The organism is Kurthia senegalensis (assembly GCF_000285595.1).
Lineage (GTDB): Bacteria > Bacillota > Bacilli > Bacillales_A > Planococcaceae > Kurthia > Kurthia senegalensis.
Genome location: NZ_HE611068.1, coordinates 44,499 through 102,169, shown reverse-complemented (window position 1 = coordinate 102,169; position 57,671 = coordinate 44,499). Strand labels below are relative to the sequence as shown.

The 57,671-nt window shown below is 39.2% G+C and carries 53 protein-coding genes, 1 tRNA gene, 1 other RNA gene, 4 pseudogenes and 1 riboswitch; of the genes and pseudogenes, 45 read left to right on the top strand and 14 right to left on the bottom strand.

All coding sequences use genetic code 11. The features are described 5' to 3' along the window. The first annotated feature begins 157 nt into the window (after positions 1-157). The 9 genes from KSHG_RS12045 to KSHG_RS12005 all read left to right on the top strand — a co-directional run bounded on the left by KSHG_RS12045 (position 158) and on the right by KSHG_RS12005 (position 13,730). Positions 158-1,681, top strand: coding sequence for a tetratricopeptide repeat protein (locus KSHG_RS12045; protein WP_010306867.1), 1,524 nt, complete (start codon positions 158-160; stop codon positions 1,679-1,681). A gap of 72 nt (positions 1,682-1,753) precedes the next feature. Further along, the gene (trxB, locus tag KSHG_RS12040) at positions 1,754-2,701 is read left to right on the top strand and encodes a thioredoxin-disulfide reductase (protein WP_010306863.1); all 948 of its coding nucleotides are present in this window, start codon (positions 1,754-1,756) and stop codon (positions 2,699-2,701) included. Between the two features lie 361 nt (positions 2,702-3,062). After that, complete coding sequence (locus KSHG_RS12035; RefSeq protein WP_010306860.1) at positions 3,063-3,539, top strand: NUDIX hydrolase; 477 nt, start codon at positions 3,063-3,065, stop codon at positions 3,537-3,539. A 1-nt stretch (position 3,540) separates the two neighbouring features. Continuing rightward, entirely contained in the window at positions 3,541-4,419 is an 879-nt protein-coding gene (gene rapZ, locus KSHG_RS12030) for an RNase adapter RapZ (protein WP_010306856.1), read from the top strand. A 6-nt stretch (positions 4,420-4,425) separates the two neighbouring features. After that, entirely contained in the window at positions 4,426-5,388 is a 963-nt protein-coding gene (locus tag KSHG_RS12025) for a gluconeogenesis factor YvcK family protein (RefSeq protein WP_010306852.1), read from the top strand. A gap of 32 nt (positions 5,389-5,420) precedes the next feature. After that, on the top strand, positions 5,421-6,371 hold the full coding sequence (gene whiA, locus KSHG_RS12020; protein WP_010306849.1) for a DNA-binding protein WhiA: 951 nt from the start codon (positions 5,421-5,423) through the stop codon (positions 6,369-6,371). Between the two features lie 24 nt (positions 6,372-6,395). Continuing rightward, complete coding sequence (locus KSHG_RS12015; protein WP_010306844.1) at positions 6,396-6,650, top strand: HPr family phosphocarrier protein; 255 nt, start codon at positions 6,396-6,398, stop codon at positions 6,648-6,650. Between the two features lie 411 nt (positions 6,651-7,061). After that, a complete protein-coding gene (locus KSHG_RS12010) occupies positions 7,062-13,103 on the top strand; it encodes a collagen binding domain-containing protein (protein ID WP_010306840.1) in 6,042 nt (2,013 codons plus the stop codon). 294 nt (positions 13,104-13,397) lie between these two features. Further along, positions 13,398-13,730: a hypothetical protein gene (locus KSHG_RS12005; RefSeq protein WP_010306837.1), complete on the top strand. Its 333-nt coding sequence runs from the start codon at positions 13,398-13,400 to the stop codon at positions 13,728-13,730. Between the two features lie 130 nt (positions 13,731-13,860). Here KSHG_RS12005 and clpP read toward each other — a convergent pair whose 3' ends face one another. Further along, positions 13,861-14,451, bottom strand: coding sequence for an ATP-dependent Clp endopeptidase proteolytic subunit ClpP (gene clpP / locus KSHG_RS12000; protein ID WP_010306832.1), 591 nt, complete (start codon positions 14,449-14,451; stop codon positions 13,861-13,863). A 162-nt stretch (positions 14,452-14,613) separates the two neighbouring features. Between clpP and KSHG_RS11995 the strand changes: the two genes are divergently transcribed. After that, positions 14,614-14,685, top strand: a tRNA-Arg gene (locus KSHG_RS11995). A gap of 56 nt (positions 14,686-14,741) precedes the next feature. Here KSHG_RS11995 and KSHG_RS11990 read toward each other — a convergent pair. Then, entirely contained in the window at positions 14,742-15,626 is an 885-nt protein-coding gene (locus KSHG_RS11990) for a TetR/AcrR family transcriptional regulator (protein ID WP_010306830.1), read from the bottom strand. 233 nt (positions 15,627-15,859) lie between these two features. On the opposite strand from KSHG_RS11990, the gene KSHG_RS11985 reads away from it, so the two are divergent. The 17 genes and pseudogenes from KSHG_RS11985 (at position 15,860) to KSHG_RS11910 (ending at position 31,698) form a co-directional block, all read left to right on the top strand. Next, the gene (locus KSHG_RS11985) at positions 15,860-17,407 is read left to right on the top strand and encodes a DHA2 family efflux MFS transporter permease subunit (protein WP_010306827.1); all 1,548 of its coding nucleotides are present in this window, start codon (positions 15,860-15,862) and stop codon (positions 17,405-17,407) included. A 118-nt stretch (positions 17,408-17,525) separates the two neighbouring features. Next, on the top strand, positions 17,526-17,786 hold the full coding sequence (locus tag KSHG_RS11980; RefSeq protein WP_010306825.1) for a glutaredoxin family protein: 261 nt from the start codon (positions 17,526-17,528) through the stop codon (positions 17,784-17,786). A gap of 277 nt (positions 17,787-18,063) precedes the next feature. Further along, positions 18,064-19,098, top strand: a complete 1,035-nt coding sequence (locus KSHG_RS11975; RefSeq protein ID WP_010306822.1) for a sugar-binding transcriptional regulator — start codon at positions 18,064-18,066, stop codon at positions 19,096-19,098. Between the two features lie 36 nt (positions 19,099-19,134). Further along, positions 19,135-20,143, top strand: a pseudogene (gene gap / locus KSHG_RS16955) (type I glyceraldehyde-3-phosphate dehydrogenase). A gap of 179 nt (positions 20,144-20,322) precedes the next feature. Then, positions 20,323-21,507 carry a phosphoglycerate kinase gene (locus KSHG_RS11965; protein WP_010306809.1) on the top strand — a complete coding sequence of 395 codons (1,185 nt, stop codon included), beginning with the start codon at positions 20,323-20,325 and terminating at the stop codon, positions 21,505-21,507. 26 nt (positions 21,508-21,533) lie between these two features. Then, positions 21,534-22,295, top strand: coding sequence for a triose-phosphate isomerase (tpiA, locus tag KSHG_RS11960; protein ID WP_010306806.1), 762 nt, complete (start codon positions 21,534-21,536; stop codon positions 22,293-22,295). Next, positions 22,288-23,814: a 2,3-bisphosphoglycerate-independent phosphoglycerate mutase gene (gpmI, locus tag KSHG_RS11955; RefSeq protein WP_010306802.1), complete on the top strand. Its 1,527-nt coding sequence runs from the start codon at positions 22,288-22,290 to the stop codon at positions 23,812-23,814. Before tpiA ends, gpmI begins: the two co-directional genes overlap by 8 nt. A 39-nt stretch (positions 23,815-23,853) precedes the next feature. Next, the gene (eno, locus tag KSHG_RS11950) at positions 23,854-25,149 is read left to right on the top strand and encodes a phosphopyruvate hydratase (protein WP_010306798.1); all 1,296 of its coding nucleotides are present in this window, start codon (positions 23,854-23,856) and stop codon (positions 25,147-25,149) included. Positions 25,150-25,205: 56 nt separating this feature from the next. Further along, positions 25,206-25,313 (top strand): annotated as a pseudogene (locus KSHG_RS18125) (SDR family oxidoreductase); the annotation flags it as partial. 149 nt (positions 25,314-25,462) lie between these two features. Next, the gene (secG, locus tag KSHG_RS11945; protein WP_010306794.1) at positions 25,463-25,690 is read left to right on the top strand and encodes a preprotein translocase subunit SecG; all 228 of its coding nucleotides are present in this window, start codon (positions 25,463-25,465) and stop codon (positions 25,688-25,690) included. Between the two features lie 114 nt (positions 25,691-25,804). Then, positions 25,805-26,551, top strand: coding sequence for an alpha/beta hydrolase (locus tag KSHG_RS11940; RefSeq protein ID WP_010306789.1), 747 nt, complete (start codon positions 25,805-25,807; stop codon positions 26,549-26,551). 25 nt (positions 26,552-26,576) lie between these two features. Continuing rightward, a complete protein-coding gene (gene rnr, locus KSHG_RS11935) occupies positions 26,577-28,946 on the top strand; it encodes a ribonuclease R (protein WP_010306785.1) in 2,370 nt (789 codons plus the stop codon). Between the two features lie 33 nt (positions 28,947-28,979). After that, positions 28,980-29,444 (top strand): SsrA-binding protein SmpB, encoded by a 465-nt coding sequence (gene smpB, locus KSHG_RS11930; protein ID WP_010306782.1) that lies wholly within the window; start codon positions 28,980-28,982, stop codon positions 29,442-29,444. A gap of 250 nt (positions 29,445-29,694) precedes the next feature. Then, positions 29,695-30,192: a hypothetical protein gene (locus KSHG_RS11925; RefSeq protein WP_010306778.1), complete on the top strand. Its 498-nt coding sequence runs from the start codon at positions 29,695-29,697 to the stop codon at positions 30,190-30,192. A gap of 218 nt (positions 30,193-30,410) precedes the next feature. Then, positions 30,411-30,765: a transfer-messenger RNA gene (gene ssrA / locus KSHG_RS17795) on the top strand. A gap of 516 nt (positions 30,766-31,281) precedes the next feature. After that, positions 31,282-31,416: a hypothetical protein gene (locus KSHG_RS19015; protein WP_261797783.1), complete on the top strand. Its 135-nt coding sequence runs from the start codon at positions 31,282-31,284 to the stop codon at positions 31,414-31,416. A gap of 57 nt (positions 31,417-31,473) precedes the next feature. Continuing rightward, positions 31,474-31,698: a hypothetical protein gene (locus tag KSHG_RS11910; RefSeq protein WP_010306774.1), complete on the top strand. Its 225-nt coding sequence runs from the start codon at positions 31,474-31,476 to the stop codon at positions 31,696-31,698. A 63-nt stretch (positions 31,699-31,761) separates the two neighbouring features. Here the strand turns inward: KSHG_RS11910 and KSHG_RS11905 are convergent, their stop codons facing one another. Together KSHG_RS11905 and KSHG_RS11900 are read right to left on the bottom strand one after the other, a co-directional pair. Next, complete coding sequence (locus tag KSHG_RS11905) at positions 31,762-31,992, bottom strand: hypothetical protein (protein WP_010306770.1); 231 nt, start codon at positions 31,990-31,992, stop codon at positions 31,762-31,764. A gap of 172 nt (positions 31,993-32,164) precedes the next feature. Next, positions 32,165-33,097 (bottom strand): NADP-dependent oxidoreductase, encoded by a 933-nt coding sequence (locus KSHG_RS11900; RefSeq protein WP_010306765.1) that lies wholly within the window; start codon positions 33,095-33,097, stop codon positions 32,165-32,167. A gap of 178 nt (positions 33,098-33,275) precedes the next feature. On the opposite strand from KSHG_RS11900, the gene KSHG_RS11895 reads away from it, so the two are divergent. The 4 genes from KSHG_RS11895 (at position 33,276) to KSHG_RS11880 (ending at position 36,156) form a co-directional block, all read left to right on the top strand. After that, positions 33,276-34,139 (top strand): AbaSI family restriction endonuclease, encoded by an 864-nt coding sequence (locus tag KSHG_RS11895; protein ID WP_010306761.1) that lies wholly within the window; start codon positions 33,276-33,278, stop codon positions 34,137-34,139. Between the two features lie 210 nt (positions 34,140-34,349). After that, on the top strand, positions 34,350-34,865 hold the full coding sequence (locus KSHG_RS11890; protein ID WP_010306757.1) for an RNA polymerase sigma factor: 516 nt from the start codon (positions 34,350-34,352) through the stop codon (positions 34,863-34,865). Further along, positions 34,849-35,781 (top strand): anti sigma factor C-terminal domain-containing protein, encoded by a 933-nt coding sequence (locus KSHG_RS11885; protein WP_010306753.1) that lies wholly within the window; start codon positions 34,849-34,851, stop codon positions 35,779-35,781. Before KSHG_RS11890 ends, KSHG_RS11885 begins: the two co-directional genes overlap by 17 nt. Positions 35,782-35,793: 12 nt before the next feature. After that, positions 35,794-36,156 carry a hypothetical protein gene (locus KSHG_RS11880; protein WP_010306750.1) on the top strand — a complete coding sequence of 121 codons (363 nt, stop codon included), beginning with the start codon at positions 35,794-35,796 and terminating at the stop codon, positions 36,154-36,156. Between the two features lie 53 nt (positions 36,157-36,209). Here KSHG_RS11880 and dhaK read toward each other — a convergent pair whose 3' ends face one another. The 4 genes and pseudogenes from dhaK to KSHG_RS16945 form a co-directional block, all read right to left on the bottom strand. Continuing rightward, complete coding sequence (gene dhaK, locus KSHG_RS17790; protein ID WP_010306747.1) at positions 36,210-37,946, bottom strand: dihydroxyacetone kinase subunit DhaK; 1,737 nt, start codon at positions 37,944-37,946, stop codon at positions 36,210-36,212. Positions 37,947-38,088: 142 nt separating this feature from the next. Then, a complete protein-coding gene (locus KSHG_RS11870; RefSeq protein WP_010306743.1) occupies positions 38,089-39,066 on the bottom strand; it encodes a tRNA dihydrouridine synthase in 978 nt (325 codons plus the stop codon). Between the two features lie 139 nt (positions 39,067-39,205). After that, positions 39,206-39,820, bottom strand: a complete 615-nt coding sequence (locus KSHG_RS11865) for a DUF4352 domain-containing protein (RefSeq protein WP_010306741.1) — start codon at positions 39,818-39,820, stop codon at positions 39,206-39,208. Continuing rightward, positions 39,820-41,219, bottom strand: a pseudogene (locus tag KSHG_RS16945) (alkaline phosphatase). Before KSHG_RS16945 ends, KSHG_RS11865 begins: the two are co-directional and overlap by 1 nt. 181 nt (positions 41,220-41,400) lie before the next feature. On the opposite strand from KSHG_RS16945, the gene KSHG_RS18420 reads away from it, so the two are divergent. Then, positions 41,401-41,562: a hypothetical protein gene (locus tag KSHG_RS18420; RefSeq protein WP_154646911.1), complete on the top strand. Its 162-nt coding sequence runs from the start codon at positions 41,401-41,403 to the stop codon at positions 41,560-41,562. Positions 41,563-42,295: 733 nt separating this feature from the next. On the opposite strand, the gene KSHG_RS11850 is transcribed toward KSHG_RS18420, so the two are convergent. From KSHG_RS11850 to amaP, 4 genes are all read right to left on the bottom strand, one after another. Further along, the gene (locus tag KSHG_RS11850) at positions 42,296-42,670 is read right to left on the bottom strand and encodes a VOC family protein (RefSeq protein ID WP_010306738.1); all 375 of its coding nucleotides are present in this window, start codon (positions 42,668-42,670) and stop codon (positions 42,296-42,298) included. 109 nt (positions 42,671-42,779) lie between these two features. Continuing rightward, on the bottom strand, positions 42,780-43,220 hold the full coding sequence (locus KSHG_RS11845; RefSeq protein ID WP_010306736.1) for an Asp23/Gls24 family envelope stress response protein: 441 nt from the start codon (positions 43,218-43,220) through the stop codon (positions 42,780-42,782). Between the two features lie 12 nt (positions 43,221-43,232). Then, positions 43,233-43,442: a DUF2273 domain-containing protein gene (locus KSHG_RS11840; RefSeq protein ID WP_010306733.1), complete on the bottom strand. Its 210-nt coding sequence runs from the start codon at positions 43,440-43,442 to the stop codon at positions 43,233-43,235. 12 nt (positions 43,443-43,454) lie between these two features. Next, positions 43,455-43,991, bottom strand: a complete 537-nt coding sequence (amaP, locus tag KSHG_RS11835) for an alkaline shock response membrane anchor protein AmaP (RefSeq protein ID WP_010306730.1) — start codon at positions 43,989-43,991, stop codon at positions 43,455-43,457. 278 nt (positions 43,992-44,269) lie between these two features. On the opposite strand from amaP, the gene KSHG_RS11830 reads away from it, so the two are divergent. From KSHG_RS11830 to KSHG_RS11820, 3 genes are all read left to right on the top strand, one after another. Continuing rightward, positions 44,270-44,731: a hypothetical protein gene (locus tag KSHG_RS11830; protein WP_010306726.1), complete on the top strand. Its 462-nt coding sequence runs from the start codon at positions 44,270-44,272 to the stop codon at positions 44,729-44,731. A 12-nt stretch (positions 44,732-44,743) separates the two neighbouring features. Continuing rightward, positions 44,744-45,199: an OsmC family protein gene (locus tag KSHG_RS11825; RefSeq protein WP_010306723.1), complete on the top strand. Its 456-nt coding sequence runs from the start codon at positions 44,744-44,746 to the stop codon at positions 45,197-45,199. Between the two features lie 70 nt (positions 45,200-45,269). Further along, positions 45,270-46,148 (top strand): 5'-3' exonuclease, encoded by an 879-nt coding sequence (locus KSHG_RS11820; RefSeq protein ID WP_010306719.1) that lies wholly within the window; start codon positions 45,270-45,272, stop codon positions 46,146-46,148. Here the strand turns inward: KSHG_RS11820 and KSHG_RS11815 are convergent. Both KSHG_RS11815 and KSHG_RS11810 read right to left on the bottom strand, forming a co-directional pair. After that, positions 46,117-46,638, bottom strand: coding sequence for a C39 family peptidase (locus KSHG_RS11815; protein ID WP_010306715.1), 522 nt, complete (start codon positions 46,636-46,638; stop codon positions 46,117-46,119). The two genes, KSHG_RS11820 and KSHG_RS11815, sit on opposite strands and share 32 nt — an antisense overlap. A gap of 94 nt (positions 46,639-46,732) precedes the next feature. Then, positions 46,733-47,050, bottom strand: coding sequence for a thioredoxin family protein (locus KSHG_RS11810; RefSeq protein ID WP_010306711.1), 318 nt, complete (start codon positions 47,048-47,050; stop codon positions 46,733-46,735). Positions 47,051-47,376: 326 nt separating this feature from the next. Between KSHG_RS11810 and KSHG_RS11805 the strand changes: the two genes are divergently transcribed. The 10 genes and pseudogenes from KSHG_RS11805 to KSHG_RS11760 all read left to right on the top strand — a co-directional run bounded on the left by KSHG_RS11805 (position 47,377) and on the right by KSHG_RS11760 (position 57,656). Further along, entirely contained in the window at positions 47,377-49,767 is a 2,391-nt protein-coding gene (locus KSHG_RS11805) for a 3-hydroxyacyl-CoA dehydrogenase/enoyl-CoA hydratase family protein (protein ID WP_010306708.1), read from the top strand. Positions 49,768-49,795: 28 nt separating this feature from the next. Beyond that, positions 49,796-50,968 carry an acetyl-CoA C-acetyltransferase gene (locus tag KSHG_RS11800; RefSeq protein ID WP_010306704.1) on the top strand — a complete coding sequence of 391 codons (1,173 nt, stop codon included), beginning with the start codon at positions 49,796-49,798 and terminating at the stop codon, positions 50,966-50,968. Positions 50,969-51,016: 48 nt separating this feature from the next. Continuing rightward, complete coding sequence (locus KSHG_RS11795; protein ID WP_010306699.1) at positions 51,017-52,801, top strand: acyl-CoA dehydrogenase family protein; 1,785 nt, start codon at positions 51,017-51,019, stop codon at positions 52,799-52,801. Positions 52,802-53,070: 269 nt separating this feature from the next. Beyond that, positions 53,071-53,428 (top strand): annotated as a pseudogene (locus KSHG_RS16940) (arsenate reductase family protein). Between the two features lie 147 nt (positions 53,429-53,575). Further along, entirely contained in the window at positions 53,576-53,956 is a 381-nt protein-coding gene (gene gcvH, locus KSHG_RS11785; protein ID WP_010306688.1) for a glycine cleavage system protein GcvH, read from the top strand. A gap of 136 nt (positions 53,957-54,092) precedes the next feature. Further along, positions 54,093-54,434 (top strand): toprim domain-containing protein, encoded by a 342-nt coding sequence (locus KSHG_RS11780; RefSeq protein ID WP_010306684.1) that lies wholly within the window; start codon positions 54,093-54,095, stop codon positions 54,432-54,434. A 16-nt stretch (positions 54,435-54,450) separates the two neighbouring features. Continuing rightward, on the top strand, positions 54,451-54,771 hold the full coding sequence (locus tag KSHG_RS11775; protein WP_010306681.1) for a thioredoxin family protein: 321 nt from the start codon (positions 54,451-54,453) through the stop codon (positions 54,769-54,771). Between the two features lie 53 nt (positions 54,772-54,824). After that, a riboswitch (SAM riboswitch) is annotated at positions 54,825-54,930 on the top strand. A gap of 150 nt (positions 54,931-55,080) precedes the next feature. Beyond that, positions 55,081-56,109 (top strand): methionine ABC transporter ATP-binding protein, encoded by a 1,029-nt coding sequence (locus tag KSHG_RS11770; RefSeq protein WP_010306678.1) that lies wholly within the window; start codon positions 55,081-55,083, stop codon positions 56,107-56,109. Then, positions 56,099-56,767: a methionine ABC transporter permease gene (locus tag KSHG_RS11765; protein ID WP_010306675.1), complete on the top strand. Its 669-nt coding sequence runs from the start codon at positions 56,099-56,101 to the stop codon at positions 56,765-56,767. The genes KSHG_RS11770 and KSHG_RS11765 overlap by 11 nt, the downstream gene beginning before the upstream one ends. A gap of 49 nt (positions 56,768-56,816) precedes the next feature. Beyond that, complete coding sequence (locus tag KSHG_RS11760; RefSeq protein WP_010306671.1) at positions 56,817-57,656, top strand: MetQ/NlpA family ABC transporter substrate-binding protein; 840 nt, start codon at positions 56,817-56,819, stop codon at positions 57,654-57,656. Positions 57,657-57,671: the final 15 nt, after the last annotated feature.

Here is a 57,671-nt window from a genome sequence, read left to right as displayed (position 1 = left end):
TTTGGTCGGCTTGTGCGCGAAAAAGAAAAAGGGTCGTTTCATATAGCGGATATGAGTGACTGGAAAGCATCTAGTTTGCGAGGGAAACTATGCTATAATGAAACGTATTATCACAAAAAGTTGGAGTGAAAACTTTTTGTATTCGGAGGAATATTTGTTGGACGAAAAATTTACGACTGAAAAAGTAAACAACAATGTCATCTCTTTTATGCCAACGGCGGAAATGTTTTATGAAAAAGCGATGAAAGCATTAGATTCAAATCGTTTTGACCAAGCAAAAAAATATTTGAATCGTGCCATTGAGCTGGATCCTAAAGATGCGACATCCCTCGTACAACTTGGCTTTTTGAAATTAGAAGAAGAACTTTTTTCAGAAGCACTCGATTTGTTAAAACGTGCGGACGATGTAGAGCCGAATGATCCTGAAACGACGTTGTTGTTAGCGGAAAGCTGTGCAAACTTAGGACTTGCAGAAGATGCAATCCGCTATGCAAACCACTATTTAGAAATTGATTATAGTGGGGAATATAGAGAGGAAGCACTCGATATGATCGATGTGCTAACGAAGGTTTTGGAAGATTCACCGTTAGAAGATATTCAAGGTTCTGCTGAGAAAAATATGGAGCAGGAGCGAGCGAAACATCTCATGGAAGTAGGCGAGTTTAGCTCGGCAATTGAATTATTAGAAAATGTTATCTCGGAATATCCAGATTTCTGGTCGGCATATAACAATTTAGCGTTAGCTTATTTTTATAAAGGTGAAATTGAACAAGCGCGCGCACTTTTACATGAAGTGTTAATCGGCAATTATGGAAATGTGCATGCGTTGTGTAATTTAGCTGTGATTTCGTATTACGAACAAGATGATGACGAAGTGAATTCTTTAAAAGAGGCACTCATTAAAATCCAACCGTACTTTACAGAACATCGTTATAAATTAGGGGCAACGCTCGCTTTAATTGGGGAATACAATCAAGCGTATAAATGGTTGCGTAGCTTGAAGTCTCGTGGTTATATAGGAGACCCAGGCTTTTACTTTTGGTTGTCGCACTCGGCTTACTTTTCTGGGAAAGAAGACGAGGCACGTGCTGTTTGGTCGACTTTACTAGCGATTGATCCTTCGAAAGAAGGTTTGGAGCCGTGGTCACAATTAGTCGCTTCTTTTGAAGAAGATGAGGTCGTGAACAATCGCAAATTTTTAATTGGAAAATTACAGCATGAATTAATGGAAGAACGTGTACTCGGTTTATTTTTAATGGGTAAATCAGGATACAAAAAAGAGTTGCTTTCGAATCCAGAAATAATCGATATGGATACGTACGGAACGGTTGAGAAATTAATGCTTGCGTACGCAATGAATCAAGATTTTTCAGATGATGCTGAACTTGCGACTTTCTTTAAAGGGATGGAAGTAATGGAGTTATTATTTGAGCAGCATGAACCGTTGACTGTAGAAGATACGTTCATTATGCAATTGTGGATTTTGTTGTTAGAAAAAGGGTTGCGCGTCAACTATCCTTTCAAAAATCCGAAAGCACTTGCGGCTGCGGCAGAATATATTTTCTTTGCATCAAGAGAAAAAGTAACAAAAAAATCCATTGCCGAATATTATGGTATTACGACAAAAACATTAACGAAATACGTGGATGAATTAATTCATTTCTTGCCGATCTTTGACTAGGCAGATTATTGGATTATTCAAAAGCGATACGATACTATCTAGGGTATAGAGTTACATTAGGAGGAATTTTACATGTCAGAAGAAAAAATTTATGACGTTGTCATTATCGGTGCAGGTCCTGCAGGGATGACAGCTGCTGTATATACATCACGCGCAAACCTTTCAACTTTAATGATTGAACGCGGTATTCCAGGTGGCCAAATGGCAAACACGGAAGAAGTAGAAAACTATCCAGGTTTCGGTTCAATTTTAGGACCTGAGCTTTCTACAAAAATGTTTGACCATGCGAAAAAATTCGGAGCTGAATATGCATATGGTGACGTAACATCTATTACAGACGGTAAAGAATATAAAACAATCGTAGCAGGTCAAAAAGAATACAAAACTCGTACAATCATTATCTCAACAGGTGCTGAATACAAAAAAATGGGTATTCCTGGTGAGTCAGAGCTTGGCGGTCGTGGCGTAAGTTACTGTGCAGTATGTGACGGTGCATTCTTCCGCAATAAAAACTTAATCGTTGTCGGTGGTGGCGACTCAGCAGTAGAAGAAGGTATTTACTTAACTCGTTTCGCTGAAAAAGTAACAATCGTTCACCGTCGTGACCAATTACGCGCTCAAAAAATCATTCAAGATCGTGCGTTTGCTAACGAGAAAATTGATTTCATCTGGAATAACACAGTGAAAGAAATTAATGAAAAAGACGGCAAAGTTGGTTCAGTGACATTAGTCAATACAGTAGACGGTACAGAGTCAACTGTTGAAGCAGATGGCGTATTCATCTACATCGGTATGAACCCATTAACAAAACCATTTGCTGAACTAGGTATTACAAACGAAAATGGCTACATTCCAACAGATGTACAAATGGAAACAAGCGTACCAGGTATTTTTGCTGCGGGCGACGTACGTGAAAAAACACTTCGTCAAATCGTAACAGCTACAGGTGATGGTAGTATCGCTGCACAAGCTGCACAAGCGTATATCGAAAACTTATTAGAAGAATTAGCACATAACTAATACGAAAAACTTGAAATGTTTTTGCAATAGACGACATGAAACGAAATATGTGTGTAACAGCGTTGTTACACGTATTTAGTAAAATAGTTTATGTAATAACCCCTTTGAGTTTTAGAATATTGGTAAAGCCACCTCGACCACACGCGAGGTGGTTTTTTTGTGCCAAAATAGAACGTAAAAATGATATAAAAAAAATGATTTTACGTCTTTAGAGGAACGTTATTCTTAAAAGTAAAATGACGTTTCTATTTTTACGTAAATTTCTATTTTTTTCAGCGATATGTAAATTCGAAAGATATACGTATTTAGCTATCCATTGTATAATAGACGGTAGAACATTAGAGAAAAGAGGTGTCGTGTTGTGCAACGAATTGCGAATTTATTAGTAAAGAAGGATGAGCAAGTTCTTCTTTTAAAGAAACCACGACGCGGATGGTACGTAGCACCAGGCGGCAAAATGGAAGATGGCGAATCAATTTTTGAGGCAGCTACTCGAGAATATTTTGAAGAAACGGGGACGGTAGCGAAAGATGTCCACTTAAAAGGAGTCTTTACGATGGTCATCAAACGCGGAGATGAAGTAGTCAATGAATGGATGTTATATACATTTTTAGCGCATGATTTAGAAGGAACACCATATACAGAAACGAGAGAAGGTGTCCTCGGCTGGCATCCTGTTGAGGCACTTGCTACACTTCCGATGAATGAAGGAGATCGCATTGATTTACAATTTGCGGTTAATGAACCAGGTGTTCAGTATGGAACATTCACATACTCTGAGGAATATGAACTTTTAAATAGTACAGTGCAGACGTCTGTCGAAAGGAATGAAGCGTAATATGCCAAAACCACAATCGAACGAGTTAATTATTATTACAGGGATGTCCGGTGCTGGAAAATCAGTAGCAGTCCGTAGTTTTGAGGACTTAGGATTTTATTGTATCGATAATCTACCGCCGACATTATTACCTACCTTTGTAAATCTTATGAAAGAATCTACTAAAGGCATTACTCGAATGGTTGCGGTAATGGATTTACGTGGCGGGGATTTTTTTGCGTCATTAATCGATGCGATCGATCAAATTGCGAAAGAAGCAATTGTTGAACCGAAAATCTTATTTTTAGATGCTAATGACGAAGTACTCGTTCGCCGATACAAAGAAACACGCCGCTCACATCCACTTGCAGCAGATGGGTTACCGTTGGAAGGGATTCGACATGAACGTGAGTTGTTGACGGAAGTAAAAGAACGGGCTCATTACGTATTTGATACGTCTGAAATGAAACCGAAAAAATTAAAAGAACAAATTATTGCTGAATTTTCAACGCAATCATCGAAAGTATTCAATGTGAATGTGATGTCTTTTGGCTTTAAACATGGTATGCCGATTGATGCGGATTTAGTTTTTGACGTTCGTTTTTTACCGAACCCATACTATATAGAAGCGTTGCGTCCGAAAACGGGACTGAATGAAGAAGTGTCTTCTTATGTGTTGAAGTTTGAAGATACGCAAACGCTCATTCAAAAATTGGCGGATTTATTTGAGTTTATGATTCCTCGCTATGAAGCGGAAGGGAAAAGTCAGCTCGTCATTGCGTTTGGGTGTACTGGTGGACAACATCGTTCGGTGACGTTAGCAGAATACTTTGGACATAAACTAAGCGAAACGAAACCGACCGTCATTTCACATCGAGACATCGAGAAAAGAAAGGAATAACGTTGTATGGAAAATAAAAAGCGCGTTGTCATTATAGGCGGCGGAACAGGTCTGTCAACGTTGATTCGTGGGTTGAAAAAATATCCACTTGATTTGACAGCGATTGTGACGGTCGCAGATGATGGTGGGAGTTCGGGTAGATTGCGCGACGATTACGACATTCCTCCTCCAGGAGATGTGCGAAATGTGATTGCTGCAATGTCCGAAGTAGAACCTCTTGTCGAAGAGATGTTTCAATATCGCTTCCAAGGAAAAGAGGCATTAAAAGGTCATTCATTAGGTAATTTAATGTTGACGGCCTTAACGGAAATTACGGGCGATTTTTCACATGCTATTCGTGAATTGAGTCGAGTATTAAACGTACATGGACGTGTCATTCCGGTCGTGAACGAAAGCATGACATTATTAGCTGAGTTTACGGACGGTACGATTGTTGAAGGGGAATCGGTTATTCCGAAACAACATAAAGAAATCAAACACGTCTTTTTGAAACAAGAAAATTTAAAACCGTTACCGGATGCTATTGATGCTATTGAAAATGCAGATTTAATCATCGTTGGACCAGGGAGTTTATATACGAGTATTATTCCGAACTTTTTAGTGAAAGACATTCGCGATGCGGTCATTGAAGCGAAGGCACATAAAGTGTATATTTGCAATTTGATGACGCAAGATGGAGAAACGTCAAACTATACAGCAGCAGATCACGTACAAGCGATTTACGATCACGTTGGGAGCCCGTTTATCGAAACGATTTTAATTAATGATCATACGGAAGTGCCCATCGAAGTAAAAGAAAATTACGAAGAAGAATGTGCTGAGCCAGTCATTTTTGATATGGATCGTTTGAATGAATTGAACCTACACGTCATTAAAGCGAATATCGCAACGGTGAAGTCTGGAACGGTGCGCCATGAAGCGTTACGTGTAGCAGAGTGGCTTTACGAATATTCCAAAATAGAAAAATAAAAGTAGAAATAAAAGAGAGAGGAGGCGTTCAGATGTCATTCGCTTCAGAAATGAAAAAAGAATTAACGCAAATTGATGCAAACGATGCAAGCTTTAAAGCGGAGCTGTCTGCACTTATTCAAATGAATGGTTCGCTGTCTTTTGCGAATCGTCAATTGAGTTTAGACGTACAAACAGAAAATGCGGCAATTGCTCGTCGAATGTATACGATGTTAAAGCATTTATACGACTATCCGATTGAGTTGCTCGTTCGTAAAAAAATGCGATTGAAAAAAAATAATGTGTATATTTGTCGCGTACGTGATGGTGCGAGAGACTTGTTAGAAAACTTAGAGATTTTATCGGGGAACTTTCTATTTAATCACGAGATTTCCCACGATTTAATTGATACGAATGATAAGAAAAGAGCGTATTTACGTGGCGCTTTTTTAGCAGGAGGTTCTGTAAACAATCCAGAAACATCTGCTTATCATTTAGAAATTTATTCGCTGTATAAGGAACATGGGGAAGCGTTGGCTCAAGTAATGAACAAATTTGATCTCAATGCTAAAACGATTGAACGAAAAAAAGGCTTCGTAACGTATTTAAAAGAGGCAGAAAAGATTTCTGATTTTTTAAGCCTCGTCGGTGCACATCAAGCGATGATGAAGTTTGAAGATGTACGAATTGTGCGAGATATGCGTAATAGCGTGAATCGCCTCGTTAACTGTGAGACAGCGAATTTAAACAAAACGATTGGTGCGTCATTACGCCAAGTTGAAAATATTAAGTTGATTGATAAAATGATTGGAATTGAGCAATTACCAGATAAGTTGCGAGAAATTGCTAGACTTCGAGTGGAGCATCAAGAAGTGACACTGAAAGAACTCGGTGAGATGGTCTCGACGGGGACAGTTAGCAAATCAGGCGTCAATCATCGTCTACGTAAAATCGATTCAATTGCAGATTCACTGCGTGCAGGTCAACAAGTTAATTTGAAATAACACACGAATGGGGAGCGGTGTAAGATGATACAACAACAAGTGACGGTTCAATTACAAGCAGGTTTGCAAGCGAGGCAAGCAGCGACGTTCGTCCAAGAAGCGAATCAATTTAAGGCGGACATTTTTATTGAAAAAGAACAGAAGCACATTAATGCGAAAAGTATTATGGGTGTTATGAGCTTAGCGATTTCATCAGGGGAAGAAATTATGCTGTCAATTGACGGTGAAGATGAACAACTAGCGATTGAAAAATTAACGCAGTTTTTAATTGGAAATTAATTCGTTGTACATACAAGACGTATGTGTCAATTATTCAAAAAAACTCAGAATCCGTTTGGATTCTGAGTTTTTTAGTTAAAAAAAGTTCTTAATACCTATAATTGTAAAATGTTAAAAAAATTTTTTAAAACTTATTTTTTTAGCATAATTAATGCATCATTTCACGTAAAAATAAAAATATATCATTGAAATTCAAACACATTTATTTCAAAAAGAAAATAACAGTGAAAAGTACTTAAAAGGGCATTTATTAACTTTTTTAGTCTTAAAGGATTAGTTTTAAAGTTCTATTTATTTTCTTCTTAAATACGAGATGGAAACATTTTTGTTGAAAAATTAGGTATTTTTCCGATATATCGTATGGTGAGGCTATGTAACTATAGCTAAAATTTTAGAAGAGGAGAATGGTACATGAAGAAAAGAATAAGTATTTTCTTGATGGCATTTATGCTAATGATGCAAGTGCTGACAAATGGTTTCTTAATGCCTATGTCTGCATCTGCTTCAGAAGATGTTCAAACGACTGAGTCGACTGAACCAACTTCTACGTCTTCAGCGGACGTACAAAGTGTAAATGAACAAAACGCAACCGAGACAGAGACGACAGATGCGGAAGCAGTACAGAAAGAAACAGAGAAGCAAGCAGCAGAAAAGCTTGCGAAAGCACAACAATTTATCGCATCTTTATTTACGACAGATGCAAAAGTAGACATCGTTTCTACTACGGGACAACCACAAATTAATACAGCAGTCGCCTATATTGCGCAAGTGGAAGCGAAGGAACAAGAGGCATTAACGAAAGACATCACATTAGTGAAAGCTTTCGTCGCTGTGAATCAATTATTCAAGCCGGATCATCAAACGATGAAAGATGGCGTATCACAAACGGATGTACAAGCAGCGCAAGCAGCGACATCATTAGTAGATGCTTCGTATGTACAAGCGAAAAAAGTGTTAGCAACACGAATTGCACTTTTAAATAAGACGTTAGAAGAAGCGGTGAAAGAACAAGAACAAGCAGCTGCTTCACAAGCAACATCTGAGAAAAAACCAGTTGCTACAACGAAAAAACCAGCACTTCAATCAGTAGCAGTTGAAGAACAAAAAGAAGACGCTGTAGAAGAAGCAACAGCGACAGAAGAAAAAGTTGTCGAAGTGAAAAGAGCTAAAACGTTAGCAACAGAAGTTGATTTGGCAGATTATATTTCTAAAATCACAACAGGTAATTACAGCCCGACTAAAACGAACAATGTGAAAATTGGCGACAACTTCTCACTAGATTTCAAATTAGATGCAGAGAAATTAAAACAATTAAACAATAATACGACATTAGTATATGAACTACCTAAAGGTGTAAACGGTCAAACTTTATCAGGAAATTTAAAATCAGCTGATGGCGTTGTATACGGTATCGTGACAATCGTTGATAAATCCGTGAAAATCGCATTGAACGAACAATTCGATGCAAAAAAGGCAGATTTAGAATATGTTGAGTTTGAAGTGAAAGCGGCCATCGGTTCAGATTTCACTGAAAATAAAACGAGCCAAACGATTGAATTCCCATGGGGACAAAATCAATCACTTAACATTCCATTAAATGTAGAGCCGAGCTATAAGCCTGGAAATGCGACAAAAACAATTGTTTCTGGAGCAACAGGATTTAATACGAAAGAAATCGTATATGAAGCAACGTTTAATAAAGCGCAAAAAACATATACGAACTTACAATTTAAAGATACGCTTCCGAAAGGATTAGCGTACAAATCAATTGAAGTGACAGAAATTGAAACGAATATTTTCACAGGGAAAGAAATTTCATCGACTGTCATTTCAAAAACACCCGTCGTGACGACAGATAATGGCATCACGACAATTGGCGTAGATTTAGGAAGTACGAATAAAACGTACAAATTTAAAATTACGACATCTGTAACAGACAGTGCTGCGACAAATATTGCATCAAATACAGCTGCTACGTATGAAAATAGTGCAACAGTTCAGTCTGAATCAGCAACGAGTGGTACGGCGACAATTGGTCGTGCCGTTGCGCTGAAGAAAACAGGTTCATACGATGCTACGACACAAACGATGACGTGGACAGTACAATATAACTTTAATGAAGTTGCCATTACGAGTACGGAAATTTCGGATTTCTTTACGAATACATCTGAGTATGTAACAGGTTCATTAAAAGCAAAAAAAGTAACAGTATTTAATGCAAAAGGTGAAGCGACAGCTTATGAGAAAGAATTCAGCATCACACCTTCAGCAACGAACATAACAGATGCTGGATATGCAAATCGTACAGGTATGAAATTTAATATTTCATCTGTAGGAAGTACAGATGCGTATGTCATTACGTATCAAACGAAATTAAAGAGCGACCAAATCGTACTAGAAAATAATAAAGCAGTTGTAGATAATACGGTTATTAGTGCGGGGCATGCAGGTGCTAGCGTAAGCAATGGCTATAAATTCACGCAAGGTATTGGGAAAAAAACAGCATTAGATATCGACTACACGAATAAAACAGCTTCTTGGCAAATCGTTTTAAATACGGATGCAACGTTAGATTTAACTAATGTTGTCGTGACGGATACGTTCCCGAATGGCGGACAAGTTTTAGATGGTAAGATTGAAGTGTCTAATGATGCATCTTATGATTTGATAAATAACGGTACGGATGGATTTGTATTAAAATTCACAGGTACGTTACCAAAAGGAACGACGATTACGTACAAGACGAAATATACAGAACGTGCGATTGAAGATAAAAAAACACTTAAAAATAACGCAAATATCGCATTTAACTGGAAGGGAACATCTTATAAAGTTGATCGTAGTGCACAACAAGGATTAAATGTTCTAGCAACGAATGACGGTCAAAAAGTCGGTACGTATGATCCGAAAACAAAGCAGTTCTCTTGGACGTTAGACGTCAACTATCAACAACAAGAAATTAATAACTTAACTATTACTGACCAATTAACAGGGAATCATCAATACGTAGCTGGTTCTCTAAAAATTTATGAATTAAACATCGCAACGGACGGTAGTTTGACAAATGGTCAAGACGTTACATCTAAATTTGGTGTAAGAAACTATGAAGATGCGAAACAATTCAAAGCAAAATTAACGAATCAAACGAATAAAGCGTATCGCCTCGTTTATAATACGAAGCCGTCAACAGACTTAATTGAAAAAGGGCAAGTTTACAAAAACAGTGCAACAATTGCCGATGGCGAAACAGTGTTAACGACTTTTGGCGGGGGAAATGGTGGTCCTGTTACGACACCAGAAGTACCAGATGGTAGTAACATTATTACGAAATCAATGAATCAAAATGGTCGTGCTTTAACGTGGACAATTGATGTGAACAAATCACAATCAACATTAAAAGGCTCGAACATCGTCGTGAAAGATACACCGTCAAGCAATCAAATGCTCATTAAAGATTCTTTTAAAGTGTATGCGTATGACGAAAAAACAGGAACGACGAGCAAGCTAGTGGAAACACCAGCAATTACATTTAATGAAGATGGTACATTTACATTAGATTTAGGGAAAGAAATCGACCGTGCATACAAAGTTGTGTATCAAACATACTTTGAAGGTGCAAACAACGAAACAGCAACGAATGATGCATCAATCAGCGGTAGTAACTTTGAAAAATTTGAGACGACTCAATCTGTTTCACGAGCTGTATACTACCAAGAATTAAATTCAAAAATTGCTTTCAGTGGTAAAGCAACTGTGAAAGTAGAGAAATTCAAAGCGTATCAAGGAACGACACCTGTATACGATGGCAAATTAGAAGGTGCTGAATTTGTCTTATATGACGAAACGGGCACGATTACATTTGCGAAAGGAACGACAGATGCAGAGGGGAACATTACATTTGATCGTAAATTAACAGGCGGTAAATATTATTTAGCTGAAACAAACTGGAGTTCATTTAAAGAAAATAATCAAAATGAATTCAAACAGTTTGGTACAGGTTATTCAGATACGAGATGGTTCAACAATGCACCAGCAATCCCAGTAGAAATTTCGAAAAATACAGTGGATGACAAAAATGTCGTAACCGTTAAAGCGATTAACTACTACAACAAAGAAGCAAAAGGTTGTACGGTGACATTCATTAACCAAGAAGGCGACAAAAAATTAGCAAACTCAGAATACAAAGTGACCGACGAAGATGGCAATGTCATTATTGAAACGGTCAAAGCAGATCAAAACGGTAAAATCGTAACACCGAAATTACCAGAAGGCGATTACGTATTAGTTCAAACGAAATCACCAGACGGTTCAACGACAACAGCTGCACCGAAAGAATTTACAGTAGCAGCAGATCATTGTTCGGCAGAAGCAATTATTATTGAACAACCACCAAAAGCGTGTGATGAAAATCCACCAATTACGATTTCGAAAGATACGGTCGTAACACCTGATAAAGGAACGACTGTGACAGTTACGCCAGAAGGTGGCAAGTCTGTTACAGGGAAGATTGTAGAAAATGAATTCGTACCAACTGTTTCATTCGATCCAGACGACGAGCCACAACTTGTACCGGGTAAAAAAGTGACGATTGAAATGGAAGGATATGAGCCAATTACGACAGTCGTACCAGAAAATTGTCAAGATGAAATCATTCTTACACCAGTAACATCACCTTTAACTTGTCCTCAATTTGATGTGACAGTGAAAGATGAAAATGGCAAAGCGATTAAAAATGCGACAGTGAAAGTAGACGGTACATCGATTGTAGCGACTACAGATCAATCAGGGAAAGTTACTTTCCAAGATGGTGACGAAAAATCAATTAAAGTAGGGACTGTATTAACCGTAACTAAAAATGGTTATACATCCATCACAAAAGTAGTTGGTAAAGCAGATGGCACAGAGTGTGGCACGAGCATAACGCTACAAAAATCAGCATGTACACAATTTAGCTTCACGGTTCTTGGACCTGATGGAGATCCATTAGAAGGAGCAGAAGTGAAAATTTACGGCGAAGAAGCACAACAAACAGATGCTTCAGGTCACGTAACGTTTAAAGATGTATCCGTAACACCGACGACGAAAATTGTCGTAACGAAAGATGGTTATACGACGATTGCGCAAGTAATCGGCGATACAGAAGAATGTGAATTAGCCGTTCAAATGAAAGAAGCACCGAAAGTATGTCCAGAATTTGCGGTAGACGTTGAACATGCACCGTATTTAATCGGCGCAGACGTTAAAGTGAAGACCGGCTCAGAACAGTCTGTAAAAGGAACGGTTACTGAAGACGGTAGCGTAACATTTGAAACAGGTAAAGAATTAACGTTAGAGCCAGGCATTATTTTAGAAATCACTAAAAAAGGCTATGAAAAACAAACGATCGTCATTGAAAAAGGTGCACCTTGTAAATTAGTCGTCGACTTACCGGCAAAACCAGCAATGTGTGAGCAGTTGCAAGTACAAGTAACAGACCAAAACGGTAAACCTGTAGCGGGTGCGACAGTATCGACAACGCAATTAACAGCAGCAACAAATACACAAGGAACAGCTACTTTAAAAGATACAGATGCGAAAGAGTACATTTCTGAGGGCGTCCTCGTAACAGTTACAGCAGAAGGCTTTATTACAACGACTGTAACGCTTACGAAAGCGGATTTAGAAAATTGTGGCACAGTATTAAACGTAGTCATTCAAGAAGATATTCAAGCTTGTCCACAATTTACCGTTGTCGTAAATGACAATAATGGCATTGTGGAAGGTGCGGTCGTATCAATTGATGGCACGGCATTAAGTTCGACAACGAGTGCAACAGGTAAAGCGACATTTGAAAGTGATGATGTTACTGAAAATAGTCAAGTTACGGTTGTGACAACTGGTTATGGCACAATGAAAGCAACAGCAAATGATAATTGTTATGTAGCGGTGACGATCGTTCCGGACAAACCGGTAACGCCACCTAAACCAGAAAAAAATCCAAAACCAGATACGACGAAAAAACCAGAAAAAAAACCTGAAAAAGAAACGAATCCAACAAAAGAAACAAAACCAACGACTGAAAAAACACCAGTGAAGGAAACAACGCCTTCAAAAGAAACGCCACAAAAAACATCAACGATGAACGTAACAGTCGAAACAAATTTAAAACCAGGTACTTCATACGATGTGTATGATGAAAATGGTAAACGCGTTGCGACAAACGTGAAGGTGAAAAATGATGGTACGTTAGTCGTTTCAAATATTCCGAAAGGGAAATATACGATTAAGCCACACAACCCTTCAAACAAAGCGACTACATTAACGTTTGAAGTCAAGGATAACGATGCGAAAGTAGTAGCTAAAACATTACCTCAAACAGGTGATCAAACGTTATTATATAGCTTATTAGGTCTTGTATTGATCGTATTAGCAGGTGCTGTATTCCTGTTCAAACGCTCTCGTAAGGCGGCTTAATTAAAACGATAAGAAACCCTCAAAATCAAGTCGATTTTGAGGGCTTTTGTATGTGGAATGGCTTGGCTATTATGTTGAGTATATAAAAAATGAAAAAGGGGGTATAGAAGGGAAGGGACACTTATTTATTTTCAATTTTACTTTATATGAAAGTTGATACGCTCTTTTAAGCAGATTTGTGCTTTTTTTCGATTTCTTTTACGTTCTTTCGCAGTTTAGAAAGTTTGAAGGGGTATCATTACATGGTAAAATGAAAGTAATAAAAATTATTTATATACTTTGGAGGCTTTTTAAATGGAATTAGATATTACTTACATCGCACATATTAAAACTGAAGGTCAAAAAGAACAAATTGTCGACTTAAAAATCCCAGAATTAATTGAATTCCATATTGGTCGTGAAAATAAAGCAGTTGACATTCTTGAATCTTTAGGTCATACAAATGTTCAACAACCAACGATTACAGATGGCGAAGAAATGAACACACTTGTAACAACATCTACTTTTGAAGGTAAAGAAGTGAAAACAGAAATACACTACACAACTGCATTACGTGCTGGTAACGTAGGTAGTAAATCAGGCGACTTCTATTACGAATTAACTCAATTACACAACGTAGTAGAATAATTTCGATACACGTAAAAAGAAGCGACCAATGTCGCTTCTTTTTTTATTGCCCAAATAATGTGCGTATACTTGTTTGGTATAAAAAAGAGAGTGCAAAGATTTAATCTTTGCACTCTCATAGCATTCATAATTATTTTGTTTCGTTACGAACCATGATTTTATCGATAATACCATATTCAAGTGCTTGTTCAGCGGACATATAGTTATCACGATCTGTGTCTTTTTCGATGACTTCAATCGGTTGACCTGTACGTTCAGCTAAAATACGGTTTAATTTTTCACGTGTTTTTAAAATGTGGCGAGCAGCGATTTCGATTTCAGTCGCTTGACCTTGTGCGCCACCTAGTGGTTGGTGAATCATGATTTCTGAGTTTGGTAATGCATAACGTTTACCTTTTGTACCAGCTGTTAATAGGAATGAACCCATTGAAGCTGCCATACCAATACAAATTGTTTGTACATCTGGTTTGATGAATTGCATCGTATCATAGATTGCCATACCAGCTGTTACAGAACCTCCTGGAGAGTTAATGTATAAGTAAATATCTTTTTCTGGATCTTCAGCTTCTAAAAATAAAAGTTGAGAAACGATAGCGTTAGCTACGTTATCATCAATTGCACTACCTAGCATAATAATGCGGTCTTTTAAAAGACGTGAGTAGATGTCGTAAGCGCGTTCTCCGCGGTTTGTTGTTTCAATGACTGTTGGAATTAAGTTCATGAAAAGATCCCCCTTAAATTTGTCCAGTATTGGCAATAAGCTTGCCTGTTACGTATATGATACACATTTTGGTCAAGAATGGTCAAATGAAATGAATTGCGAAATCTAAAGTTGAAATAATAGGCTATTATTAGTATAATAAATAAGTTCTTTATGAATAACGCCTCTGTAGTTTAATGGATAAAACGTAAGATTCCGGTTCTTAAGCTGGGGGTTCGATTCCCTCCAGGGGCATTTGAATAATACATAATAAGGAAACCCCGAAATCCATTGGATTTCGGGGTTTTTGTTTAATTCTTATGTTGTTTAATGAGTTGCCAAATGTGATTCGTAATTTCAATCGCTTCAGCTGCGTGTTGTGTGTCACGAAAAGCATTGTAAAACTGATAAGCAACAGCACCTAAAATGTGATATTGTGGTGCTTCTTTCGCAAGTTCATCTAATAAATAATGAATGAATTCAGCTTGTTGTTCGTTCAAGTCTTGGATGAACGATTTGAACCCAGCAAGTTGCTCAACTAAATCAGATTTGCTAATTTCTTTTTGTTCAATATGCGTACGAATATACGTTTCAAATTCTGGACCAATCATCGTTTTTTTCTCGTTGATTAAGTTCGGGATAACGTGATCGAGTTGACGAATAGCAAATTCTACAATCGGTGTAGGATTGTCTTTCGGTAAGTCCATAAACTTACGAACGTTTAAAAACTGATGAATTATACCGAATAAAAGAATAGCAGCGTCATAATGATAGGGAACTAAAGTCATTCCATAGACGTCAATTAAGCGGCGAGCCGTCCAGTCGATTTCTTGCATAAAAATTTGATCGACGAGTTTTTTTAAATCTTTATCACCTGAATGTAAAATGGATTCGAAAATAGGTAATAAATTATTTTCTTTATTCACTTGCATCGAAGCAAAAAGCTGCGTAGCGAGTACCGATTTATCATTTCTTTCTTTCCCAGTTAAAGCAGTTACTTTACGGACGGTAGTTTCTTTTGCCCCAATATCCAAAATAGCAATTAAACAGTCTTTTTTAGAAGGGAAATAATTGTAGAAAGTTCCTTTTGATATTTTCGCTTCATCTAAAATATCTTGAATAGACGTTTCAACAAACCCTTTTTCGGAGAATAGTTTAATACAAGCTTGGATAATTTGGCGTTTACGATTGTTCATAGATTCACCTTTTTACGTATTTTATGTGTCTTGACAGTTGTACCTTACGTATAAATGTAATCATAAATAAATAAAAAATCAAGCAATCTATACTCTGGTTATAACTCTAAAACCTTATAAGATAGCGGTTTCACAACGTATAAAATATTTTTCTTGCAAAAATTGGACTACGAGTATAAAATAAATCAAGTAAACTTTTACGAAGAATATAAAAGCAAAGAGGGAATTGGACAATGAATCAAATATTAAAAAAACCCCCTTATTTAATGATTTCTATTTTATTTGTCGGGGCGTTTGTAGCGTTTTTAAATAATACGTTACTTAACGTGGCATTACCTTCTATTATGAAGGATTTCGATGTCGAAGCATCTACAGTTCAATGGCTTGCTACAGGATACATGTTGATTACAGGTATTTTAGTACCAGCGAGTGCATTTTTAATTACACGTTTCAAAAATAAAACATTATTCGTCACATCAATGGCGATTTTTACAATCGGTACAGCGTTAGCAATTTGGTCACCGACATTTAGTGTGTTACTAACAGCGCGTATGATCCAAGCGGTCGGCGCATCTGTCATGGGACCATTACTAATGAACATTATGTTAATTAGTTTCCCAGTAGAAAAACGTGGTACAGCAATGGGGCTTTTCGGTTTAGTTATGATTATGGCTCCAGCAATCGGACCAACACTATCAGGGTACTTAGTAGAACACTTCTCATGGCATTATCTATTTATCATCATCTTACCATTCGCAATTCTTTCATTAATCTTAGCGATTTGGAAATTTGATAATGTCATGGAAACAAAACCAGTTACGTTAGACATCTTCTCAATTATTCTTTCAACAATTGGTTTTGGTGGTTTATTATACGGTTTCTCAACAGCATCAACAGCAGGTTGGAGTGCATTAGAAGTTTGGGGTACAATCACAATCGGTGCGATTGCCTTAATTATATTCGTTCTACGCCAACTTCGCATGGAGAAACCACTACTTAGTATGGAAGTATACAAACATCCGATGTTTGCATTAAGTAGTGTTATTTCTGTCGTTAATGCGATGGCATTATTCTCAGGTATGATTTTAATTCCATTATACGTACAAAACATTCGTGGAATTGAACCATTAGATGCTGGTTTAATGTTATTACCAGGTGCACTTGTTATGGGGTTAATGTCACCAATCACAGGGAAATTATTCGATAAAATCGGACCTCGTCCATTAGCTGTCGTAGGGATTGCGATTATTATTGGTGCAACGTACTACTTATCAAAATTAACGTTAGACACATCATATACGTATTTAATCGTCGTTTACACAATTCGTATGTTCGGTATTTCATTAGTTATGATGCCGATTATGACAAATGGTTTAAACCAATTACCATTACGTTTAAATCCACACGGTACAGCGATTAACAACACGCTTCAACAAGTTGCCGGTGCGATCGGTTCAGCAGTTATGATTACAATCATGACAAACTACGCTAAAAACAGTGCAGAAGATATGGATATTAAAGAAACTGTTGCTGGAAAAGCGAAAGATAAAGCAATGGAATTAATCGCAGGCGGTACAGATCAACAAGAAGCGCAAGTTCAAGCTGCGAAATACGCGAAAGATTTAGCCGCTACAATGGCTAAACAAGCACAAGTTGATGGGATTAACTTCTCATTCTTAATTGCGACATTTATTTCAGTCGTAGCATTAATTTTAGCGTTCTTCTTAAAACGTGTTACACAAGACGCCACACCTGCTCAAAAAGTAGAAGAGAAAAACTAATTTTTAATTTAAAAGCTCATCGATTGGACGTCCATTCGGTGAGCTTTTTTCTGTGCTTTTCTTTTGAGTTTCTTCTATAATATATAAAATAAATATGAATGAAGAAAGAGGTGCTTGCATGATTACTTTTTACGGTCGACCGAATTGTCGTCTTTGTGAGGAAGGTATGAACATGATGCAGCTCGTGCAACAAGATGTCCACTTCGAATATCAAACAGTTGATATCGAACAAGATGAGGATTTGCACGAGAGGTTTATGATGATGATTCCTGTTCTTGAAAAAGATGGTCAAATTGTTCAATACGGCGTATTAGACTATGAGACGATTTATGAAATTGTTCAACCGACAGATTCGTCATCTTTAAAACCAGCACTTTAAAAATAAGCACTTCCTTCTATTATATAGGGGAAGTGCTTATTTAATTTAGAAATAGTTTGTTTGTAAAAAACGTTTGTTGATGTTTAAATAATTACAATCTGGGAATAATTTAAGTATAAAGTGAATTGTACAAATGATAGTGGGACATATTTCGACCATTGTTGCAAAACAAAACGAGTCCTGTTATAATTTGTATAGAAAGTTTTTTTTACTATTTGTGGGACGATTTTTACACTATAGGGATAAAAATAAACCCACTTAAGAAAGGAGGGAGACGATGTTATCTCTTACAGAAGCACAATTAAAAATGCTTCCTGAAATGGCACAATTGTTGCAAGTTCGATACCGTATACTTCATATGGTTCAAATGCTTGAACCGATTGGCCGCCGAGCACTAGCAGAAAGTCTCTCCCTTGCAGAAAGAGAAGTACGCCGAGAAACGGATTTAATGCGTGAACAAGGTTTAATTTTTGCAAGTCGTACAGGAATGTCAATTACAGAAGCAGGTATTCAAATTTTGGATGTCTTGAAACCGCTCGTTTATGAATGGTCAGGAATTTCTGACTTAGAACGCCAATTAAAACGTTATCTTCATATCGAGCATCTAACGATCGTCGATGGGAATGTCGACCAAGAACCATCCGTGAAAGCGATGATGGGAATGGAAGCAGCACATCTTTTAACGAAAAATGCCAAATCAGGCGACATCATCGCAGTAACGGGTGGCAGTACCGTTGCAGCTGTTGGTGAACAACTCACTTCTTCTAAAATTCGCGGTGCAACATTTATCGCGGCACGCGGAGGAATGGGTGTCGATGTGAAGATGCAAGCGAACACAATTGCTGCAGAATTTGCGAACAATACAGGCAATGAATATCGTACGCTATATTTACCGGAACATCTAAGTGAAGCAGCTTACAATGCGATGATTCAAGAACCAGTCGTTCGCGACATGCTCAATTTGTATGAGCGTACAGATATCGTCGTACACGGAATTGGTTCTGCAGACGAGATGGCATTACGCCGCAATTCAACGACAGATGAAATGACAGCACTTCGTGAAAACGGAGCGATTGGTGAAGCTTTTGGTTATTATTTTGATGAGACGGGTAAAGCAGTACAGAGAATACGTACGATCGGTTTACAACTAGAACAGGTCAAAAAGTGTCCCACTGTTATTGCCTTAGCGGGCGGTGCTGAAAAAGCGAAAGCAATTTTAGCCTACTTTACGAACGCTCCTGAACAAACGTATTTCATCACAGATTTATCGGCTGCTCAAGAAATGTTAAAGATCATCCGCACAGAAAAATAAACTAAATTCAAACACAACATATTGGAGGAACTACACATGACTTTTAAATTAGCTATTAATGGATTCGGACGTATTGGACGCTTAGTATTCCGCACAGCATTACAACGTAAAGATATTGAAATTGTTGCAGTAAATGACTTAACAGATGCAAAAAATGCTTGCACACTTATTAAAATACGATTCAGTACACGGCAAATTAGATGCAGAAGTAACTGCTGACGGTGACAATTTAATCGTTGATGGTCAAACAGTACGTGTATACGCTGAGAAAGATCCAGCGAACCTACCTTGGGGAGAATTAAACGTAGATATCGTAGTAGAATCTACAGGTTTCTTCACAAACTATGACGATGCGAAAAAACACGTAGACGCAGGTGCTAAAAAAGTAATCGTGTCAGCTCCTGGTAAAAATATGCCAACGTTTGTAATGGGCGTTAACCACGAAAAATATGATGCACAAAATGATGTTGTATTCTCAAATGCATCTTGTACAACAAACTGTTTAGCACCAGTTGCAAAAGTGCTTGACGAAAAATTCGGTATTAAACGCGGTATGATGACAACAGTTCACTCATACACAAATGACCAAAAAATCTTAGACTTACCACATAAAGATTACCGTCGTGCTCGTGCAGCAGCAATGTCTAGCATCCCAACAACAACAGGTGCTGCATCAGCTGTCGCTAAAGTATTACCTCAACTTGAAGGTAAATTAGACGGTATGGCAATCCGCGTACCAACACCAAACGTATCACTTGTTGACTTAGTAGCGGAATTAAACGAAAACGTAACAATCGAACAAGTAAATGCTGCTTTCAAAGAAGCATCTGTAGAAGGTTCACTTGCTGGTCGTCTAGCTTATTCTGAAGAACCTTTAGTTTCAATCGATTACAATGGCAATACTTCTTCTTCAACAGTTGATGCATTATCAACAATGGTTCTTGAAGATAACTTAGTGAAAGTACTTGCTTGGTACGATAATGAAACAGGTTACTCTACTCGTGTAGTAGATTTAGCTGAATATGTAGCGTCTCAAGGATTCTAATAAACGTTAGCGCAATGAAATCCTTTAAGAAATTCTTATTTTAAAAAAATAATTAGCCTTTCTTAAACATTGCGTATATAATGGATTTGAAAAAAGAGGAGAAGCGCGATGGTGTACTTCTCCTTTTTCATTGAGAGCAAGAAAGCGTTTTATAATCGCTAAAGGGAGGCAATTTGTAGATGAATGAGAAAAAATCAGTAAAAGATATCGATGTGAAAGGGAAACGCGTATTCGTACGTGTAGACTTCAACGTGCCAATGGAAGATGGGCGCGTGACGGACGATACACGTATCCGCGCAGCATTGCCAACAATTCAATATTTAATAGCTGAAGGTGCAAAAGTCATTTTAGCAAGTCACTTAGGTCGTCCGAAAGGTGAAGTGAAAGAAGAGCTTCGCTTAACTGCGGCTGGGAAACGTTTAGCAGAATTACTAGGCAAAGACGTTCAAAAATTGTCTGAGTCTGTAGGGGAGAATGTAGAGCAAGTAGTTGCAACAATGCAAGAAGGCGACGTTGTATTACTTGAAAATGTTCGTTTCCATGCAGGTGAAGAGAAAAATGATGCAACATTAGCACAACAATTTGCGTCTCTTGCAGATGTATACGTAAATGATGCATTCGGCGCAGCCCACCGTGCACACGCTACAACAGCTGGCATCGCAGCTTACTTACCTGCTGTGTCAGGCTTCTTAATGCAAAAAGAATTGGACGTATTAGGGAAAGCTTTATCAAATCCAGAACGTCCATTCACAGCGATTATTGGTGGGGCGAAAGTAAAAGATAAAATCGGCGTAATCGACCATTTACTTGAGAAAGTAGATAACTTAATTATCGGTGGCGGTCTTTCTTATACATTTACGAAAGCACAAGGCTATGAAATTGGGACGTCTCTTCTTGAAGAAGATAAAATTGAATTAGCTGCATCATTTATTCAAAAAGCAGAAGAAAAAGGCGTGAAATTATACATGCCAATCGATGCGGTCGTAGCAGATGAATTTTCAAAAGATGCGAACACGAAAGTCGTTTCAATCGATCAAATTCCAGCAGATTACATGGGTTTAGACATTGGACCGAAAACAGCTGCGAACTATGCAGAAGTTATTCAAGCATCAAAATTAATTATTTGGAACGGACCGATGGGTGTATTTGAATTAGCACCATTTGCAAAAGGTACGAAAGCAGTAGCGGATGCAATGGCACATACAGAAGGATACACAATTATCGGTGGCGGTGATTCAGCTGCAGCAGTCGAAAAATTCAACGTAGCAGATCAAATGTCACACATCTCAACAGGTGGTGGTGCATCATTAGAGTTCATGGAAGGCAAAGAGCTTCCTGGCGTCGTTGCACTGAATGACAAATAATAGACAATTTGGAGGATGAATAGCATATGCGTAAACCTATTATTGCCGGCAACTGGAAAATGTACAAAACACTGAAGGAAGCTGTAGATTTCGTTAATGAAGTGAAAACACAAGTACCTACGAACGAAAAGGTCGATGCGGTAGTATGTTCACCTGCACTATTTTTACCGACGCTCGTAGAAGCAACAAAAGGTACGGATTTAGCAATTGGCGCACAAAACATGCATTATGAAACAGAAGGTGCATTTACAGGGGAAGTAAGCCCAGTACAACTTGCGGATATTGGTGTTTCTTACGTTGTGATTGGTCACTCAGAACGTCGTGAATATTTCAACGAAACAGATGAATCTGTGAATGCAAAAGCACATGCAGCATTTGCACATCACTTAAAACCAATCATTTGTGTCGGTGAAACGTTAGAAGAACGTGAAGCGGGACAAACAGTTTCAAAAGTGGCTTCTCAAGTGAAAGCAGCAATGAAAGATTTAACAGCCGAACAAGCAACACAATCAGTCGTAGCATATGAACCCATCTGGGCAATCGGAACAGGTAAAACAGCAACAGCAGCCGATGCAAATGAAGTTTGTGGAGAAGTTCGTAAAGCAATCGCTGAAGTATTTAGCGAAGAAGTTGCTGAACAAACACGTATCCAATATGGTGGCTCTGTAAAACCTGCAAACGTAGAAGAATTATTATCGATGGAACATATCGACGGCGCTCTAGTTGGCGGTGCAAGTTTAGAAGCAGCATCATACTTAAAATTATTGGAGGCGGGGGCAAATGCCTAATACACCAGTAGCACTTATTATTTTAGACGGTTTCGGCTGTCGTAAAGAAGTATTCGGGAATGCAGTAGCACAAGCGAATAAACCTAACTTCGATCGTTATTTCAACACGTATCCTCATTCACAACTGCAAGCATCAGGCGAAGCGGTTGGCTTACCAGCAGGACAAATGGGGAATTCGGAAGTCGGTCATTTGAACATCGGTGCAGGGCGCATCGTATATCAAAGTTTAACGCGTATCGACAAATCGATTAAAGATGGGGATTTCTTTGAAAATGAAGTGCTTTTAAAAGCAATCAACCACGTGAAAGAGCACGGTTCTAAACTACATTTATTAGGACTTCTTTCAGATGGCGGTGTACACAGTCACTATGAACATTTATTTGCCTTATTAAAACTTGCGAAAGACCAAGGTTTAGACGAAGCGTATTTACACGCTTTCTTAGATGGTCGTGACGTCGGTCCAAAAACAGCACCGGGCTATTTAGAAGAGACGGCGAAACAAATGGAAGCAATCGGCATCGGTCAAATTGCATCGGTGAGCGGTCGCTACTATGCGATGGACCGCGATAAACGATGGGATCGTGTGAAACTTGCTTACGATGCAGTCGTTCTTGGCGAAGGTCAAGTGCAACCGTCTGCAGCAGCAGGTCTTGCAGCTTCTTATGCGAACGGTGTGAACGATGAATTCGTCGTACCATTCGTCGTACAACAAAACGGTCAACCGGTTGCGAAAATCGAAGATAATGATGCCGTTATTTTCTTCAACTTCCGCCCAGACCGTGCGATTCAATTATCAACAGCTATGACAAATCCGAAGTTTGAAGGTTTTGATATTTCAGAAATTCAACCGAAAAACCTTGAATTTGTTTGCTTTAAGAAATATAGTGAAACTGTAATCGGTGATATCGCATTTTACGATGACGATTTAAAAAATACAGTGGGTGAAGTGTTATCCGATGCAAAATTACGTCAGTTACGCATTGCAGAAACAGAAAAATATCCACACGTGACGTTCTTTATGAGCGGTGGCCGTGAAGAGAAATTCGAAGGGGAAAATCGTATTTTAATCAATTCACCAAAAGTGGCAACGTACGATTTACAACCAGAGATGAGTGCCTACGAAGTTCGTGACGCTTTAGTTAGCGAAATTAACGGGGACAAAGTGGATGCCATTCTGTTGAACTTTGCCAACCCAGACATGGTCGGTCACAGCGGTATGCTAGAGCCGACAATCAAAGCGATTGAAGCCGTTGATGAATGTCTAGGCGATGTAGTGGATGCGATTTTAGCGAAAGGCGGCTATGCGATTATTACAGCCGACCACGGAAACTCTGACGAAGTTGTAACCCTTGAAGGGAATCCGATGACAGCACATACTACGAATCCAGTGCCAGTCATTGTTACGAAAGAAGGCGTCGTGATGCACGACGGTATTCTTGCAGACTTGGCACCGACAATGCTCAAACTTTTAGGTGTTCCACAACCTGCCGAAATGACAGGTAAACCATTATTCGATTAATCGAATAAAATATTTCACAAACCGAGGAGAGTTCAAACAATGTCAATTATTACAAACGTATTAGCTCGCGAAGTATTAGATTCACGCGGTAACCCAACAGTAGAAGTAGAAGTATTTACAGAGTCAGGCGCATACGGCCGTTCAATCGTACCTTCAGGTGCATCGACTGGTGAATATGAAGCTGTAGAATTACGCGATGGAGATAAATCTCGTTATCTAGGCAAAGGTGTATTAAAAGCCGTTGACAATGTAAATAGCATTATTGCTCCAGCACTAGAAGGGGAATTTTCCGTATTAGACCAAGTAGCAATCGATAAAAAAATGATCGAACTTGACGGTACAGAAAATAAAGGTGCTCTAGGTGCAAATGCGATTCTAGGTGTTTCTTTAGCTGTTGCACATGCAGGAGCTAACTACTTAGGTTTACCTTTATACCAATACATTGGTGGCGTTAATGCAAAACAACTTCCAGTTCCAATGATGAACATTTTAAATGGTGGCGAACATGCGGATAACAACGTAGATATTCAAGAATTTATGGTAATGCCAGTCGGTGCAGAAAGCTTCCGTCATGCACTACGTATGGGTGCTGAAATTTTCCACGCATTAAAAGCAGTTCTAAAAGAATCTGGTCATAATACAGCGGTTGGTGATGAAGGTGGTTTCGCACCAAACCTTTCTTCAAATGAAGAAGCGTTATCAACAATCGTAACAGCAATCGAACGCGCTGGTTACAAACCGGGCGAAGAAGTAAAACTTGCGATGGACGTAGCTTCATCAGAACTTTATAACGCAGAAGACAAACTATATCACTTAGATGGCGAAGGCGTTACGAAAACATCAGAACAAATGGTTGATTGGTACGAAGAATTAGCTTCTAAATATCCAATCATCTCAATTGAAGATGGTCTTGATGAAGACGACTGGGCTGGTCATAAATTATTAACAGAACGTATTGGCGACCGTGTTCAATTAGTCGGTGATGATTTATTCGTTACGAATACGAAAAAATTAGCACGCGGTATTGAAGAAGGCGTTGGTAACGCTATTTTAGTCAAAGTAAACCAAATCGGTACGTTAACAGAAACATTAGATGCGATTGAAATGGCAAAACGTGCTGGCTATACAGCAATCATTTCTCACCGTTCTGGTGAATCAGAAGACGTAACAATTGCGGATATCGCTGTTGCAACGAACGCTGGTCAAATCAAAACAGGTGCACCATCTCGTACAGACCGTGTTGCGAAATACAACCAACTTCTACGCATTGAAGATGAATTAGAAGGTATTTCTAAATACGAAGGAATCCAATCTTTCTACAACTTAAATAAATAAGCGTTTATTTTGAAACAGACTATGCCAATTGGGTGTAGTCTGTTTTTTTAGAAAGGGGAAAAGTCGATGATCTCAAAGGCGCTGTCGTCTTTTTAGCATCCGCTGCATCGGACTATGTTGACGGACATACGCTCGTCGTCGATGGTGGCTGGCTAGGGAGATAGTTTTCAAAAAAATACCGTTTTTTGCTATATAGTTCTGCTCATTCATGGTAAAATGTCATTATGTGTTTTGACGTAACAAATATGCAACACATATAAGCTCTATAATACAATAGGCAGTGTTGTGGTGCAGTTGAGCAGGAGGTGGAAGAATGCATACATTTTTAATCATCGCGCTAATCGTGATTGCTTGTTTAATCATTGTTACTGTATTAATGCAAGAACCTAAGAGTGCCGGCCTTTCTGGTGCAATTTCAGGTGGTGCAGAACAACTATTTGGTAAATCAAAAGCACGTGGCGTTGAACTAGTTTTACACCGTGTAACGATTGTTCTTTCAGTACTATTCTTTGTTGTTGCAATTTTAATTGCAAAATATTAATAAAGGATTTTTGCCTAACCTATCAAAAGGTTAGGCATTTTCTATTTATTAAGGATATAATAGAGACAATGTAATTCATCTGTTGACGAATGACGACATCAGGAGGTTTTTGAAATGAAGGTATCTTTGCCACAACCATTTTATTATAAAGCAGGAAAACGTGCGGTTTTGCTTTTACATGGCTTCACAGGAAATTCTGCGGATGTGCATATGCTCGGTCGCTTTTTAGAGAAGAGCGGCTATACGGTTAAAGCACCTCATTATAAAGGACATGGTGCATCTCCACTGGAACTAATTCAAACGGGACCAGTGGATTGGTGGCAAGATGTAGAGAAGGCATACGAGGAATTAGTGGCAGACGGCTATACGGAAATTGCGGTTGCTGGTTTATCACTAGGCGGTGTCTTTTCACTTCGTTTAGGTTATTTGAAACCACTTAAAGGCATTGTGACGATGTGTGCGCCTATGACAATGCGTACGACGGATACTATGTTTAGTGGCATCGTGAAGTATGCGAAAGATTTCAGTCGAGCTTTTGGCTATGACGAACAACAGAAAGATGCGTTGATCGAATCAATAAAACGCGAGGGAATGCCCTCATTGCCAAAACTTCCTGAACTGATTCAAGATGTGCGAAGTCATGTTGATGAACTATATGCACCGATTTTTGTCGTACAAGGACGGTTGGACGATGTGATTAATCCAAAGTCCGCCCAAATTATTTATGACACGGTCGAGTCCATTGATAAGCATATGAAGTGGTATGAAGAATCAGGCCACGTCATTACGTTAGGTACAGAAAGAAAGCAATTACAAGAAGATATTTTACAATTTTTAAATTCATTAGATTGGCAAGAATAGTCAACGTGAAGTAGGAGGAAATGATTTGAGTAACTTACAACAGCGCACATTAGCGCTATTAACAGAACCCGAAGTCAAACCGCTGACTGTTGCAGAGATAGAAGAGCAACTAGGATTAACAGAAGCTGAAGACTTCAAAGAATTAGTGAAGGTGCTTGTGAACTTAGAAGAACAAGGTACAATCGTTCGCGGTAGCAACGATAAATACGGTACACCAGAACGCATGAATACATTTAAAGGTCGCTTCATCGGACACGCAAAAGGCTTCGGCTTCGTTGCACCAGAAGAAGAAGGCTTAGATGATGTATTTATTCCACCAACGATGAAAGGTGGCGCTTTAAACCGCGATACCGTTATCGTAAAAGTGTCAGCAGATTCAACTGGCGAACGTCGTGAAGGTCAAATTATTGAAATCGTTGAACGTGGTACATCACGTATCGTTGGTGAATTCCAAGCGAACAAAAACTTCGGTTTCGTTTTACCAGATGACAAACGTTTCGGTACAGATATTTTCATCGGTCGCGATCACACTTTAGGTGCGATGGACGGACATAAAGTTGTCGTTGAAATTACGAAATGGCCAGACGAACAGCAAAAAGCTGCAGGGATGATCGTTCAAATCTTAGGTCACAAAAATGATCCAGGTGTCGACATTCTTTCAATTATCCATAAACATGATATTCATGTAGAATTCCCTGAAGAAGTAATCGAAGCGGCTGCACAAGTGCCGGACGAAATTTCAGATGCGGATCGTGAAGGTCGTCGTGATTGCCGCGAAGACATGATCGTTACAATTGATGGCGAATCTGCAAAAGACTTAGATGATGCAGTGAGCGTTGTGAAATTAGACAATGGTAACTTCAAATTAACAGTCCATATCGCAGACGTTAGTTACTACGTAACACAAGATTCTATTTTAGATAAAGAAGCATATGAACGTGCGACATCTGTTTACTTAACAGACCGCGTTATTCCGATGATTCCTCACCGTCTTTCAAATGGTTTATGTTCATTAAACCCACAAGTGGATCGCTTAGTATTATCTTGTGAAATGATTATTAACCAAGAAGGGAAAGTAATCGACCACGATATTTTCCAAAGTGTAATTCGTACGAACGAACGTATGACATACACAGACGTATACAAAATTTTAGAACACCAAGACGAAGCACTAATCGAACGCTACAAAGAATTAGTGCCAATGTTTGAAACGATGAAAGAACTTTCAAGTCTTCTACGTATGAACCGTGATCGCCGCGGCGCAGTAGACTTCGACTTAAAAGAATCAGTTGTTCTTGTAGATGAAAAAGGCTGGCCAACAGATGTCGTCGTACGTGAACGTACAATCGCTGAAAAAATGATTGAAGATTTCATGCTTGCTGCCAACGAAACAGTAGCTGAACACGTATGTAAAATGGAACTTCCATTCATCTACCGTATTCACGAAGATCCAAAACCAGAACGTCTACAACGTTTCTTCGAGTTCATTACGAACTTCGGTATTACCGTACAAGGTGCGACAGATTCAATCGACCCTAGCGCATTACAAGGTATTTTAAAATCAGTAGAAGGTCAACCAGAATATCCAGTTATCTCTACGATGATGCTTCGTTCTATGCAACAAGCGAAATACGATCCACAATGCTTAGGCCACTTCGGTTTAGCAGCACAGTATTACACGCACTTCACATCACCAATTCGTCGTTACCCTGATTTAATCGTACACCGTCTAATCCGTACGTACTTAATCAATGGCGACAAATCAGAAAAAACGACGTCATTCTGGGGCAATGCAATGGACGAAATTTCAGTTCATACATCATCTCGTGAACGTCGTGCAATCGATGCAGAACGCGATACAGAAGCAATCAAAAAATCTCAATTCATGTTGGACAAAGTTGGACAAGAATTCGAAGGTATTGTTGGTTCTGTTACAAACTTCGGTATGTTTATCGAGCTTGATAACACAATCGAAGGTTTAGTACACATCAGTAACTTAACAGATGATTACTACAACTTCGACGAACGTTCAATGACAATGATCGGGGAACGTACAGCACGTCAATTCCGTATCGGTGACCGCGTAACGATTAAAGTATTTAACGTAAACGTGGAAGAAGCAGCAATCGACTTCATTATCACAGATATGCCAGAACCGAAACCAAAACCAAAACGTCGCCCTTCTTCAGGCCCTCGTGTCATCAAAGGGAAAGACAAAGATAAAGATTTTAAACGTGGTAACAAACATACGCCAAGCGGTCCGAAAGTAAACGGTCGTACGCGTAAAGAAGATCGCAAACGCGACGGTGGCGGCTACAAAGGCAGCAAACCTCGCAAAGGTGGCAGCTTCTCAGATGCCATGGCGAAAGCTTCAAAAAACAACAAACACAAATAAGTAAACTAACTATATTTAATTGAGGTGACGCACATGCCAAAGGGAAAAGGTAATGCAATCGCTCAAAACAAAAAGGCGAGTCATGATTACTTTATTGAAGAGACAATTGAAGCGGGGATCGTATTAAACGGAACCGAAATCAAATCAATTCGAAAAGGGAAAGTACAGCTAAAAGATTCATATATTCAAATTCGCAACGGAGAAGCTTGGGTGTCTAATATGCACGTTAGCCCGTACGAACAAGGGAACATCTTCAACCATGATCCGATTCGTACACGTAAGCTGCTATTACACAAAAACCAAATACGACAACTGAATTACGACATTAAGCGTGAAGGGTACACAATCGTTCCACTTAAGATGTACATTAAAGACGGCTATGCCAAACTTCTAATCGGTCTCGGTAAAGGTAAGAAAAATTACGATAAACGCCAAGACTTGAAGAAAAAAGATGCGAAACGCGATGTCGATCGTGCGATGCGCGAACGCAATCGCTAAACGAATGAAAAGCCATGAATACGATTCATGGCTTTTTTGTATGTATAATTTTTTGTATGTATAAATAGTAAAAATACGAGATTTTGAATTGAATGATATAAAAATGTAATAAATAAGTGTTTTAGTAATGTATTCTACATGAAATTGTTATTTTTTGTAATAGAAATTCACTATACTAAATTTACGTTAATACATATACTAAAAGTACTAAAAACGTATTTACGTTAAAGGCCAAGGGAGGAATTAGAAGATGAAAAAAGTAATCGCTTCAGTAGCAATCGCTGCACTAACATTAAATGTGGGGACATTTGCAAGTGCAAAGGAACATCAAACAACACATACGAAAACAGTGAAAACTGTCAAAACAGCGACACCAAAAGTGAAGACAGTCAAAACAGCGACAGGAAAATCAATTAATAAAAAATTAGTACAAGTAGATGCCAATGTGAAAGCTATCGAAAAAGCTGTAGAAAAATATTACAGCGTTGATCAAAAAGGAAAAGCGAAAAAGAAATTATCTAAGACCGTAGCGAATAAAAAATATACGAGCTTTTATGGAAAATATAAAGCACAAAAAAATCAATTAACTGCGATTAAAAAGCAACTCACAACACTAGATAAAAAACATCGTATTAATGCATCAGACTACGGTGTATTAATGGCAAAATATGATGTGTTACTTGCGAAAGTAAACGCTGATATTACCAATTTAAAAACGTACGCAAATCAATCAGTTGCTAAAAAATAATCAATAACCCTAAACGTCGAAGCGCCATGCTCCGACGTTTTTTTCATGATGAACTTGTATCGGTAAAAGTAAATTGGTTGCGAGGTTGTTAATATTGCGTTATAATAATAAACATACAAGCCAGTATTCTACATCGCTTTATGCGATGTCCGAACACACCTTATTCCGACAGCTAGTACGAGCACATGTTGCTTTACGCTCTTTGTCAACGGAACTAAGGGGACGTTACGGATTCGACAGGGATGTCTGGGCTTGGATCGCGTGTCGGAGGTCTCGGCTTCGTCATCAACGGAAGTTATTTATAACTGGCAAAACAAACAATCAATTAGCTGCAGCTTAGTTCTGCAACTGCCTCACTGCTCTATCGCCCATGTAGTAGTAACTGAGGCCCAACTTTAGTGGGATACGCTTACAGGTGCAACCTGAGTCTGTAAGAGGAGATTAGTAGGTTAGCGCTCAAGACGCCTGTCTGTCGGCATAATGCAGTGCGAAACGTAAGTAGATAGACTACACACGTAGTGCTTCAAGTACTGGAGTTTCTGGACGCGGGTTCGACTCCCGCCGTCTCCATAAGACGAAATCATACGGTTTCAATGAGTGTCAAAATCCTTTAAGATTAAGGGTTTTGGCACTTTTTTTATTTAATTTTCTCCAAAATGCTTTGTCGTTAAAACAAATATAAAAGTAACGATTCGAATAGAGGTGTAATCGTATTACTTGGGCATTAATTAGAATCGTGCTATTCATTTTTAAAAGAACAGATCCAATGAACTTCCACGACTATTTAAATCAACTCACTTTGGGGCTGTAATAAAGAATACGTACGAATGCAGCTAAAATCATGCTAAGTATTTTTATTGTCTTAACGCTGAAACAAATATGGAATTATATTGAGGACAATGTTCTAGCTGGTATGTCCTCATGTTTTATCGTCCAGCAATTAGGCAATACTTTTAGTATACTTGCGATAATTCAAAGGAGGCGTTTTGATGAAACAAAACCCGAATGGAAAATTAAAGGATCTAGTTGTATTCAATAGTATTTATATGGCTTCCTCCTTCGATGCCTAATTGAAAAATAGGGACGTGCATGGATGAAACATATCCTCATGATAAAACGCTCTGTGTGAAAGAAGCGACACTTTTAAAAGAACCATATATTGAGCACGATGGTGTAGTTGTAGGTGAGAAAGTATTTGGAGAAGTGAATAAAAACGGCCGTTAGCAGACAATATAAAGGTCGCAACAATTGTTTAACGAACTTACGAAAGGAGAGTTTTAAATGACGAAAGAATTCGAACGAGACTCACATAAAGAAAAGAGCAGAAAAAATTTAGAAAAGCCTGATATGGTCGATTCAGATAATCCGAGCCTTTTTGATATGCATGAAGATATGCAAACAGTAGATGCCATACCGGTTGAAGAATTAAATGAAAAAGTCAAAGACGAAAAGAACAAAGAGCATACGAAAGAAAGCTCAGCTAGTGATAAGAAATATAATCCTTAATACTAATTTTTCGTATTAGATATAAAAAAAGCAGCTACTAAGGCTGCCTTTTTTACACATACATTATTTTTTCTTCATTGAAACAGTAAGAATGAATAACACCCAAAGAAGGATGCCTGTAACGATTGCTGGTATAGTCATTGTACCAAGATCTAAATGTAAAATTAATAAGACAATAAAGATGACAGTGAATAGTACCGGGAAGATCAATGTTGTAGAAGTTTTCGATTGTTTAAACCACATAAATTGCACAACTAAAATTGCTAATAATAGTAATAAAACGAAGTAAGTCATATATATATCTCCTTTTAAAATCTTGTGTCTAGTATAAGTTTATCATGTTTGTTCGAATCGTTTTAGAATCGATTCTCCTTTATTTCGGATGGGTTTTCGTGTCATTGTACTTACTGTAAATAATGAAATGAAAACAAAAAACCTGCCCACATTAGGCAGGTTTTTCTCATTGTTACACTTCTAACAAGATTTTTTTAGAAAGGGATCCGTCTTCGAGTGCGGTATGCGCTGCGACAACGCCTTTTACCGAGAATGGGAAGAGGGCGGTTGGTTTGACATGGACGGGGTGTTTTTCGTGTAGTGCTGTTAAGTAGTCCATCGCTTTTTTGTCGGTCATATCTGGTGTTCTACGCATATCGATGATGTCGATTTGTTTGCCTGTAGGGGCTTCTGGTGAGCGTGTCAACGTGACGTAACGACCACCGTCTTTAACGAGTGCGAGTCCTGATTCAGCAGATGAAGCGAAGAGGGAAGCATCGATGACGATGTCAGCACGGTCATGAATGGCTTCAAGTTGACTCGGTTGTTTGTAGTCAACGAATTCATCTGCACCGAGTTGAAGGACGTATTGTTTATTTTTTTCACTTGCGACAGCAATGACATGGAGTCCTTCATTTTTGGCGATTTGAATAGCAATCGAACCGACGCCACCAGATGCGCCTAAGATGGTGATCGTTTCGCCTGCTTGGATGTTACCGAAGTCGAACAACGTGTAGTAAGCGGTATTGCCGACACCTGAAAAGCCAGCTGCCGCTTCGTTCGGCATATCTTTCGGTTTATGGAAAACTTTCGATTGGTGTACGACAACATAGTCTGCATAGCCAGCTCGACCGGGTTTACCGATGACGATGTCGCCTTTTGCGAAACCTTGTACGTCTGTGCCAAGTTCAACAATTTCACCTAACACTTCACTACCAGGAATTAATAGTTGATTCAATGCGTGTCCACCTGAGAAGCCGCCACTTCGAATAAGGGCATCAACGGGATGGATACTAACAAATTTCGTTTTCAATAATACTTCATCAGTGCCAACTGTCGGTGTTGGCATCGTTACTTCTTCAAATACGTCGGGTTTACCGTAATGGTTATAGCCTAATGCTTTCATTTTCTTCACCTCACTGTTTGATACACTCATCATACAACGGAGTAGACGCAGAAATGATATCATAACTATTTTAAGAAGGGCGCTAAACGACAGAAAGGGCATAATGTTGTTTAGAACGTCATATTCTATATAATGTAAGTACGATGAAATACATGTCGAAGAAAAGTGGGGATTGGTTTTGCAGAAATATGAGTTTATTAAAAAGCAATTGTCTAAAACGAATAAAAAGAACGATGAAAACTATGTCGTTACACGAATATGGCATCGCTTAAACAATGTGGAAATAAAAATGATGACGCAACAATATATTGTACGAGACGGGGAAACGAAGCGATATGCGCTAGCAGATATTTATTTTCCACAAATCAATGTCATCATTGAGATTGATGAACCGTATCATTTATCGAATGAAATGGTTTTGAATGATGCGATGAGACAGCATGATATTATACAAGCGCTTCAATGTGACGTGTACCGCGTGAAAGTGTTAACGGACTTACACGAGATGAATGTGCAAATCGACCAGTTAGTAGAGCAGCTCCAACAACGTTTTGACCGATTAGCGGTGCTTAAATGGGATGTGAGTGAAGCTTACGATCCTCAAACGTATATTAATCAAGGATACATTGATGCGACAGAACATATCGCATTTAAGACAGTGAAAGATTGCTGTAATTGTTTCGGTGCAGGCTACAAAGGGTTCCAAGGAAGCGGTGCGAAACATAAATTCAATGAGGCAATTGATATTAAAGCGTTGAAGTTTTATCCGAATGCAGATTGGAACAATACGCTAGCTTCGGACGAACGATATTTTATCGAATACAATACGAATGCAGAAAAAAATGAAGCGTATTTACAAAAACGTCTATATGAACTACGTCAAGAACTCGCGTTATTTGCCCATGTCCGTAGCGAGTTTGGAGGTTTTGAGTACGTCTTTAAAGGACACTATAAAGTGAATCACGCACAATCGCTCGCACAGGGAAAAGTATTTTATGATCGAATCGCAACGAGAATGGAAACGTATGCACCTGTAGAATAAGTTATTTCTATGGTAAAGTGAGAATAGATGATTGCTTAAACTCTTCCAACTACATCGTATTAATACAGAAAAGCGCAAACCCTATTTTATGAAGGTTTGGCGCTTTTTTTGTTTGCGTAAAACTTTTAAAAGGTATGGTTTTTAAAAAAACTTTCTTTTTTTTGTACACTTTTTAAATACTCGTTCGTTATGAGAGTGAAAGGAGTAGAAATGAGCATTGAAAAAATAGAAGATTTGTATGTTACGCACGCACGGTTTATTTTGAATTACTTAGTGAAGATGGGTTGTTCGAAAGAGAATGCAGAGGATATCGTTCAAAATACATTTTCGAAGGCGATTGAGTTGATGATTCACTTAGAAGTCGACAATGTGAAGGCATGGTTGTTTAAAGTGTCATTGAATCAATATTATGATCTGTATCGAAAAAATAAACGTTTTCCGAAAGTGACCGTTGAAGATGAGAACTTTTTAGCCTCGTTTGTCGATGAGGAAGACGGAGAATTTCGTCTTTTACAAAAGGAACACGCTGCGACGATTAGCGATACACTCGAACAATTGAAACCCGCCGCAAAAAACTTATTGTTATTAAAATATGAAATGGATATGAGTTACGAAGAAATAAGCCAAGTGCTGAATATAAAAGTAGAAACGATTCGAACGTCGCTTTACCGAGCGCGTAACGAATTTAAAGAAAAATGGAGGAACCATCATGAAAGAACCGAATGAATTAGATGATTTCTTTTCACCATCATCTAACGATAAAATAATCCAACAAGCGAAACGAAAGAGCAAACGTCGTATTTTTCTCGTGAGTGGGGCGACCATCGTACTCGCTACGTTACTAATAGGCTTTACGAAAATGTTGATTACACCGTACTATTTAGACAAAAAAGCAGTCGAACAGCAATTATATTATGAACTTGTCGGTGCGGATCAACGTGTAGGAGATTGGGAAATGACTAATCGTCTCGTAGGAAGTTCTGCGACGGCTCCTATTTTTAAAATTGTCGGAGATCGTCACGTATACGTAGGGGATGCGACGCTTCAAAATGCGACAGAAAATCGTCACTTGCAACCACTCGTAGGAAGCGATGATAACTATAATGGCAGTCGCGTCATGCATTTTTATCACCCTGCCTTTCAATACGATACAAAAGCAAATGCCGCGAAACAACTCGCTCAGTTACAAAATAACGAAGTGGCAGAAATGGCTATCTCATTTAACGAAGCGTATACGCTCGAACGTCTACAACAACTTTTACCATCATCGATCACATTAGAATGGAACTGGGTAGATACGTTTACGAAAGCGGAAGCGGCATCAAATTCAAAAGAAGCAGAAGAACCGATGAATGAATATGAAGTAGTCGGCTTCCCAATGGCAGACAATCAAGGGGAGGCATACAGCCAACCGGTCACACAATTTGTAGAAACGTTGCAACGTGCGACGGAAAAATCAGGTCCGTACAAAGAGCAGTTCAAGAAGGTGTATGAAGCGATTCAAGGAAACGAGAAACGTGTAACAGAAAATGATGTCAAAATTGTCGGTGCAGTCGTCGTTGGAACGAAACAACAATTAACAACACTTATGAACAAAACATATATCACAGCGTCTGAAATTGGCACTGTCGTACAGAAATAGGAGTAGATGAAAATGAATAAAAGTATTATGTGGGTATTATCGGTTATTGGACTAATTGGCATTAACGTAGGGGCGATTCCAATCGCCATCTTTTCAATGTTTGATACAGCGGAAGGAACGAGCATTTTCTCTTTTGATTATGCGCTCGCTTTCGGTATTATCGTCGCAGCGAATATTGTCGTTGCACAAATGATCGTTTCAACAGTGAAAGGGCAAACGAATTTATTCCTTGCAGGCTTAGTCGTAGCGGTCGTAGAAGTCGCGTTCTTTACCGTTTTTTATGCAGGTTACTTAGGAACAGCTGTGATGGCAATTGCGGCAGTTGTCATCGTTGTAGCAAGCATTGCTTTACTCGTACAAACGCTTCGTAAATAATAGGAACGAAAAAAGCGTCTCCCTTTGATGGAAGACGCTTTTTTTTAATTCATTTATTTTTGCATCGCTTTCGCAAGTTCGGTGAAGATGACACCTAGACCGTATGCACCTGCATCTGGATAACCGATACTACGTTCGCCGACTGTACCTGCACGACCCATGCGTGCAACGATTTCTTTCGTTTTTTCAGCACCTTCAACAGCCGCTTCTGCACCTGCTGTGAACGCTTCTTTAAACGTTGTCGTACTTGCTACTTGTGACCAAGCGTCCGCACACGGAACGAGTGCATCGATAAGCGTTTTGTCGCCAACGACTGCACCACGACCGAATGAGCGTTCACCGGTTACTTGAATGCCTTTAACAGCGGCTTGAAGCATCGCCGCGAAGTCTTCAACAGAAAGGGTTTCTTTACCTTCTACATTTTTCGCAGCGCTACGGAATGCCGATCCCCAAATTGGACCGGACGCACCACCGCAATGTTCCATAATGATGAGGGAGATGGCGTGTAAGCATTCGCTAATTGAAGTCGTCGCACGAACCGATGGCCATTCACGTTTCAATTGTTTGAATCCTTTCGCAACGCTCATACCGAAGTCACCGTCACCAGCGTGCGCATCTAATTCACAAAATGGAATTTCATTTTCGATAATCGTCGCACTCATGTGGTCGATGACGTATAGTAAATTCTCACGTGTGAATTGCTCGTTTTGAATTGTCGCAAATGCGTCATCTGTTTCTACGTCAAAACGCGCAGCTATTTCTCGTTGTTCTTCTTGTTCAGGTAATTCGATTGGTGCGACTTCACCGTCAATGCGTAGAGCAGGTGTTGAAGCTTTCGCATTCAACAACGTTTTCAATTCGTCATCGAGTTTCATAAGAGAAAGGGAAGCGCCTGCCATATCGATGCTCGTCATATAGTTGCCGACGAATGTACGATGTACGATGACGTTTCGTTTCATCAGTTCACGAATCACGCTATAGTTGAAAATGTACAGTTCTTGTAGTGGGGTTGCACCGAAGCCGTTAACTAAAAGAGCTATTTCTTTAACATCACCGAAATCTTTTAGTAAGTCATCGACCATTTTCACCGCAAGTTCATCTGCACCGATGATTTTTTCACGACGAATTCCAGGTTCACCGTGGATTCCGACACCGTACTCCATTTCGTCTTCTGCTAATGTGAAGGTTGGCGTACCTTTCGCTGGTACGGTACAAGACGTGAAGGCGAAGCCAAGGCTATGAATCGAAGCGGCCGCTTTTTCAGCTACTCGTTTTACTTCTGCTAGTGCATCGCCACGCTCGGCAGAGGCACCGGCAATTTTATGAACGAAAATCGTTCCTGCGACACCACGATGACCGACTGTGTATAAGCTATCTTCTACAGCGATATCGTCTGCCACTTTGACGTATTCGACGTTTAATCCGTCTTCTTCGGCAAGCGTTGCACCGTTTTTGAAATTCATCATATCACCACTATAGTTTTTAATAATCATAAGCGTGCCCGCTTCAGAAGTGACTTGTTTCAATGCTTGATACACTTGAATTTGAGAAGGGGATGCGAATACATCACCACATACTGCCGCGTCCAGCATACCTTCCCCGACGAAGCCTGCATGAGCGGGTTCATGTCCGCTTCCGCCACCGCTAATTAAACTAACTTTTTGTGGATTTTGTTGTTTCTTTGAAATGATTTTATATTTTTCATTGAATTGTAATTCAGGCTGTGCTAAAACGAGCCCTTGGCACATTTCTTTCACGACATTTTCAGCTTGATTCATTAATTTTTTCATTGCATAATTTCTCCCATCGTATGCGTTATTGTTCTTTTTCATCATACTATATTCACGTTATTTTATACGTGTGAAAACCTTCTTTATGTAGACGAAAAAAGCGCCATTTCAGTTGCTGAAACAGACGCTTTTTTGATGCGATTTATTGAGCGTTTAGCTCATCGATAATCGGTTGTACGAGTGCACGTACTTCTTCGATTGATTTTGTATTCATTAAGTTATTACGTAGTTCAGCTGCACCGCTAAATCCACGAACGTAAATTTTGAAGAAACGGTGTAAGTGCGTAAATTGACGTGGCACTTGTTCACGGTATTGCTCGAATAAATCAAGTTGTAAAAGAAGTAAATTCAAGTATTCTTGAACGCTATGTTCTTTCGCTTCTACTTCGAATGCGAATGGGTTCGTGAAAATACCACGACCAATCATAATGCCGTCGATGCCGTATTTTTCAGCTAATTCTAAACCGACTTGACGGTTTGGAATGTCGCCATTAATCGTTAATGTCGTTTGTGGTGCGATTTCGTCACGTAATTTTTTGATTTCTGGAATGAGATCCCAGTGTGCATCTACTTTACTCATTTCTTTACGCGTACGTAAATGAATCGTTAAGTTGGCGATGTCTTGTTGAAGCACGTGTTTTAACCATTCGTGCCATTCGTCGATTTCTGTATAGCCTAAACGTGTTTTGACGCTGACTGGAAGACCGCCTGCTTTTGCCGCTTGGATGATTTCTGCAGCTGTTTCAGGATGGTTAATTAAACCAGAACCTTTCCCGCGTGATGCGACATTCGGTACGGGACACCCCATGTTAATGTCGACACCTTTGAAGCCAAGTTCTTTCATGCCGATACTCATTTCACGGAAGCATTCAGGACGGTTTCCCCAAATGTGTGCAACGAGTGGTTGCTCATCTTCTGTAAATGTTAGACGACCACGTACACTTTCTTTACCGTCTGGGTGACAGTAGCTTTCTGTGTTCGTAAACTCGGTGAAAAATACGTCCGGGCGTCCAGCTGTACTAACGACATGACGGAATACAGTATCCGTTACGTCTTCCATTGGTGCTAATATGAAAAATGGCTTCGGTAATTGTTGCCAAAAATTATCTTCTTTCTTCATTGTAATATCTTCTCCTTGTGGTACATTTCAAAAATAAACTCATTTGTAATAGTATCATTTCTAGCGAGGAGATGCATAGATTTTATATTTTCACGTAAACAAAAAACGAAGGATGCGGGGAATCCTTCGTTTCACTGTACTACGGTTGTAGCGTATATGTTTTCGGATGAGCAATTGATTTTTCATGGACATCATAAACGGGGGTCGTTTGGACTGTCCATTTGTTTTCTTCCGGGTCAATGATGTAGCCGATGTTGCCTTGTTTCGTTTCACCGGGATTTATTTTTCCGGTTACATCATCCAAATAAATATCACGTTCATACGTTTGTATGCCATGAGTCGATTCGATTTGCGCAACAGGGGAAAAGACGACCGGTTCTTTTCCTTCATTTTTAATCGTTACGAATGCTTTCACAATGCTAAATTCCGTCTCTTCGGTCAACATGTGAAAGTAGTCCATCATACTGTAGTCGGGCTCAAGCGTCATGCGCTTCGTGTCATGAACAGTCAGCGTAACGTCTGCGATATGAATCGTTTCGGTTTGGAAATTCGCTGCCTCTAATGTTAGAAAGCCTTTTTCTGCTTGCAATGTATCGCCTATTTTCGTCAGCGTTCGGTCATCTGGAATCTGGGGATTTCCGTCATACGTTTTTGCATACGACGTATCAATTTCGGCAGTCGCTTTCGGTTCATTTTGCTGACAGCCTGTAAGCAGCAATAAAGCGGTCACACAAAGAAGAAGTAATGGGCGCATTAGTGCGAGCCCTCTGTCATTTGTGCATCATGAATGACCGTTTTTGTTTTGGATTTTTGTTCGAGTAATTTGAAGATGAGCTTCGCTTGGTCTGTATTATCGATTTGACCTGCAAAATCTGACGCATGTGGACCATAAGCATACACATTCACATCTTCACCCGTATGCCCACCAGTCGTCCAACCCGTATTGGAACGTTGATCGGCAATCGCTTCAATTGCATTATCAATCGTCGTTAATTTATTTGACGTAGCTGCTTGTTTGACGCTGTCGATTTCTTTATTCGTTAAATCGAGTTGAATGTATTGTTTTAATGCTTGTTCTACATTTGCTCCGTCTACAATTTGTTGAGCGATATAGTCAGGTGTTTTCGTAAAGGCTTTAATCGCTTCTGGTTTCCAATTGTAGTCACCACCAGCTGCAATAGAGAAACCGCCTGTTGAATGGTCAGCTGTTGCAACGACGAGGGTGTTTTTATCTTTTTTTGCGAAGGCAATGGCACGTTTAAATGCAGCATCGAAATCTGCCATTTCACTCATCGAACCGACGATGTCATTATCATGACCAGCCCAATCAATTTGGCTTCCTTCTATCATAAGGAAGAAGCCTTTTTTATTCGTTGAAAGTTGTTTCAAAGCGGCATCGGTCATATTGGCAAGGGAAGGGACGTCTGCTGAACGATCAATTTTTTTCGGGAGGCCGCCATCTGCAAATAAGCCGAGTAGCTGTCCTTTTTTATTTTTTGAAGGCTTTCTAAGTCCGTGACGTAGTTATAGCCTGCTTGCTTAAACTCTTTCGTTAGATCACGATTCGTTCGAACGAAGTTAGATTTACCGCCTCCGAGTAGTACGTCAATTTTGTGCTTTCCTTTGACGCGTTCGTCAAAATAATCATCTGCTATCGCATCCATATTTTTACGAGATTCATCGTGTGCACCAAATGCTGCTGGTGTTGCATGTGTAATTTCAGACGTCGCCACGAGTCCAGTTGATTTACCTAACTCTTTTGCGCGTTCGAGTACGGTTTTGACATTTTGACGATCATTGTCGACAGCGATGGCATTGTTATACGTTTTAACACCTGCTGACATAGCAGTGGCAGCAGAAGCTGAATCCGTTACATTTTGAGCTGGATCTTCTGGATAGGTCATTTGTTGTCCGATTAAATAACGGTCTAGTGTCGTTTGAGATACGAATTGTTTAGAAGGTGTATTTTGCAAATAGCGGTAAGCCGAAGTGTAGGAATTGCCCATTCCATCACCAATTAAGAAAATGATGTTTTGCGGTGTTTCTTTCTTTTTCGATTTTGCTTCGGCATCCTCATTTATTGCTGTGAATGCGGTGAAAGCAATGGCAGAACTTGCGACGAATGTCGTCCACTTTTTAGTCCAAGCGTGCATGTAAAAGCCTCCTTCAAATGGTATAACTTTACTTTAGTTGACGAATGTTAAGCGAGCATAGCGTTCATGTAAAGAAATATAAAGCGTATGTAAAGAAAGTGGCGGTTTGCACGTTCGTAAAATTTTGGAGAGCTTTTGAAATATGCTACACTACTAGTACTATGATTGAAGGAGTTTACACATGGCTATTTTAAAAAAAGAAGACGTAGAATTCATGCTGAAAGAAGCAGAAGAAGCATTAGTCCAATTAAAAGCAGGCGAATTGAACGCAATGACGACGGAGTTAATCGCTTTAACGACAGAACAAATCGAAGAATTAAAAGAAATGTTAGCGAACTTTTAATAAATATAGAGTACGAAAAAAGACATTCATGATTTAAATAAAATGGAACGGACCTAAAAATCTGAGACAACATAAAAAGGAAAAGACACTTTCAAAGGGATCAAATCTTTGGAAGTGTTTTTTGATGGAAAAAAATATTCATATGAAACAAAAATGAAAGTGATGAAGAGGAAGTTGGCACAAGTGCAGTGAAAGAAATGATGAACGTATGTGGGATTAAAAATGACAGTCAACTTTATCAATGGCTGAAGTGGTATAAAACAGGGGGTTACATTGTTTACAACAACTAATCGGTAAACAAGATCGTGTCGGAAAAGGACCGTTTGAAAAAGAATTAATTGGAACATTCCATGCCATGCCTAACGTTCGAAACATTTGATCTTGAAGGGCTTTTGAGAATAACAAATGACATTGTCGTTCAAAGCGTTCAAGCATATATCAACTACTGTAAGAATACTCGGATTTTAGCAAAGTAAAACCATCTTTCTCCAGTACAATACCGGAAAAAGATGGTTTAATAAAAATTTGACGGCGACTCCTAGGGGAAAAGCATGAGCAGAAGACCCCAGCAGTGAGCTTGCGAGCGAGGAGGCTTCTGCCATGCCCCAGGAAAGCGTCCGTCACATTTGGCTTAAAAGAAGCATCTTTTTCACTGTCTCACTTTCGTGGGTCAGTTCCAATCGTGCATGTCTTTTCTTATTGGCTAGGGTTTTGTCCCAGCTTCTTTTTTGTATTATGCCTGTTTTACAGCGAAGTAATTTTGTTCGTCATCTGCAAAGTTAAATACTGTACCGAATGGGAGAACAACGAGTTCGCCAACTGTGACGCCGTTATTTTGGAGCGTACCGTAAAGGGCACGAATATTATCTGTTTCAAACATAAGAGAAGGAGTGCCTAAATCTAGTTCAGGGGACATTTGCTCAATCGTTTGTTTATCGTGCAATACGAGTGACGTTTCAGCTTGTTCTGATGGCGCAATTTCAATAATGCGTAAGCCGTTTTCTGTCGTATCAGATTTTACGAAGAAACCTACTTTTTCTTCCCAAAATTGGCGTGCGGTTTGTTGATCGTTTACGTAAAGCATCACTTGATGTAATTTTTGAATCATCGAATCCCTCCTCATTTCATAAAATGAGCATACGGAATTTCTGAAAAGAAAGCAATAAAAAAAGGGAATGCAGAAGCATTTCCCTTTAATAGAGCGAACGATTCACTCTTTATTTTAAATCTGAGTTCGATTGTTTACTATTTTCTTGTGCAAATTCTTTCGCTGTCATGACGTCACTTACGTGAACATTCACTTCGACAACGTCTAAACCTGTCATGTATTTAATTTGGTCTTTCACGATTGACGCTACTTTTTTGAAAATAACGGGTGCGCTTTGACCATACTCTAAAATCACTTTTAAATCGACAGCTGTTTGTTTCTCACCTACATCAACAGAAACCCCTTTTGTTACGTTGTCGCCGCCACTGAAACGAGATGTGAAGCCACCTTTCATATCAAGAATTCCTTGTACTTCGCGTGCAGAGATACCAGCGATTTTTTCGATGACACTGTCGTCAAACGAAAGCGTATCTTTAAATACCGGTCCTTCATTTTTGTTTACACCTGTTTGGTCGTTATATTGTTTTTCAAAATTGTTATTTTCTGTCATTTTCCATCGCTCCTATCTAAATTTGTCAATAAATCTGAGGAAATCTTCCGTTCGATCTTTTGCATAACCTAAAACAAATCCAATGGCTGCCAAAACAATAACTAATATGGTTTTCCAAAAGCCGACTGTAATAAAGAGCACACCTATAATAATCATCGCGATGATGAGAAGGACGCGCCATTTATACTCCTTAAACCAGATGGCAAATGAATCGGATTTCAATGTGATCCCTCCCTATAACACGCGTTTTTTAACGGATTTTTGATCGAGGACATTAAGCTTAATATCCTGAACAGGCATCTCGCTAAAGTGTTCGGTTTGCGTCTTAATATCTTCCTTCAAGCTAGTCAATAAAGACTGAACGTTGTCGGTTTGTGCGACGAGCATGTCGACGCTAATGTCGATATAAGACATTTTCTTCTTCTGATACAATTTGGCTTTCACTGTAGGTTGGCGTATCGCATCATAGCGTTCAATCGTATGAAGGACAACTTTTTCGATGGATTTTTTGTTCATGTAAATTTCACCATCGTTGAACTTCAAATAAAGACCGCTCCTTTTGTGAGAAGGCTTCAATCCGAATATGACAAAGCCAAGTGCAATAAGTAGACCAACGATCGCACAAGCTAATAAAGTTGGTTCGAACCAGTTTTGCGCGAGCAAGTCTTCTTGGTATTGTCGTATGTTAGAATTGTCGACGTACAAAAAGGTGAATACACCGATTAGAGCAAGTAAAAAGAGGCCAAATAAAAAACTAATGAATCGTTTCATCTGTTCACCGCCTTTATTCGTGAAACTTAAAAGTGCTCTTATATCTCTTACCTTCTTTGTATGAAATTAAACGAAAATTTCTCTTAAATAATAAAAAATGTTAATTAATGACTTATTTCATGTAAAAATAAACATTTTTTTGAAAATGGTGAATCTTTTTTAGGACATACATCGTAAGAAACTACTAGCTGTCATTTCGCGTCTATATAAAAATGAAAAGGAACGAATTCTTTTCATGGTAAAATGAAATGACGAATTTATTATTGAGGTGACTTTACTTGGAAAAAAGGAAAAAACTGCTACTCGGTATTTTAATCCTTTCATTTATAGAAATTATTTATTTTTATTTTAGAGGAAAGCAGTATAACTGGATTAACGGATTAGGGGATATGGCGACATATGTAATCGTAGGGAACATCGTCTTTTTCATTGCGTATTTCGTTTTAATTGAACAGCAACAATTTCGTAAGAAAGACATTATGACGCTCGTTGCGTTCGCATTATTAGTAATTGCGCCGTTCATTTATGAGAAAGATATTCCGAAAGTAAATGTGGAAGATGCGCAAGCATTAATCGTACGCACAGAAGGCGGCAAAATCGTAAAAGATCGTGAATATAGCGATAAAATTGTTGATTATGATGGGACGGAAGTGTATTTAATGTCAGTTGAGAAAAAGGACGTCATCCATCGTTACGCATTTAATCCGTATACGGAAAAATATTATCCATTTTCAAATTAGGAGGTTTTTTTCATGACAGAACATTTATTTCACTTAACAGCACGTTGGCCGGGAGAGAGAAATGCGGTCGGGGATATTAACGCAGGGAATTTACAAACGAACGTGTCGATTCCGAAAGAGATGGACGGACCAGGCATTGGGACGAACCCAGATGAGATGCTACTCGGTGCCGCAGCGACGTGTTATATGATTACGTTAGCAGCGCTATTAGAACGTGCAAATATTCAAACGAATACGCAAACGTTGCAGTCGGTCGGAACGGTCGATGTGACGAATGGTGTGTTCACGTACAAAAAAATTGTGCACAAACCGACGATTGTGTTAATGCCTAATGCGACACCGGCTCAAATTGAACGTGCGAATCGCTTCGCAATCAAAGCGGAAGAAACGTGCATGATTAGTAAAGCGTTGCGAGGTAATGTACAATTAGAAGTGGAAGCAACAATTCAAGTAGCACCTGTTATTTAAAAAAGCAGACTGTCCTTTTTATTTGTGCACCGCACAGGATGAAGGGCAGTTTTTTAAAGGAGAAATTTTTATGCAACCACATATTTTACTCGTAGATGGAATGGCTTTACTGTTCCGTTCTTTCTATGCGACAGCACCGATGCGCCAATTCTTCCCGAAACAAGATGGTACACCGACGAACGGCGTTCAAGGTTTTGCACGCCACGTATTGAGCGCTCAAAATTTAATTCGCCCAACGCATATGGCCGTTTGTTGGGATATGGGCAGTCACACATTCCGAAATGAATTATTCGATGGCTACAAAGCAAATCGTACAGCACCCCCAGAAGAAATGCTGCCTCAATTTGATATGGCACGTGAAGTGTCTGAGATGATTGGCTGGAAAAACTTTGGTGTCAAAGGAATGGAAGCGGATGATTTAATCGGATCATTCGTAGAGCGCTGGAAAAACGATGCGCAAATTACAGTTGTGAGTGGCGATAAAGATTTATTACAACTCGTCAATCCGAATACGACAATCGCTTTAACGAAAAAAGGTTATACGGAATACAACCCGTACAACCAACAACGTTTTGAAGAAGAGTATGGCATTCAGCCTGCACAATTTGCAGACGTGAAAGCATTTATGGGCGATTCAAGTGACGGCTATCCAGGCGTGAAAGGAATCGGTCCGAAAACAGCTCTTTCACTAATTCAGCAATATGGTTCTGTTGACGGTGTATTAAATGCCATTTCAGAATTAAAACCAGGGCAACAAAAGAAAATTCAAGAAAATATCGAGATGCTGCAACTGTCATTACAATTAGCACGTATTAATACGGAAGTGCCAATTGAAACAACATTGAATGATTTGATTTTACCGACATGGACGCAAGAAAAATTAGCACTTCTTCGTCAAAACGAATATAAGTTGATTGCTAATCATGCCGTTTCAACATTCGGTTATTAGGCGTTATTTGTACGAATGTGAGCGCATGCGCATTGTGTAAATAATCGATTGTTTGTCGGCGGCTTTCTCGCGTTTTTGTGCCTAAGTCTTCTACGATTAATTGCAAGCGACCGTTCGCATCATATTCATACGCTACGAGCACAGTCCAATGATAATTGTACTGTGCTTTTTTATAGAAAAATGGCGTGAAATAGCGGTCAAATTTTAACGCGATGGGCTCACCTACGTCTAGTAATTCGGTTGCACGTCGACACGTTACTTTTTGAATCGTCCAACAGGGACCGAGTAATTTTCGCAGCCGACGGATTAATTGGAAAGCGAATAGTCCAATCGGCAACGTACCGAGCTGCTCATATAAGTGATTAATAGAAAAAGGACGCCCTTCATAGTAGTGCAAGATCGCTTCAACCGTCGTCGCACCGCAAGCAGAGGAGCGGTAGGCAGGGAGGACGCTTTTCGTATATTGAGAGTTCGCATAAAGTTTTTTCATCGTGTACCACCCTTTCAAAAATAAAAGTGTAAAGCGTATAAAAAATCTCGAAGTCCTTGAGGATTTCGAGATTTCTTTATGAATGTGTAACGGATTAAGCTTGTGCGTCTAAGAAATCTGTTACTTGTTCTGGAGATTTAGCATTGGCACTATGTAAGTGACCTACTTTTTCGCCGTTTTTGAATACTGCAAGTGTTGGGATTCCCATTACTTCGTATTTTTCAGCAAGTTCAGGTAGTTCATCACGGTTTAATTCATACCAAGTGTATTTATTATATTTTTCGATGATTGGATCGATGAACATGTTCATGCGTGTGCAATCTGGGCACCAGCCAGCGTAAAATTTTACGATAACGTCCTCTTGTGATGTAATAATTTCGTTAAATTGTTCAACAGTAGTAATTGGTTGCATGTTGAATCCTCCTCATAAGTTCTACCTAGTAGTTTACACTGTTTTCAAAAAGACAGGAAGGAAGTTGCTCAAATAAAATAGAAGAAAGAAAAACTTTCTTTTTTCGTCAAATGAAATGATAGATGGAAAAGCTTACACACAAAGCTTTCATAAAGAAATAAAAATGATGAAGTAGAAAATATGACACTTTTTTAACGAAAAAACGTATTTTTGTATTGCATAAATTTTGGCAATCATGCTATATTGTATTTAGAAATTGAAGGCAAAATTTTTTTACAGATAAAATGAATGATTATTCATTCAAATTGGAAGGGGCGAATTGTTTTATGGTAAGACGTATTCAGAAAGTTGCGGTTATCGGATCAGGAGTGATGGGCTCTGGCATCGCGGCACACCTAGCGAATTGTGGATTTGAAACGATTTTATTTGATATCGTACCAAATCAATTAACAGCGGCTGAGGAAAAAGCAGGATTAACGCTTGAATCAAAAGCGGTACGCAATCGATTTGTAGATAGTGCAATGAAGAAACTCTTAAAGCAAAAACCAGCACCACTTACTACGAAGAGAAGCTTAGCAAAAATTTCAACAGGTAACTTAGAAGATGATTTGAAAAAACTTGGGGAAGTTGATTGGATCATCGAAGTTGTAACAGAAAATTTAGCAATCAAACAATCACTCTTTGAAAAAGTGGAATCTGTGCGTAAGCCAGGAACAATTGTTACGTCGAATACTTCAGGTATTAGTATCGATGCAATGGCAGAAGGTCGTTCAGAAGATTTCCAAAAGCATTTCTTAGGAACGCATTTCTTCAACCCGCCACGTTATTTAAAATTATTGGAAGTGATTCCTTCAAAATATACGGACCCAGAAGTGCTTGAGTACATTGTAAAATTCGGTGAAGATGAAATCGGTAAAGGCGTTGTCGTTGCAAAAGACACGCCAAACTTTATCGGTAATCGTATCGGTACGTACGGCTTAATGGTGACGCTACAAGTAATGCGCGACAAAGGATTCTCTGTTGGTGAAATAGACTCTGTTACGGGTCCATTAATCGGTCGTCCTAAATCAGCGACACTTCGTACGTTAGACGTTGTCGGATTAGATACGTTCGTACACGTTGCACGCAATGTGTATGACAATACGACAGGCGAAGAACAAAAAGTATTCGAAGTACCTGATTACTTATTAAAAATGGTTGAAAACGGTTGGTTAGGTGCAAAATCTGGTCAAGGTTTCTTCTTGAAAAAAGGAAAAGAAATTTTAGAACTAGATGTAGATTCATTTGAATACGTAGAACGTAAACAATTGAATACACCTTCAATCGCATTTGCGAAGCAACAAAAAGGTTTGAGCAATCGCGTGAAATCGTTAGTGTATGCGGAAGATCGTACAGGTGAGTTACTTTGGAATATCATTGCGCCGACACTTCTTTACTCAGCAGAGCTAACAGGTGAAATTTCAGATCATATTGTCGGCATCGACCAAGCGATGAAATGGGGCTTCGGTTGGACGCAAGGACCATTTGAATTATGGGATGCAATCGGTGTAACGAAATCGGTTGCACGTTTAACAGCAGAAGGAAAAGAAATTCCAGCCATCGTCAACGCATTGTTAGATAAAGGGTACGATTCTTTCTATACGAAAATTGATGACGAACTGCACTACTTCGACGGCACAGATTACGTGAAAGTACCACGTAATGAAAAAGCAATCGACTTAGCAACATACAAGAAGAAAAATGGCGTATTAAAACAAAATGCAGGCGCAAGCGTGATTGACTTCGGCGATGGCGTACTACTTCTTGAATTTACATCGAAATCAAATTCTTTAGGAATGGATACGATGCAAATGCTCAACTACGCAATCGACTTATTAGACCAAACGGATGACTTCGTTGGGCTTGTAATCGGCAACCAAAGTAAAAACTTCTCGGTTGGTGCGAACTTAGCAATGATTTTAATGGAAGCGGAAGATGATAATTTCTTCGAGCTACAATCGATTGTACATGGCTTCCAACAAGGAACACTTCGCATGAAGTATAGCCGTAAACCAATCGTTGCAGCACCGTATAATATGACATTAGGTGGCGGCGCGGAAGTTTGTTTAGCTGCTTCGCATATCCAAGCGTCATCTGAGACGTATATGGGCTTAGTAGAAGTCGGCGTTGGTGTCATCCCAGGTGGTGGCGGTAACAAAGAATTGTACATGAAACAATTACAAGGATTACCGAAAGGCATCAACTTTGATTTACAAAACATCGTAAACAAAACGTTTGAAACGATTGCGATGGCGAAAGTGTCGATGTCTGCGGAAGAAGCACGTGATAACAACTTCTTAAACTTTGTAGACGGTGTAAGCGTGAATCCAGATCACTTATTATACGATGCGAAACAAGCAGTTCTTGGCTTAGTGCAAGCAGGATATCAACCACCAACTCGTGAGAAAATTCCAGTTGTCGGAGAGCCAGGTTATGCCGCGTTATTATTAGGCGCAGAAGGATTAGCAAACTCAGGTTATGCTTCAGAATACGACGTTGAAATTGCGAAAAAATTAGCATTCGTTTTAGCAGGTGGTCTCGTACCATACGGAACACTTGTTGATGAACAATATTTATTAGATTTAGAGCGTGAGGCATTTATCGATCTTGTGAAGAGCCAACGCACACAACAACGTATGCAACATATGCTAGTCAAAGGGAAACCATTACGTAACTAATAAACGTTCAAATAAGGGGGATTCGAATATGCGTGAAGCTGTTATTGTGGCAGGTGCTCGTACACCCGTCGGTAAAGCAGGAAGAGGTTCATTAAAAACAGTACGTCCAGACGATTTAGGCGCTTTAGTCGTAAAAGAAACGTTAAAACGTGCGAACTACTCAGGTGAAATTGATGATTTAATTATCGGTTGTGCGATGCCAGAAGCAGAGCAAGGCATGAACATTGCACGAAATATCGGAGCGCTTGCGGGATTACCAGATACGACACCAGCTGTAACGGTCAATCGTTTCTGTTCATCAGGTTTACAAACGATTGCACAAGCGGCAGAAAGTATTATGCTCGGTCATGCAAAAGCGGTCATTGCAGGTGGTACGGAGTCGATGACGATGGTTCCAATGATGGGACATGTCGTACGTCCAAACGTGAAGCTTGCAGAAGAAGCACCACAGTATTATACGAGCATGGGGCATACAGCAGAGAACGTAGCAGTGAAATATAGCGTAACGCGTGAAGAGCAAGATGCTTTCGCTGTACGCTCACATGAAAATGCGATTCGTGCGATTCAAGAAGGTCGTTTCAATGATCAAATTGTGCCAGTCAATGTGACGCAGCGCTCAGTAGACGATGAAAATAAATTAAAAGAGAAGAAATTCGAATTTAAAATGGACGAGGGGATTCGTCCTGGAACGACAGTAGAAACGTTATCGAAATTACGCCCAGCGTTTAACGTACGCGGTAGTGTAACAGCGGGGAACGCTTCACAAACTTCTGATGGTGCGGCGGCTGTTCTCGTAATGGACCGTGAATATGCAGAAGAACAAGGTCTTGCACCAATGGCGAAGTTTTTAGGCTTTGCAGTTGGCGGCGTACCACCAGAAATCATGGGGATTGGCCCGATTGTTGCTGTACCGAAAGCATTGAAAATTGCTGGTTTATCAATCGAGGACATTGATTTATGGGAAATTAACGAAGCGTTCGCTTCACAATCGATTCAAGTTGTAAAAGAACTTGGCATCGATCTTGAAAAAGTGAATGTGAATGGTGGAGCGATTGCTTTAGGGCATCCACTAGGTGCAACAGGTTCAATTTTAACGTTGAAACTAATTCACGAATTAAAACGCCAAGGTAAAAAATATGGGGTCGTTACGATGTGTATCGGTGGCGGTATGGGCGCAGCAGGCGTCTTTGAAGTACTGTAAATAACGCAACAAAGGGATATGAAATGAACATAAATGGGAGGAATTATAATGACTGAAAACACTGCAAACATCATCAAGGGCGGAAGCTTTTTAACGGAAGAAGTAGATATTAATCGCGTATTCACACCAGAAGATTTTACAGATGAGCATAAAATGATTGCCAAAACGACAGAGGATTACGTAAAAAATGATGTCGTTCCATTAATTCCAAATTTAGAAAATCATGAGTTTGAGCATTCTGTGAAGCTACTGAAAAAAGCTGGGGAGCTTGGTTTATTAGCCGCAGACGTTCCAGAAGAATACGAAGGTTTAGGTTTAGATAAAATTGCTTCTGCTTTAATTACAGAAAAAATGGCGGTTGTCGGGGGCTTCTCTATTACACACGGCGCACACGTTGGGATCGGTTCATTACCAATCGTATTATTTGGTAACGATGATCAAAAATCACGCTACCTTCCAAAACTAGCTTCTGGTGAGTTAATCGCAGCATACGCATTAACAGAACCAGGTTCAGGTAGTGATGCACTAGGCGCTAAAACGACTGCTCGTTTAAATGAAGCAGGCACACACTACGTATTAAATGGTGAGAAACAATGGATTACAAACTCTGGTTTTGCGGACGTATTCGTCGTATACGCAAAAATTGACGGAGATAAATTCACAGCGTTTATCGTAGAAGGTGCGTATGATGGCGTATCTACTGGTGCAGAAGAGAAGAAAATGGGGATTAAATCTTCATCTACACGTACGTTGATTTTACAAGACGTAGAAGTGCCAGTTGAAAACTTATTAGGTGAAGTTGGGCGTGGTCACGTAATCGCATTCAACATTTTAAATATCGGTCGTTACAAACTAGGTGTAGGTACAATCGGTTCGTCTAAACATGCATTAGACATTACGATTAAATATGTGAATGAGCGTAAACAATTCAACACACCAATTTCTTCATTCAACTTAACGAAAGAAAAATTAGCGAATATGGCAGCGCAAATTTATGCATCAGAATCACTAATTTATCGTACAGTTGGTTACTTTGAAGATAATATGGGGCGCTTCTCTGACGAAGAGAAGAAAGACGGTCGCAAAATTGCAGAAGCGATTGCAGAATATGCGATTGAATGTTCAATTAACAAAGTATTCGGTTCTGAAGTGTTAGATTACGTAGCGGATGAAGCGGTTCAATTACACGGTGGTTACGGCTACATGCAAGAATACGAAGTAGAACGTATTTACCGCGACTCACGTATTAACCGTATTTTTGAAGGTACGAATGAAATTAACCGTTTAATCGTACCGGGTACGTTCATGAAGAAAGCAATGAAAGGCGAGCTTCCTCTATTAGAACAAGCACAAGCGTTACAACAAGAAATTTTAACGATGGTGCCAGAAGAAATTTCAGATGAGCCACTAGCACAAGAAAAATATCTTGTGAAAATGGCGAAAAAAGTAGCGCTTCTTGCTGCTGGTACAGCCGCTCTCAAATACGGCAACGAGCTAGAAAAAGAACAAGAGATTTTAGTGAATATCGCAAACATCGCGAACCAATTATTCGCAATGGAATCAGCTGTGTTACGTACACAAAAAGCTGTTGACCGTGATGGCGCTGAAAAAGCAGCACAAAAAATCTTGTACACAGAAGTGTTCAGCCAAGATGCATTCGAAACGATCCTTGCAGAAGCACGTGATACGTTAGTTAACTCCTCTTCAGGTGACAACCAACGTATGATGCTTTCAGCGTTACGTAAGTTCGGTCGTTATTCACCGAAGAAAACAATTCGCCTTAAACGCCAAGCAGCTGATGCGTTAATCGCTGCAGAGAAATTCTTCGTATAAGGAGCGTTATTCCATAGTAACGTGCCAGTTTGTGTCAAACATCGGGTAAGGAAGTAAGAGGCTTTACCCGGTGCATACTACACAAATACTCCCATATACTGTAGAAATGTAAAAGGGGAGGTAAGACGTAGTGGGTGCGTCTTACCTTCTTTTTTATATCGTCATATGAAGCTCATAAAAATAACTTTGAATGATGTCCTAATACAATTTGCAAAGGCCTTCATTTGTTTATACAATAGAGGAAATAACAAGGAGGCGAATGATGTTCTATGACGATTCAAGTTTATCATTATCCGAAATGTACGACGTGTAAAAAAGCGCTAAAATGGTTCAAAGATGCGGATATTGCAGCCGAGGCACATGATATTACAACGGAGACACCGACGAAAGAACAGTTGCGCCAATTTTACGCACAAAGTGGCGTACCGTTAAAAAAATTCTTTAATACGTCGGGTATGAAATACCGTGAGTTACAATTGAAAGATCGCCTGCCAGAAATGTCAGAAGACGAACAATTAACACTTTTTAGCTTCAGATGGTATGTTAATTAAACGTCCACTCACTACGGACGGTAAAAACGTTACTTTAGGCTTTAAAGAACAAGAATTCGAAGATAAATGGAAATAGACTGTCTTTTATAGACGGGCATCAAATACCTTAAAAACGAAAATTGAAGAGGTATGACTTCATTAAAGTTCGGAAATTGTCTTGAAAAATGGAAAAAAACATGACACAATAAATATGAAATTACATACAAACGGAGGGAATTAAACAATGAGCATTCCAACAAATTTACGTTACACAGAAGATCATGAATGGGTTAAAGTTGAAGGCGGTAAAGCAGTAGTCGGTATTACAGAATTCGCACAATCAGAACTAGGCGATATCGTGTTCGTAGAATTACCAGCAGTAGGCGATGAAATCGGTGCAGGCGAATCATTCGGTAGTGTGGAATCTGTAAAAACCGTTTCAGAATTATACTTACCTGTAGCTGGTAAAGTTATCGAAATCAACGAAGATTTAGAAGACAGCCCAGAACTAGTAAACGAATCTCCATACGAAAAAGCATGGATGGTCGTAATTGAATTAGCAAATGAAGCAGACGTTGATGAATTATTAACAGCTGACCAATATAAAGACGCAATCGCTGAATAATTTGAGCAATTACGTGCAGTTAAAAAAACCGTAGCCCGTTGTGGCTGCGGTTTTTTCATCTTATAAGCACAATATTTTAAGCAAACGACAAGTTAGGTTATGATAAGGGAAAGGAATACGCGTTAGGAGAGATATGATGGTGATCGAACAAGTATTATTCGTAGAAGGCAGACAAGACAAACTGCAAATCTTGCCTGTGTTGGATGAACCGATTGAAATTGTTTGTACGAATGGTACGGTGAGTGCAAGTCGTTTAGAAGAGCTTCTAGCACCGTATGAAGGCTGTGACTTGTACGTATTGTTTGATGCAGATGAATCCGGTGAGAAGTCTCGAAAGCTCATGAAACGAGTAGAGCCGAATGCGATTCATCTTTATACGCGCAGAGAATACAAACAAGTAGAGCATACGCCGCGTAACTATTTAGCGCATATTTTAGCAGCAGAAGGTTTTGCTGTGAAAGCAGCTTATTTACTTTAAAGAAGGACTGACATACATGGAAGATTGGACGAGAGAACAGTGGGAAGAACAAATGGCGTCGCATGAAAGAACGGCATTTTATTTATATACGCCGATGTGTGGTACGTGTGCAGTCGCATCAAAATTAATGGACGTAACGCAACAAATTCTTCCTCAAATCCCAATGGGGAAAGCAAACTTGAATTTTATCGAACAAATTGCATATGATTATCAAATTGAAAGTGTCCCGTGTTTACTCATTTCGGAGAACGGGCAATTGAGAGAGAAAGTGTACGCATTTCAATCCGTACCAAATTTGTATGAAAAAATTTTAAATAAATCATTGACGATAAAATAAACTGGTGTTAAAGTAGGTACAACAAATAACTTAATAAAGAACTTATGTCGTTACTCTTATTTAGAGAGGTGGAGGGAAGTGCCCTTTGAAGCCCGGCAACCGTCGCAGTTTGCGATAAGGTGCCAATTCACACAAAGTTATTACTTTGGAAGATGAGAGAACGGTTTGACACGATATGTTAAACCTTTCTATTTTTCTTTTAAAATGGGAAGGTTTTTTTATTTTCAAAAATGTAGGTTTGAAGAGATTGCACGTTTTGAATACTTAAAATTCAGAAGATTGTGCAATGTCAGTAAAGGTGGAATGACAGTGATTCAGTTAGAAAATATTTCAAAACAATATAAAACAGCGAACGGCTCTCTCACAGCGGTAGATCAAGTAGATTTATCGATCCGAGATAAAGAAATCTTCGGCATTATCGGATACAGTGGCGCTGGAAAAAGTACGATGATACGCTTGCTTAACGGCTTAGAAAAACCGACATCTGGTAAAGTAACCGTCAACGACGTTATCATCTCTGAAGCGAGTGGCAAAGCCCTTCGAAATGCACGACACGATATTAGTATGGTGTTCCAACATTTCAACATTCTTTGGTCACGTACAGTAGAGGAGAACATTGCTTTTCCGTTAGAGATTGCGGGTGTTAAAAAAGCAGAACGTCAAAAACGCGTGCTCGAATTGATTCAGCTCGTCGGTTTAGAAGGACGGGAAAAAGCGTACCCTTCACAACTGTCTGGTGGTCAAAAACAACGTGTCGGCATCGCAAGAGCTTTAGCAAATAACCCAAAAGTTCTTCTTTGTGATGAAGCGACTTCAGCGCTTGACCCAGAAACGACCGATGCGATTTTAGATTTACTCGTAAACATTAACGAGAAGTTAGGACTGACAATCGTCTTAATTACACATGAAATGCACGTCATTCGTAAAATTTGTCATCGCGTAGCCGTGATGGAAAAAGGGAAGGTCGTCGAACAAGGAGATGTGTTGGACGTGTTCCAAAATCCACAAGCGCCGATTACGAAACGTTTCGTATCTCAAATTTCCGATTCAGGTACACAAAAAGATTCGATTGCTCAAATGGTTGCAGAATATAACCAAGGAAAATTAATTAAATTATTTTTCGTTGGCGCACAAGCAGAGCAACCTGTTATTACCGAGTTGATTCGTACATTTGCGGTAGACGTGAATATCGTACACGGGAACATTTCACCGACGAAGAGTGGCCCTTACGGAACGCTGATCGTCCAACTGACAGGTGCAGATCAAGATTTAAGTGACGCGATTGCATACTTAAACGAAAAAGGAATTAAATCGGAGGTGGTTAGTGATGTTGACTAAACTATTTCCAAACGTAGAGTGGGACACGATGTGGATCGCAGTGAAAGAAACACTTTACATGACGAGTATTTCAACAGTTTTAACCTTTATTATTGGATTAGCATTAGGGATTTTATTATTTTTAACGAGCCCACATCAACTTTGGGCAAACAAAATAGCTAACTGGTTAACAGGAGCAGTCGTTAATATTTTCCGCTCGATTCCATACATTATTTTAGTCATTATTTTAATTCCATTCACAAAATATTTAATGGGCACAATGTTAGGTGTGAACGGTGCATTACCAGCATTAATTATCGGAGCAGCACCTTTCTACGCACGTATGGTATTAATCGGATTACGCGAAATCGACAAAGGTGTTATTGAAGCGGCTCGTTCGATGGGTGCAAAAACGTGGACGATTATTACGAAAGTATTAATTCCAGAATCATTACCAGCACTCATTTCAGGTATTACAGTAACGGCGATTGCATTAGTCGGTTACACAGCGATGTCCGGTGTTATTGGCGCAGGTGGCTTAGGAAACTTAGCGTTCATCGAAGGATTCCAACGTAGTAAGAGCGATGTCACGCTTTGTGCAACCGTATTAATTTTAGTAATCGTCTTCGCCATTCAATTTGTCGGCGACTTTATTACAGCAAAAATTGATAAAAGATAACACTTCGGTGTATCGATATAAATATAAAGCGAAAAGGGGATTTTACATTATGAAAGCGTCAAAAAAATTAGTAGCAAGTTTATTAACAGCATCATTCGCATTAGGTTTAGCAGCATGTGGCTCAGATGATAGTTCATCAAGCAAAGATGGTGATACGAAATTAGTCGTTGGGGCTTCAAATGTACCTCACGCTGAAATTTTAGAAGAAGCGAAACCGATTCTTAAAAAAGAAGGTGTCGACTTAGAAGTTAAAACGTATCAAGATTACGTTTTACCGAACAAAAACTTAGCAGACGGTGAAATCGATGCGAACTACTTCCAACATCAACCGTACTTAGATCAACAATTAAAAGATAATCCAAAATACGATATCGTGAGTGCAGGTGGCATTCACGTAGAACCGATGGCTGTATACTCTAAAAAATATAAAAAATTAGATGAGTTACCAAATGGTGCGACAATCATCATTTCAAATTCAGTAGCAGAGCAAGGTCGTATTTTATCTTTACTTGAAGCGAATGGTTTGATTACGTTAAAAGAGGGCGTTGATAAAACAGCGGCAAGAATTAAAGATATCGACAAAAACCCTAAAAACATTAAAATCGAAGCGAAAGTTGCACCAGAAATGTTAGTACAAACGTACAACAATGATGAAAGCGATGCGATTGTCATCAATGCGAACTACGCACTTGATGCAGGGCTAAACCCTACGAAAGATTCAATCGCAATCGAAGATTCTAACTCTGATTACGTGAATGTCATTGCAGTAAATGCAAAAGATAAAGACAATGAAGCGATTAAAAAATTAGTAGACGTATTACATTCGAAAGAAATCCAAGACTTCATCTTAGAAGAATGGGACGGTTCAGTCGTTCCAGTTAATAAATAATCTTCATAAAAAAAG

Bases quoted from the DNA above. Each gene is read 5' to 3' on its own strand.
- KSHG_RS11880 (WP_010306750.1), top strand. From the start codon at position 35,794: ATGAATAAAAGTATTATGTGGGTATTATCGGTTATTGGACTAATTGGC.
- KSHG_RS12015 (WP_010306844.1), top strand. From the start codon at position 6,396: ATGATACAACAACAAGTGACGGTTCAATTACAAGCAGGTTTGCAAGCG.
- smpB (WP_010306782.1), top strand. From the start codon at position 28,980: ATGCCAAAGGGAAAAGGTAATGCAATCGCTCAAAACAAAAAGGCGAGT.
- KSHG_RS11760 (WP_010306671.1), top strand. From the start codon at position 56,817: ATGAAAGCGTCAAAAAAATTAGTAGCAAGTTTATTAACAGCATCATTC.
- secG (WP_010306794.1), top strand. From the start codon at position 25,463: ATGCATACATTTTTAATCATCGCGCTAATCGTGATTGCTTGTTTAATC.
- KSHG_RS11900 (WP_010306765.1), bottom strand. From the start codon at position 33,097: ATGAAAGCATTAGGCTATAACCATTACGGTAAACCCGACGTATTTGAA.
- KSHG_RS11980 (WP_010306825.1), top strand. From the start codon at position 17,526: ATGATTACTTTTTACGGTCGACCGAATTGTCGTCTTTGTGAGGAAGGT.
- KSHG_RS11910 (WP_010306774.1), top strand. From the start codon at position 31,474: ATGACGAAAGAATTCGAACGAGACTCACATAAAGAAAAGAGCAGAAAA.
- KSHG_RS19015 (WP_261797783.1), top strand. From the start codon at position 31,282: ATGGATGAAACATATCCTCATGATAAAACGCTCTGTGTGAAAGAAGCG.
- KSHG_RS11850 (WP_010306738.1), bottom strand. From the start codon at position 42,670: ATGATTCAAAAATTACATCAAGTGATGCTTTACGTAAACGATCAACAA.
- KSHG_RS11985 (WP_010306827.1), top strand. From the start codon at position 15,860: ATGAATCAAATATTAAAAAAACCCCCTTATTTAATGATTTCTATTTTA.
- gcvH (WP_010306688.1), top strand. From the start codon at position 53,576: ATGAGCATTCCAACAAATTTACGTTACACAGAAGATCATGAATGGGTT.
- KSHG_RS11905 (WP_010306770.1), bottom strand. From the start codon at position 31,992: ATGACTTACTTCGTTTTATTACTATTATTAGCAATTTTAGTTGTGCAA.
- KSHG_RS12025 (WP_010306852.1), top strand. From the start codon at position 4,426: ATGGAAAATAAAAAGCGCGTTGTCATTATAGGCGGCGGAACAGGTCTG.
- KSHG_RS11825 (WP_010306723.1), top strand. From the start codon at position 44,744: ATGACAGAACATTTATTTCACTTAACAGCACGTTGGCCGGGAGAGAGA.
- KSHG_RS11815 (WP_010306715.1), bottom strand. From the start codon at position 46,638: ATGAAAAAACTTTATGCGAACTCTCAATATACGAAAAGCGTCCTCCCT.
- whiA (WP_010306849.1), top strand. From the start codon at position 5,421: ATGTCATTCGCTTCAGAAATGAAAAAAGAATTAACGCAAATTGATGCA.
- KSHG_RS11795 (WP_010306699.1), top strand. From the start codon at position 51,017: ATGACTGAAAACACTGCAAACATCATCAAGGGCGGAAGCTTTTTAACG.
- KSHG_RS11990 (WP_010306830.1), bottom strand. From the start codon at position 15,626: ATGAACAATCGTAAACGCCAAATTATCCAAGCTTGTATTAAACTATTC.
- KSHG_RS11780 (WP_010306684.1), top strand. From the start codon at position 54,093: ATGGTGATCGAACAAGTATTATTCGTAGAAGGCAGACAAGACAAACTG.
- KSHG_RS11940 (WP_010306789.1), top strand. From the start codon at position 25,805: ATGAAGGTATCTTTGCCACAACCATTTTATTATAAAGCAGGAAAACGT.
- KSHG_RS11845 (WP_010306736.1), bottom strand. From the start codon at position 43,220: ATGACAGAAAATAACAATTTTGAAAAACAATATAACGACCAAACAGGT.
- KSHG_RS11865 (WP_010306741.1), bottom strand. From the start codon at position 39,820: ATGCGCCCATTACTTCTTCTTTGTGTGACCGCTTTATTGCTGCTTACA.
- KSHG_RS11925 (WP_010306778.1), top strand. From the start codon at position 29,695: ATGAAAAAAGTAATCGCTTCAGTAGCAATCGCTGCACTAACATTAAAT.
- KSHG_RS11810 (WP_010306711.1), bottom strand. From the start codon at position 47,050: ATGCAACCAATTACTACTGTTGAACAATTTAACGAAATTATTACATCA.
- KSHG_RS11890 (WP_010306757.1), top strand. From the start codon at position 34,350: ATGAGCATTGAAAAAATAGAAGATTTGTATGTTACGCACGCACGGTTT.
- gpmI (WP_010306802.1), top strand. From the start codon at position 22,288: ATGCCTAATACACCAGTAGCACTTATTATTTTAGACGGTTTCGGCTGT.
- KSHG_RS11885 (WP_010306753.1), top strand. From the start codon at position 34,849: ATGAAAGAACCGAATGAATTAGATGATTTCTTTTCACCATCATCTAAC.
- KSHG_RS11975 (WP_010306822.1), top strand. From the start codon at position 18,064: ATGTTATCTCTTACAGAAGCACAATTAAAAATGCTTCCTGAAATGGCA.
- KSHG_RS12010 (WP_010306840.1), top strand. From the start codon at position 7,062: ATGAAGAAAAGAATAAGTATTTTCTTGATGGCATTTATGCTAATGATG.
- KSHG_RS11805 (WP_010306708.1), top strand. From the start codon at position 47,377: ATGGTAAGACGTATTCAGAAAGTTGCGGTTATCGGATCAGGAGTGATG.
- rapZ (WP_010306856.1), top strand. From the start codon at position 3,541: ATGCCAAAACCACAATCGAACGAGTTAATTATTATTACAGGGATGTCC.
- KSHG_RS11870 (WP_010306743.1), bottom strand. From the start codon at position 39,066: ATGAAGAAAGAAGATAATTTTTGGCAACAATTACCGAAGCCATTTTTC.
- clpP (WP_010306832.1), bottom strand. From the start codon at position 14,451: ATGAACTTAATTCCAACAGTCATTGAAACAACAAACCGCGGAGAACGC.
- KSHG_RS11775 (WP_010306681.1), top strand. From the start codon at position 54,451: ATGGAAGATTGGACGAGAGAACAGTGGGAAGAACAAATGGCGTCGCAT.
- dhaK (WP_010306747.1), bottom strand. From the start codon at position 37,946: ATGAAAAAATTAATGAATCAAGCTGAAAATGTCGTGAAAGAAATGTGC.
- KSHG_RS11820 (WP_010306719.1), top strand. From the start codon at position 45,270: ATGCAACCACATATTTTACTCGTAGATGGAATGGCTTTACTGTTCCGT.
- KSHG_RS11800 (WP_010306704.1), top strand. From the start codon at position 49,796: ATGCGTGAAGCTGTTATTGTGGCAGGTGCTCGTACACCCGTCGGTAAA.
- KSHG_RS18420 (WP_154646911.1), top strand. From the start codon at position 41,401: ATGGCTATTTTAAAAAAAGAAGACGTAGAATTCATGCTGAAAGAAGCA.
- trxB (WP_010306863.1), top strand. From the start codon at position 1,754: ATGTCAGAAGAAAAAATTTATGACGTTGTCATTATCGGTGCAGGTCCT.
- amaP (WP_010306730.1), bottom strand. From the start codon at position 43,991: ATGAAACGATTCATTAGTTTTTTATTTGGCCTCTTTTTACTTGCTCTA.
- KSHG_RS11765 (WP_010306675.1), top strand. From the start codon at position 56,099: ATGTTGACTAAACTATTTCCAAACGTAGAGTGGGACACGATGTGGATC.
- eno (WP_010306798.1), top strand. From the start codon at position 23,854: ATGTCAATTATTACAAACGTATTAGCTCGCGAAGTATTAGATTCACGC.
- KSHG_RS11965 (WP_010306809.1), top strand. From the start codon at position 20,323: ATGAATGAGAAAAAATCAGTAAAAGATATCGATGTGAAAGGGAAACGC.
- KSHG_RS12005 (WP_010306837.1), top strand. From the start codon at position 13,398: ATGGAATTAGATATTACTTACATCGCACATATTAAAACTGAAGGTCAA.
- tpiA (WP_010306806.1), top strand. From the start codon at position 21,534: ATGCGTAAACCTATTATTGCCGGCAACTGGAAAATGTACAAAACACTG.